The organism is Sandarakinorhabdus glacialis (assembly GCF_014643455.1).
Taxonomy (GTDB): Bacteria; Pseudomonadota; Alphaproteobacteria; order Sphingomonadales; family Sphingomonadaceae; genus Sandarakinorhabdus; species Sandarakinorhabdus glacialis.
On sequence record NZ_BMJM01000003.1, the window covers coordinates 169,518 to 227,188 of the forward strand.

The 57,671-nt window shown below is 65.5% G+C and carries 53 protein-coding genes, 2 tRNA genes and 3 pseudogenes (2 of these 58 cut by a window edge); 50 read left to right on the forward strand and 8 right to left on the reverse strand.

Annotated elements, in window-relative coordinates:
* From pdxH to IEW98_RS16730, 28 genes and pseudogenes are all read left to right on the forward strand, one after another.
* Positions 1–562, forward strand: partial view of a pyridoxamine 5'-phosphate oxidase gene (gene pdxH, locus IEW98_RS05710; protein ID WP_188761970.1) — the 3' portion only. Its footprint begins 14 nt before the window's first position; only the last 562 of its 576 coding nucleotides appear in the window; its start codon lies beyond the left edge, outside the window; it ends in the stop codon at positions 560–562.
* A complete protein-coding gene (locus IEW98_RS05715; protein WP_188761971.1) occupies positions 559–1,467 on the forward strand; it encodes a cation diffusion facilitator family transporter in 909 nt (302 codons plus the stop codon). Before pdxH ends, IEW98_RS05715 begins: the two co-directional genes overlap by 4 nt.
* Positions 1,467–2,297: a PhzF family phenazine biosynthesis protein gene (locus IEW98_RS05720; RefSeq protein ID WP_188761972.1), complete on the forward strand. Its 831-nt coding sequence runs from the start codon at positions 1,467–1,469 to the stop codon at positions 2,295–2,297. Before IEW98_RS05715 ends, IEW98_RS05720 begins: the two co-directional genes overlap by 1 nt.
* A gap of 18 nt (positions 2,298–2,315) precedes the next feature.
* The gene (gene dapF, locus IEW98_RS05725) at positions 2,316–3,134 is read left to right on the forward strand and encodes a diaminopimelate epimerase (protein ID WP_188761973.1); all 819 of its coding nucleotides are present in this window, start codon (positions 2,316–2,318) and stop codon (positions 3,132–3,134) included.
* Entirely contained in the window at positions 3,131–4,045 is a 915-nt protein-coding gene (gene ftsY, locus IEW98_RS05730; RefSeq protein WP_188761974.1) for a signal recognition particle-docking protein FtsY, read from the forward strand. The genes dapF and ftsY overlap by 4 nt, the downstream gene beginning before the upstream one ends.
* A gap of 134 nt (positions 4,046–4,179) precedes the next feature.
* Complete coding sequence (locus IEW98_RS05735) at positions 4,180–5,481, forward strand: acyl-CoA dehydrogenase family protein (protein WP_188761975.1); 1,302 nt, start codon at positions 4,180–4,182, stop codon at positions 5,479–5,481.
* A 152-nt stretch (positions 5,482–5,633) separates the two neighbouring features.
* The gene (locus tag IEW98_RS05740) at positions 5,634–8,375 is read left to right on the forward strand and encodes a TonB-dependent receptor (protein ID WP_188761976.1); all 2,742 of its coding nucleotides are present in this window, start codon (positions 5,634–5,636) and stop codon (positions 8,373–8,375) included.
* 925 nt (positions 8,376–9,300) lie between these two features.
* Positions 9,301–9,816, forward strand: coding sequence for a CBS domain-containing protein (locus tag IEW98_RS05745; protein WP_188761977.1), 516 nt, complete (start codon positions 9,301–9,303; stop codon positions 9,814–9,816).
* A 131-nt stretch (positions 9,817–9,947) separates the two neighbouring features.
* Positions 9,948–10,640, forward strand: a pseudogene (locus IEW98_RS05750) (IS5 family transposase).
* Positions 10,641–10,806: 166 nt separating this feature from the next.
* Complete coding sequence (gene ffh, locus IEW98_RS05755) at positions 10,807–12,243, forward strand: signal recognition particle protein (protein ID WP_188761978.1); 1,437 nt, start codon at positions 10,807–10,809, stop codon at positions 12,241–12,243.
* A 24-nt stretch (positions 12,244–12,267) separates the two neighbouring features.
* A pseudogene (gene rpsP / locus IEW98_RS05760) lies at positions 12,268–12,753 on the forward strand (30S ribosomal protein S16); the annotation flags it as partial.
* A 161-nt stretch (positions 12,754–12,914) separates the two neighbouring features.
* The gene (locus tag IEW98_RS05765) at positions 12,915–13,166 is read left to right on the forward strand and encodes a hypothetical protein (RefSeq protein WP_188761980.1); all 252 of its coding nucleotides are present in this window, start codon (positions 12,915–12,917) and stop codon (positions 13,164–13,166) included.
* Positions 13,163–13,651: a ribosome maturation factor RimM gene (gene rimM, locus IEW98_RS05770; RefSeq protein ID WP_188761981.1), complete on the forward strand. Its 489-nt coding sequence runs from the start codon at positions 13,163–13,165 to the stop codon at positions 13,649–13,651. The genes IEW98_RS05765 and rimM overlap by 4 nt, the downstream gene beginning before the upstream one ends.
* Before the next feature lie 30 nt (positions 13,652–13,681).
* Positions 13,682–13,945 (forward strand): AbrB/MazE/SpoVT family DNA-binding domain-containing protein, encoded by a 264-nt coding sequence (locus IEW98_RS05775; RefSeq protein ID WP_188761982.1) that lies wholly within the window; start codon positions 13,682–13,684, stop codon positions 13,943–13,945.
* Positions 13,938–14,324: a type II toxin-antitoxin system VapC family toxin gene (locus IEW98_RS05780; protein WP_188761983.1), complete on the forward strand. Its 387-nt coding sequence runs from the start codon at positions 13,938–13,940 to the stop codon at positions 14,322–14,324. The genes IEW98_RS05775 and IEW98_RS05780 overlap by 8 nt, the downstream gene beginning before the upstream one ends.
* Complete coding sequence (trmD, locus tag IEW98_RS05785) at positions 14,321–15,052, forward strand: tRNA (guanosine(37)-N1)-methyltransferase TrmD (protein ID WP_188761984.1); 732 nt, start codon at positions 14,321–14,323, stop codon at positions 15,050–15,052. Before IEW98_RS05780 ends, trmD begins: the two co-directional genes overlap by 4 nt.
* 1 nt (position 15,053) lies before the next feature.
* On the forward strand, positions 15,054–15,434 hold the full coding sequence (rplS, locus tag IEW98_RS05790) for a 50S ribosomal protein L19 (RefSeq protein WP_188761985.1): 381 nt from the start codon (positions 15,054–15,056) through the stop codon (positions 15,432–15,434).
* A gap of 162 nt (positions 15,435–15,596) precedes the next feature.
* Positions 15,597–16,052 carry a YbgC/FadM family acyl-CoA thioesterase gene (locus IEW98_RS05795; RefSeq protein ID WP_188761986.1) on the forward strand — a complete coding sequence of 152 codons (456 nt, stop codon included), beginning with the start codon at positions 15,597–15,599 and terminating at the stop codon, positions 16,050–16,052.
* Entirely contained in the window at positions 16,052–16,747 is a 696-nt protein-coding gene (gene tolQ, locus IEW98_RS05800) for a protein TolQ (RefSeq protein WP_188761987.1), read from the forward strand. Before IEW98_RS05795 ends, tolQ begins: the two co-directional genes overlap by 1 nt.
* The gene (locus tag IEW98_RS05805) at positions 16,747–17,214 is read left to right on the forward strand and encodes an ExbD/TolR family protein (protein ID WP_188761988.1); all 468 of its coding nucleotides are present in this window, start codon (positions 16,747–16,749) and stop codon (positions 17,212–17,214) included. The genes tolQ and IEW98_RS05805 overlap by 1 nt, the downstream gene beginning before the upstream one ends.
* Complete coding sequence (tolA, locus tag IEW98_RS05810) at positions 17,211–18,053, forward strand: cell envelope integrity protein TolA (protein WP_188761989.1); 843 nt, start codon at positions 17,211–17,213, stop codon at positions 18,051–18,053. The genes IEW98_RS05805 and tolA overlap by 4 nt, the downstream gene beginning before the upstream one ends.
* 2 nt (positions 18,054–18,055) lie before the next feature.
* Entirely contained in the window at positions 18,056–18,220 is a 165-nt protein-coding gene (locus IEW98_RS05815; protein ID WP_188761990.1) for a hypothetical protein, read from the forward strand.
* Entirely contained in the window at positions 18,220–18,576 is a 357-nt protein-coding gene (locus IEW98_RS05820; protein ID WP_188761991.1) for a GIY-YIG nuclease family protein, read from the forward strand. The genes IEW98_RS05815 and IEW98_RS05820 overlap by 1 nt, the downstream gene beginning before the upstream one ends.
* A 76-nt stretch (positions 18,577–18,652) precedes the next feature.
* On the forward strand, positions 18,653–19,969 hold the full coding sequence (gene tolB / locus IEW98_RS05825) for a Tol-Pal system beta propeller repeat protein TolB (RefSeq protein WP_188761992.1): 1,317 nt from the start codon (positions 18,653–18,655) through the stop codon (positions 19,967–19,969).
* A 91-nt stretch (positions 19,970–20,060) separates the two neighbouring features.
* A complete protein-coding gene (gene pal, locus IEW98_RS05830; RefSeq protein ID WP_188761993.1) occupies positions 20,061–20,615 on the forward strand; it encodes a peptidoglycan-associated lipoprotein Pal in 555 nt (184 codons plus the stop codon).
* Between the two features lie 66 nt (positions 20,616–20,681).
* Positions 20,682–21,578 carry a methionyl-tRNA formyltransferase gene (gene fmt, locus IEW98_RS05835; protein WP_188761994.1) on the forward strand — a complete coding sequence of 299 codons (897 nt, stop codon included), beginning with the start codon at positions 20,682–20,684 and terminating at the stop codon, positions 21,576–21,578.
* Positions 21,575–22,309: a tRNA pseudouridine(38-40) synthase TruA gene (gene truA / locus IEW98_RS05840; protein WP_188761995.1), complete on the forward strand. Its 735-nt coding sequence runs from the start codon at positions 21,575–21,577 to the stop codon at positions 22,307–22,309. Before fmt ends, truA begins: the two co-directional genes overlap by 4 nt.
* Positions 22,310–22,470: 161 nt before the next feature.
* Positions 22,471–22,593, forward strand: a complete 123-nt coding sequence (locus tag IEW98_RS16730; protein WP_279380348.1) for a hypothetical protein — start codon at positions 22,471–22,473, stop codon at positions 22,591–22,593.
* On the opposite strand, the gene IEW98_RS05845 is transcribed toward IEW98_RS16730, so the two are convergent.
* Positions 22,590–24,077: an alkaline phosphatase gene (locus IEW98_RS05845; protein ID WP_188761996.1), complete on the reverse strand. Its 1,488-nt coding sequence runs from the start codon at positions 24,075–24,077 to the stop codon at positions 22,590–22,592. The genes IEW98_RS16730 and IEW98_RS05845 overlap by 4 nt on opposite strands.
* A 43-nt stretch (positions 24,078–24,120) precedes the next feature.
* The gene (locus IEW98_RS05850; protein ID WP_188761997.1) at positions 24,121–25,044 is read right to left on the reverse strand and encodes an isopenicillin N synthase family dioxygenase; all 924 of its coding nucleotides are present in this window, start codon (positions 25,042–25,044) and stop codon (positions 24,121–24,123) included.
* 159 nt (positions 25,045–25,203) lie between these two features.
* Between IEW98_RS05850 and IEW98_RS05855 the strand changes: the two genes are divergently transcribed.
* The 4 genes from IEW98_RS05855 to IEW98_RS05870 all read left to right on the forward strand — a co-directional run bounded on the left by IEW98_RS05855 (position 25,204) and on the right by IEW98_RS05870 (position 27,854).
* A tRNA-Met gene (locus IEW98_RS05855) sits at positions 25,204–25,280 on the forward strand.
* A 16-nt stretch (positions 25,281–25,296) separates the two neighbouring features.
* A complete protein-coding gene (locus IEW98_RS05860) occupies positions 25,297–26,229 on the forward strand; it encodes an isoaspartyl peptidase/L-asparaginase family protein (protein ID WP_188761998.1) in 933 nt (310 codons plus the stop codon).
* A 34-nt stretch (positions 26,230–26,263) separates the two neighbouring features.
* Complete coding sequence (locus tag IEW98_RS05865; protein WP_188761999.1) at positions 26,264–27,229, forward strand: NAD(P)H-dependent flavin oxidoreductase; 966 nt, start codon at positions 26,264–26,266, stop codon at positions 27,227–27,229.
* A gap of 208 nt (positions 27,230–27,437) precedes the next feature.
* Positions 27,438–27,854: a DUF3775 domain-containing protein gene (locus IEW98_RS05870; protein ID WP_188762000.1), complete on the forward strand. Its 417-nt coding sequence runs from the start codon at positions 27,438–27,440 to the stop codon at positions 27,852–27,854.
* A 109-nt stretch (positions 27,855–27,963) separates the two neighbouring features.
* Here IEW98_RS05870 and secF read toward each other — a convergent pair whose 3' ends face one another.
* The 3 genes from secF to yajC are packed head-to-tail and all read right to left on the reverse strand — an operon-like array spanning position 27,964 to position 30,870.
* On the reverse strand, positions 27,964–28,905 hold the full coding sequence (gene secF / locus IEW98_RS05875; RefSeq protein WP_188762001.1) for a protein translocase subunit SecF: 942 nt from the start codon (positions 28,903–28,905) through the stop codon (positions 27,964–27,966).
* 16 nt (positions 28,906–28,921) lie between these two features.
* Positions 28,922–30,517, reverse strand: coding sequence for a protein translocase subunit SecD (secD, locus tag IEW98_RS05880; protein WP_188762002.1), 1,596 nt, complete (start codon positions 30,515–30,517; stop codon positions 28,922–28,924).
* A gap of 5 nt (positions 30,518–30,522) precedes the next feature.
* Positions 30,523–30,870 (reverse strand): preprotein translocase subunit YajC, encoded by a 348-nt coding sequence (gene yajC / locus IEW98_RS05885; RefSeq protein WP_188762003.1) that lies wholly within the window; start codon positions 30,868–30,870, stop codon positions 30,523–30,525.
* A gap of 131 nt (positions 30,871–31,001) precedes the next feature.
* On the opposite strand from yajC, the gene IEW98_RS05890 reads away from it, so the two are divergent.
* From IEW98_RS05890 to IEW98_RS05935, 10 genes are all read left to right on the forward strand, one after another.
* A complete protein-coding gene (locus IEW98_RS05890; protein WP_188762004.1) occupies positions 31,002–31,463 on the forward strand; it encodes a hypothetical protein in 462 nt (153 codons plus the stop codon).
* On the forward strand, positions 31,460–32,290 hold the full coding sequence (locus IEW98_RS05895; RefSeq protein WP_188762005.1) for a DUF815 domain-containing protein: 831 nt from the start codon (positions 31,460–31,462) through the stop codon (positions 32,288–32,290). The genes IEW98_RS05890 and IEW98_RS05895 overlap by 4 nt, the downstream gene beginning before the upstream one ends.
* 150 nt (positions 32,291–32,440) lie before the next feature.
* Entirely contained in the window at positions 32,441–33,184 is a 744-nt protein-coding gene (locus IEW98_RS05900; RefSeq protein WP_188762006.1) for a DUF3011 domain-containing protein, read from the forward strand.
* A 323-nt stretch (positions 33,185–33,507) separates the two neighbouring features.
* Positions 33,508–34,224 carry a DUF3011 domain-containing protein gene (locus tag IEW98_RS05905; protein ID WP_188762007.1) on the forward strand — a complete coding sequence of 239 codons (717 nt, stop codon included), beginning with the start codon at positions 33,508–33,510 and terminating at the stop codon, positions 34,222–34,224.
* Between the two features lie 110 nt (positions 34,225–34,334).
* A complete protein-coding gene (gene sppA / locus IEW98_RS05910; protein ID WP_188762008.1) occupies positions 34,335–36,224 on the forward strand; it encodes a signal peptide peptidase SppA in 1,890 nt (629 codons plus the stop codon).
* Between the two features lie 134 nt (positions 36,225–36,358).
* A complete protein-coding gene (locus tag IEW98_RS05915; RefSeq protein ID WP_188762009.1) occupies positions 36,359–38,101 on the forward strand; it encodes a DUF4153 domain-containing protein in 1,743 nt (580 codons plus the stop codon).
* Positions 38,102–38,221: 120 nt separating this feature from the next.
* Entirely contained in the window at positions 38,222–39,562 is a 1,341-nt protein-coding gene (gene gor / locus IEW98_RS05920; protein WP_188762010.1) for a glutathione-disulfide reductase, read from the forward strand.
* 49 nt (positions 39,563–39,611) lie between these two features.
* A complete protein-coding gene (locus tag IEW98_RS05925) occupies positions 39,612–40,991 on the forward strand; it encodes a class II 3-deoxy-7-phosphoheptulonate synthase (protein ID WP_188762011.1) in 1,380 nt (459 codons plus the stop codon).
* 38 nt (positions 40,992–41,029) lie between these two features.
* Positions 41,030–41,104 (forward strand) — tRNA-Glu (locus IEW98_RS05930).
* Positions 41,105–41,179: 75 nt separating this feature from the next.
* Positions 41,180–42,790 (forward strand): phytoene desaturase family protein, encoded by a 1,611-nt coding sequence (locus tag IEW98_RS05935; protein ID WP_188762012.1) that lies wholly within the window; start codon positions 41,180–41,182, stop codon positions 42,788–42,790.
* Between the two features lie 29 nt (positions 42,791–42,819).
* On the opposite strand, the gene IEW98_RS05940 is transcribed toward IEW98_RS05935, so the two are convergent.
* The 3 genes from IEW98_RS05940 to IEW98_RS05950 form a co-directional block, all read right to left on the reverse strand.
* Positions 42,820–43,518, reverse strand: coding sequence for a Crp/Fnr family transcriptional regulator (locus IEW98_RS05940; protein ID WP_188762013.1), 699 nt, complete (start codon positions 43,516–43,518; stop codon positions 42,820–42,822).
* Positions 43,519–43,639: 121 nt separating this feature from the next.
* A complete protein-coding gene (locus tag IEW98_RS05945; RefSeq protein WP_188762014.1) occupies positions 43,640–44,716 on the reverse strand; it encodes an alkene reductase in 1,077 nt (358 codons plus the stop codon).
* A 47-nt stretch (positions 44,717–44,763) separates the two neighbouring features.
* The gene (locus IEW98_RS05950) at positions 44,764–45,543 is read right to left on the reverse strand and encodes an N-formylglutamate amidohydrolase (RefSeq protein WP_188762015.1); all 780 of its coding nucleotides are present in this window, start codon (positions 45,541–45,543) and stop codon (positions 44,764–44,766) included.
* A 17-nt stretch (positions 45,544–45,560) separates the two neighbouring features.
* Here IEW98_RS05950 and IEW98_RS05955 point away from each other — a divergent pair, with 17 nt between their 5' ends.
* From IEW98_RS05955 to IEW98_RS05990, 8 genes and pseudogenes are all read left to right on the forward strand, one after another.
* Complete coding sequence (locus IEW98_RS05955) at positions 45,561–46,508, forward strand: transglutaminase family protein (protein ID WP_188762016.1); 948 nt, start codon at positions 45,561–45,563, stop codon at positions 46,506–46,508.
* Positions 46,486–47,301, forward strand: a pseudogene (locus tag IEW98_RS05960) (transglutaminase-like domain-containing protein). Before IEW98_RS05955 ends, IEW98_RS05960 begins: the two are co-directional and overlap by 23 nt.
* The gene (locus IEW98_RS05965) at positions 47,294–49,312 is read left to right on the forward strand and encodes a M3 family metallopeptidase (RefSeq protein ID WP_243450571.1); all 2,019 of its coding nucleotides are present in this window, start codon (positions 47,294–47,296) and stop codon (positions 49,310–49,312) included. Before IEW98_RS05960 ends, IEW98_RS05965 begins: the two are co-directional and overlap by 8 nt.
* Positions 49,313–49,445: 133 nt before the next feature.
* Positions 49,446–51,431 carry an autotransporter assembly complex protein TamA gene (locus IEW98_RS05970; RefSeq protein WP_188762017.1) on the forward strand — a complete coding sequence of 662 codons (1,986 nt, stop codon included), beginning with the start codon at positions 49,446–49,448 and terminating at the stop codon, positions 51,429–51,431.
* A complete protein-coding gene (locus IEW98_RS05975; RefSeq protein ID WP_243450572.1) occupies positions 51,428–55,579 on the forward strand; it encodes a translocation/assembly module TamB domain-containing protein in 4,152 nt (1,383 codons plus the stop codon). The genes IEW98_RS05970 and IEW98_RS05975 overlap by 4 nt, the downstream gene beginning before the upstream one ends.
* The gene (locus tag IEW98_RS05980; RefSeq protein WP_243450573.1) at positions 55,579–56,796 is read left to right on the forward strand and encodes a YihY/virulence factor BrkB family protein; all 1,218 of its coding nucleotides are present in this window, start codon (positions 55,579–55,581) and stop codon (positions 56,794–56,796) included. Before IEW98_RS05975 ends, IEW98_RS05980 begins: the two co-directional genes overlap by 1 nt.
* Positions 56,797–56,834: 38 nt before the next feature.
* Positions 56,835–57,200 (forward strand): ribonuclease H family protein, encoded by a 366-nt coding sequence (locus IEW98_RS05985; RefSeq protein WP_188762018.1) that lies wholly within the window; start codon positions 56,835–56,837, stop codon positions 57,198–57,200.
* Positions 57,197–57,671 carry the 5' portion of a glutathione S-transferase gene (locus IEW98_RS05990; protein ID WP_188762019.1) on the forward strand. The gene runs 149 nt beyond the window's last position, so only the first 475 of its 624 coding nucleotides appear in the window; it begins with the start codon at positions 57,197–57,199; its stop codon lies off the right edge, out of view. Before IEW98_RS05985 ends, IEW98_RS05990 begins: the two co-directional genes overlap by 4 nt.

The window sequence follows — 57,671 nt, forward strand, 5'->3', positions numbered from 1 at the left end:
TGCCACATTCGCAGCCTGGTTTGCCGAGGCCGGCGCCAGCGAGCCCAACGACGCCAACGCATTCGCACTGGCGACGGCGACACCGGAGGGACGGCCCTCGGTGCGCGTCGTGCTGTGCAAGGCCTGGGATGCGCGCGGGTTCGTGTTCTACTCGAACCTCGACAGCCGCAAGGGACGCGAACTTGCCGCCAACCCGTTCGTGCACATGGATTTTCACTGGAAGTCGCAGCGGCGGCAGGTGCGCGTCGATGGGCGCGCCGAGCCTGTTGCGGGCGAAGAGGCCGATGCGTATTTCGCCAGCCGGCCGCGCGATTCGCAAGCGGGCGCCTGGGCCTCGCTCCAGTCGCAGGCGCTGCCCGACCGGGCGACCTTCGAGGCGCGGCTCGGCGATGTGCGCGCGCGCTTCGAGGGCCAGGATGTGCCGCGTCCGCCGCGCTGGTCAGGGTGGCGGATCGTGCCGGAAAAGATCGAGTTCTGGCAGGACCGCGACAACCGGCTTCACGAGCGGCTGGTGTTCACGCGCAGCGGCGATGGCTGGACGACCGGTCTCCTGTATCCATGACCGACAGGCGCGCGCGCCTCGTGCAATCGGCGGCACTGGCGTCGAGCGCGTCCGCCGTGTTGCTGCTCGGGCTGAAGGCGTGGGCGGCCTGGGCGACGGGCAGCGTCTCGATGCTCGGCAGCCTGGCCGATACGGCGCTCGACCTGTTCGCTTCGTTGCTGACGCTGTTCGCGGTCGGACTGGCGTCGCAGCCGGCCGACGACGACCACAAGTTCGGCCATGGCAAGGCCGAGGCGATCGCCGCGTTGATGCAGACGCTTTTGATCGTCGGCAGCGCCGCGGTGATCATGTGGCGCGCCATACTGGCGATGGGGCAGACCGAATTGCCGCGCGCGCCGCAGGTCGGCATCGGGGTTTCGGTGGCGGCGATCGCGCTGACGATGGCGCTGATCGCCTGGCAACGGCACGTCGTCAAGCAGACCGGGTCGATCGCCATCGCGACGGATTCGCTGCATTACCAAAGCGACCTGCTGCTCAACCTGACGGTGATCGCGGCGCTGGTGCTCGATATCTATCTCGGCATCCACGGCGCCGATGCGGTGCTGGGCATCATCATTTCGCTGTGGATCGCGTGGAGCGCGCTGACGTCGGCGCGCGAGGCGATCGACATGCTGATGGACCGCGAATGGCCGCCCGAGAAAAGCGCCCGGCTGGCGGCGATCGCACTGGCGGTGCCCGGGGTGGAGAGCGTCCATAATCTGCGCACCCGGTCGAGCGGCGTCACCGATTTCATCCAGTTCCACATCTGGCTCGATCCGCTGCTGACGGTGCAGGTAGCCCATGATATCGTCGACAGCGTCGAGGCACAGTTGCACAGCGTTTTTGCCGACGCCGAGTTCTTCATCCATATCGATCCGCGCGGCCATATCGACCCCCTGCCCCCCAAGTCTTTCGAGCGAGGCTGATGCGCATTCCTTTTACCCAGATCGACGCCTTTGCCGATGCGCCATTCGGCGGCAATCCCGCGGCGGTAATGCCGCTGGCGGGCTGGTTGCCCGATGCGATTCTGCAGGCGATCGCGCAGGAGAATAACCTGGCGGAGACGGCGTTCATCGTGCCGTGCGCCGACCCGGAAACGGCCGATTTCGACCTGCGCTGGTTCACGCCGGGGGTCGAGGTCGCACTTTGCGGTCATGCGACACTGGCGGCCGGGCATCTGGTGCTGTCGTCAGTGGCCGGGATGGAAAAAGTGCGGTTTTCGACCAACAAGGCGGGCGTGCTGACGGTCGGGCGCGGCGCTTCGGGGTATGAAATGGCGCTGCCGTCATGGCCGGCGGCGGATGCGATCACCGGCAGCGCGCTGGCTGCGATCGGCGCGGCATTGGGCGCGGTGCCGGATGAGGTCTGGGGACGGGGCAGCGATTACCGGGTCGCGGTGTTCGGCAGCGCTGCCGAGGTGCGGGCGCTCGATCCGGATTTTCGCGCGATCATCGCCTTGTTTACCGGGCGCGATCTGCAGTTGATCGCCACGGCGCCGGGCGCGGGGGATGCCAGCGGGGCCGATGTCGTCAGCCGGGTGTTCGTTCCCGAAGCCGGCGTCGACGAGGACAGCGTGACGGGATCGGCCCACGCGATCATCACGAGTTACTGGGCGCGGCGGCTGGGGCGGGACGCTTTCAGCGCGTATCAGGCGAGCGCGCGCGGCGGGCGGGTTGGATGCCGGCTGGACGGCGAACAGGTGGTATTGTCGGGCAGCGCGCGCACCGTCATCGAGGGCGAATTCATCCTCGACTGATAACCGCGTGCCCCCTAGATGCACGGCATGTCCCAACGCCCTTTCCTGAAGATGCACGGCCTCGGCAACGACTTCATCGTGTTCGATTCGCGCGAGTCGCCGCTGGCGATGACGCCGGCTTTGGCGATGGCGCTGGCCGACCGGCGGACGGGGATCGGCTGCGACCAGTTGATCGTCGTCGAGCCGAGCGAAGTCGCCACCGTGCGGGCGACGTTCTGGAATCCCGACGGCAGCATGTCCCCGGCGTGCGGCAATGGCAGCCGTGCAGTGGCGGCGCTGCTCGGCGGCGAAGCGACGATCGAAACCGGCGGCGGCGTGCTGGCGGCGAGCGCCGATGCGAGCGGTGCGGTGGTCGATATGGGCGTACCGCAATTTGGCTGGGATGCGATCCCGCTGGCCTATGCGATGGATACGCTGTCGTTGCCGCTGGCGTGGGAGGAGCTGGAGAACCCCGGCGCAGCGAACGTCGGCAATCCGCATGTGGTGTTTATCGTGGGCGATCCGTATGCGGTGCCGCTCGATGTGCTCGGGCCGCTGATCGAGCATGATCCGATCTTTCCCGAGCGCGTGAATGTGGGGGTCGCGGCGCTGTCGTCGCGGTCGCGGATGGTGCTGCGGGTGTGGGAGCGCGGCACCGGGTTGACGCGGGCGTGCGGGACCGGGGCGGTGGCGGCAGTGGCCGTGGCGCAGCGACGCGGACTAGCCGATGCGCAGGTGACGGTGTCGCTGCCCGGCGGCGAACTGGTCATCACGCGCGGCGACGACGGCCATATGCTGATGGCCGGGCCGGCGACGCTGGCATTTACCGGCAGCATCGACCTGGAGCATTTTGCATGAGCTGGCTCGATCGGCTGAAGACCGGCCTGACGCGGTCGACGGCGAAGCTGGGCGACAGCCTGGCCGGGCTGGCAACGGGGAATGTGCCGCTCGATGACGCGCGGCTCGACGAGATCGAGGAGGCGTTGATCGGTGCCGACCTGGGCCCGGCGGTGGCGGGGCGGATCCGGGCGCGGCTGGCCGACGCCAAGTTCGCCAGGGGCATCGACGCACCGGGGTTGAAGGCAGCGGTGGCGGCCGAGGTGACCGCGGTGATGGCAGCGGTGGCGAAGCCGCTGGCGGTGACGGCGTTTCCGCGGCCGCATGTGATCCTGGTTGTCGGCGTCAACGGCAGCGGCAAGACGACGACGATCGCCAAGCTGGCGCGGCGGTTCACCGAGCAGGATTATACCGTGATGCTGGCGGCGGGCGATACGTTTCGCGCGGCGGCAATTGCGCAGTTGAAGATCTGGGCCGAGCGGATCGGCGTTCCGGTGGTGTCGGGCGAACAGGGGGCCGATGCGCCGGGGCTGGCCTTCGAGGCAGTCAAGGCGGCGCGTGAGGCTGGCACCGATGTGCTGATCATCGACACTGCCGGGCGGCTGCAGAACAAGGCCGGGCTGATGGACGAGCTGGCGAAAATGCGGCGGGTCATCCAGAAACTGTCGCCGGCGGCGCCGCACGACACGGTGCTGGTACTCGATGCGACGACCGGCCAGAACGCGCTCAACCAGATCGAGGTGTTCCGCGACGTGGCCAAGATCACCGGGCTGGTGATGACCAAGCTCGACGGCTCGGCGCGCGGCGGCGTGCTGGTGGCGGCGGCGGAAAAGTTCAACCTGCCGATCCACGCCATCGGTGTCGGCGAGGGCATGGACGACCTGCGACCGTTCGAAGCGGCGGACTTCGGCGCGGCCCTAGTGGGTAATTAAAGTTTGCGTTGGCCGTGTTTTCTTGGGCCCCGGATGAAGGCATCCGGCTGGAAAACACTTAGCTAGCCGGTTCGTCAGTCGCGCCGCGTTACCGCCTGCGCAATATGATCCTCGAAACCTGAGGATCATGGCCCATGAATTTCGACCTGCCACCCGAACTTGTCGCCTATCTGGCTGAACTCGACGCCTTCATCGAAGCCGAGATCAAGCCGCTGGAGAACAAGGACGACAATATCCGGTTCTTCGATCACCGCCGCGAATATGAGCGCACCGACTGGGATGCGGGCGGTCTGCCCAAGCATGAATGGGAAGCGCTGCTCGGTGAGGCCCGCGCTGTAGCCGACAAGGCCGGGCACCTGCGCTTTGCCTGGCCCGAAAGCATGGGCGGCAAGGGCGGCAGCAATTTGGCGATGGCGGTCATCCGCGAGCATCTGGCGGCGCGGGGGCTCGGGCTCCACAACGATCTCCAGAACGAGCATTCGATCGTCGGCAACAACCCCTTCATCCTGTTGTTCAAGGAGTTTGCCACCCCCGAGCAATACGCCCGCGACGGCGAGGCGGTCATGTCGGGCGCGATGCGGACGGTGTTCGGCCTGACCGAGCCCAACCATGGCTCCGACGCGACATTCATGGAGACGGTGGCGGTTCCCGAAACGCGCGACGGCGTCGAAGGCTGGCTGATCAACGGCGAGAAGATGTGGTCGACCGGGATGCACGTCGCGACCCACGCGATGGTGTTCGCGCGGACCAGCGGCAAGGACGGCGACGCCACCGGGATCACCTGCTTCATCGTGCCGGCGACGACGCCCGGCGTGGTGGTCGAGGAATATCTGTGGACGTTCAACATGCCCACCGACCATCCGCGCGTCAGCTACACCAACGTCTGGGTGCCGCATGATGCCTTCTGGGGGCAGATCGACCGCGGGTTGGGCATCGGCCAGTCGTTCGTCCATCAGAACCGCATCCGCCAGGCGGCGTCCTCGCTCGGCGCGGCGCACTACTGTGTCGAGGAATCGGTCAAATATGCCCGCACCCGCCGGCCGTTCGGCAAGCCGTTGTCCGACAACCAGGCGATCCAGTGGCCGCTGGTCGAGCTGGCGACCCAAATCGAGATGCTGCGCCTGCTGATCCGCAAGACGGCGTGGCAGATGGACAACATGGAGCACAAGGCGATCGAGCGCGAAATATCGGACAAGGTCTCGATGTGCAATTACTGGGCGAACCGGCTGGTTTGCGAGGCCGCCGACCGTGCCATGCAAGTCCATGGCGGCATCGGATATTCGCGCCACAAGCCGTTCGAGCATATCTATCGTCATCACCGCCGCTATCGCATTACCGAGGGCTCCGAAGAGATCCAGATGCGCAAGGTCGGCGCGTTCCTGTTCGGTTATCTCGGGCCGAAACGCGCCCAGTTCCGCGATGACGTAAAAGCGTAACGTTATCGAAACCGTAACGATTATCGTGATATAAATGCCACGCTGCAGTCAAACTTCGCCGTTTGCCCGCAGCGTCGCCGCGTTGGGGTTGCCCGTTGGCGTTGCCTCCCCTAGCCCGCTCGTTCGATAAAAAACGAACCTTGGGATGTATCATGAAGACTGTGTTGCTGGCGTCTGCCTGCCTGTTTGCCGTGACTGCCGTTGCTCCTGCCTTTGCCCAGGATGCCGCCCCTCCCGCCGCTGATCCCGCCGGCGTCGCGCCATCGCTCACCGCTCCTGCCGAAGTCGCCCAGTCGCCCGTCGATGACGGCAGCGGCGAGATCATCGTCACCGCGACCCGCCGCAACACGACGCTGTCGAACGTGCCGATCGCGGTTTCCGCCGTCAGCCAGCAGTCGCTGCAGAATTCCGGCGCCAACGACATTCGCGCCCTCAACCAGCTCGCCCCGTCGCTGCTCGTCTCGTCGACCGGCAACGAAGCCAATGGCAGCGCCCGCATCCGCGGCATCGGCACCGTCGGCGACAACCCCGGCCTTGAATCCTCGGTCGCAGTGTTCATCGATGGCGTCTATCGCTCGCGTACCGGCGCCGGCCTCAACGAACTTGGCGAAATCGACCGCATCGAAGTGCTGCGCGGCCCGCAGGGCACGCTGTTCGGGCGCAACGCCTCGGCCGGCCTGATCAACATCATCACCGCGGCGCCGTCATTCGATATCGGTGGCAACGCCGAGGCGACCTATGGCAATTACAACAACATCCGCATCGCCGGCGGCATCACCGGGCCGATCATTGCCGACAAGCTGGCGGCCCGCATCGACGGCGTCTTCAACAAGCGCGACGGTTTCTACACCGACGTCATTTCGGGCAACAAGATCAACGATCGCGATCGTTATTTCGTCCGTGGCCAGCTGCTGTTCACGCCGTCGTCCGACGTCAGCCTGCGCCTGATCGGTGACTATACCAAGCGCGACGAAAACTGCTGTGCCGCGGTCTATGTCTCGACGCGTGAAGTCTTCGACCCGACCCCCGGCCAGCCCGGTGACATCGCCGTGTCGCCGACCAACCGTATCGTCAACATCCTGACCAGTCTCGGTAATGTCTTCCCCGGCGACCCCTACAGCCGCCGCGTCGCCGTCTCGCCGAACCGCAGTTATCGCAACACGACCACTGACTGGGGCGGCTCGGCGCAGCTCGACTGGGACCTTGGCGCTGCCAAGCTGACCTCGATCACCGCCTATCGCGAATACAAGGCCGGCGGTGCTTCGGACATCGATTACACCAACGTCGACATCACCTATCGCGCCGATGACGGCAACAGTTATCGCCGCTTCCGCACCTTCACCCAGGAAGTCCGCCTGCAGGGCTCGGTCTTCGACGATCGCCTCGACTGGCTCGTCGGCGGCTTCTACAGCCGCGAAAAGCTGCAGCTGGTGGACAACGCCAAGTTCGGCACCCAGTACGGCGCCTTCGCCTCGTGTCGCGTCGTCGCCAACGTCAACCCGGCGGCGGCGCTCCGCAACCCGGCGGCGCCCGGCTGCCTCAGCCCGACCGGCATTGCTGCTCTCAACGGTGCGCTCGGTGCCGGCGCCGCGCCGATCATCGCCGGGCTCAACCGCCTGAGCACGCTCAACAATCTGGGCGACCAGCGCTCGGTCTATAACCAGGACAGCCAGAACTACGCCTTCTTCACCCACAACATCTTCAAGGTCACCGACCGGCTCAGCCTGACCGTCGGCGCGCGCTACACCAAGGAGCGCAAGATCTTCGACGCCGAGTTCAACAACAACAACACCGTCTGCCCGGCGCAGCAGGCCGCCCTCGGGCCATTGCTCGCCAACCCCGGCCTCGCGGCGCTGGCCGGCGGCATCATCACTTTGTCGTGCACCGGCAACAGCAGCGTCGCACTCAACGCGCTCGACCTGAACACGCGCTTTTCGGAAAGCCAGTGGACCGGCACCGGCGTCCTGTCGTGGAAGCCGATCGACGAACTGCTCCTGTATGCAAGCTATGCCAAGGGCTACAAGGCCGGCGGTTTCAACCTCGATCGTTCGGATCTCGGCAGTGCCCTGTTCCCGCGCTCGAATGCCGATGCGGCAGGCCTGCGCTTCGAGCCTGAAACCGTCGACAGCTTCGAAGTCGGCGCCAAGTTCCGCAAGGGCGGCTTCACCCTTAACGTCGCCGGTTTCCGCAGCGAGTTCCAGAGCTTCCAGCTCAACACCTTCAACGGCACCGTCTTCGTCGTGCAGAACATCAACTCCTGCTCGACAAGCCTGAACGGCGCCGACAGCGACAACAGCGCCGTCACCGGCAGCTGCTCGAGCAAGGTCCAGCCCGGCGTCATCACCCAGGGTGTCGAAATCGAAGCGACGCTGCGCCCCTCGCGCGATATCAACGTCAGCCTCGGCTATACCTATGCTCACACCAAGTACGGCAAGAACCTCGTCGGCACCACCAGCGGCCAGGCGCTCGATCCGGCCCTGTTCCTGCTGCCGGGCAACCGCATGTCGAACGCTCCCGAGCATGTCGTGACGGCATCGGCGGCGTGGACGCCCGACATCGGCGACACCGGCCTCAGCGGGCTTGTCTATGTCGATAGCCGCCTCACGTCGGAATATAACACCGGCTCCGACCTGTTCATCGAAAAGGCACAGGAAGGCTTCGTCACCGTCAACGCGCGGATCGGCCTGCGCGGGCCGAACGACCGCTGGGCCGTCGAGCTGTGGGGCCAGAACGTCTTCGACGTCGAATACCAGCAGGTCGCATTCAACACCCCGTTCCAGGGCGCCGGTTCGAGCCAGCAGGTCCAGAAGTTCGGCGGCGTCGGCAACCAGCTCTTCTCGAGCTTCCTCGCCGAGCCACGCACGTATGGGGTTACGGTTCGGACGCGGTTCTGAGGGAAAGCGCGTAGTAGTCTTGCCAGCGCCGCAGTGCAGATCAGTAGATGATATGCGCTGCGGCGCTCGCGAGATTATCGGCAGCGCTCATAGCCTTGCGTTCATGACCAGCTTTGGGGGCGTGCTTAAGTTCGTCGAACGGGCAACTGTGTTCGTTGACGAATAGCTTTAATCCTTATGGAAGCAGCAATTGTACGACGATTCCACAAAAACCAAGACGCTGCTGCGATCGCAACCACAGCAATTGCCACCGCAAAGGCAATCAAACCGACCCATGTCATCGAGTTATGTAAGTCGTTAAATTTAGTCATGCTCTGAAGGGCGGGCATGAGGGCGCCCATCAGCGCCCCGACAGCGAGTTGGAATATTTTCCGGGTGGGTTCTTTCTTTATCTCGCACAACATTTCGATCTCTTGACCGGAAATGTAGTGTCTTAGATACACACTGGGCAAGGTGGCCGTCTCCTGCCCGGCTGACTTATCGATCAGGAAGCCCAGCGTTTATAGCGACGGGGAAGCGTTTAGGGTTTCTGCGCTTCGATTATTCTGGATCGGGCTTCGGCCCGAAAAGATCTTTGCGAGATCTTGATTGCGCGACGGAATATAATTGGAATTTCCGCAGTATCGCCGACCCCTCAGCTTTTGGTTGCACACATTTCGCAGGCGCCGTGGCCAAGCTCATCAAGCAGAAGCTTTGCACTTTCGGCTTTCTCGTCATTTGTCAGTCGATCGTCGACAGGCAAGCCAAGATCGACCTCTCCCATTGGCTAAGCGACGGGCATCGGGCACGGCTTCAGCCGATGTCGCCGAACAAGCCTCGAGCTGTGGTCAGATCATGTTCCAAATGGGAACTTTCATCAGGCCGATACGTATAGCCAACGAGTATAGCATTTCTGGTAATACGGCAGTCGAACGAGGGATATATTGTGCAAAAGATTGGCGAGCGTCCGGAGTATAAATCCAAGGCCCCGGTACTGAAGTTCCCACCAGATACCATGGCCGCGCGCGCGATCGCGATTATGTCAGAGAAGAACTATGGAGCCGTAGTAATTGTTGATCAGGAGGAACGTCCGATAGGTATCGTCACAGAACGTGACTTGATGAGGCGTCTTCTTGCAAAAGGCCTTAACTCTGAAACGACTTCGCTTGGTAGTATTATGACCAGTGACCTTAAGATTGCCCACGAAGAGGACGAGGTTCTGGTCTGGGTGCGACAGATGTCCAATGAACGTTTTCGTCACGTTCCGGTGGTTAACGCGGAGGGTCGCCTTCTTAACATAATGTCGCAGGGCGACTTCGTCTCATATACATGGCCTGACCTATTTAATCGGGTGCGGGATCAAACCGGTCATGCCTTTAACTATCAGTTTCAACTTCCCATACTCGCGCTTGGTCTTGCAACGTACACGGTCATTGTACTCTTTGTCGCTAGATTTTCATGAGAACAAATTGTGAGTGTTAAATAGAATTTACATCTGGGCTGAGTTATGATTCAAGTTTTCCAAGGCATTGGGAGCATGAGATGTAGGGTGAGTTTTGGTGAAGCGACGGGCAATGGGCACGGCTTCAGCCGATGTTGCCGAATAAGCCTCGAGGTGTGCCGCGTGTCGATGACCGGCGGGTGATCAGCGGCATTGTTCATGTGCTGTAACCGGACTGTCGATGGAAGGATGCGCCGGCGATCTACGGGTCACCTGAGACGCTCTGCAATCGCAATGTGCGCTGGGCCGCAAAGGGCGTGCGGTGTTCGAGGCGCTGGCGGCCGAAGGTGGTCCGCCTCTGCGGTGCTGATCGACAGCACGCGCGTAAAGGCACACCACTCGGCGGCGGGCGGAAAAGGGGGCGCACGTCCAGGCGATCGGCGTCAGCCGGGGCGGTCGCAACACCAAGGTTTACGCCGTCACCGACCGGCAAGGCAGACCGCTCGCGTTCCTGCTGACGCCCTGACAGGCTGCAGACTGCCGCGCCGCCGAGCATCTGCTGACCACCTTGCCCCGGCGCTGCATCGTCCACGCCGACCAAGCCTATGACAGCAACCGTATCCGCGACTTGATTGATGAACAGGGAGCGGTTCCCAACATCCCGCCAGAGCTACCCCTGCTGGAAAAACGGCTTCAACAAGGCCCTTTACAAGGGACGCAACGCCATAGAGCGCAGTATCTGCCGCCTCAAAGACTGCCGTCGCCTCGCCACCCGCTACGATAAACTTGCGGCTAACTTCCTCGGAAACATCTACCTCGCCGCCGCATTCATGTGGTGGCCATGAGTCTCGGCCCTGATCTGCCAAGCTCAAACTACTCTCAACCTTGACTCCTCCACCCCCCTCCCCTAATGCCCACCCGTCCCCGAACAGGGGGCGCGCGTCCACGGATGCACGCCGGCCGACGAGTTTTCGTCCGCCGGCGTAATTTCGTTTGGAAGGGTTTGCAGGTTTGTTCGACAGTCTATCAGATCGCCTTGGCAGCGTATTCGAGAAACTCCGGGGGCGCGGTGCGCTGACGGAACTCGACGTGCGGGCGGCGATGCGGGAGGTGCGGATCGCGCTGCTCGAAGCCGATGTCGCGCTGTCCGTCGTCAAGACCTTCATCGAACAGGTCACCGAGCGTGCCATCGGCGCCGAAGTCGTGCGCTCGGTCACGCCGGGGCAGCAGGTCGTCAAGATCGTCAACGACGCGCTGGTCGAGCTGCTCGGCTCCGAGGCGGTCGACCTCAATATCGACGTGACCCCGCCCGCCGTCATCATGATGGTCGGCCTCCAGGGTTCGGGCAAGACGACGACGACCGCCAAGCTGGCCAAGTTCCTGACCGAAAAGCGCGGCAAGAAGATCTTGATGGCGTCGCTCGACGTCGCCCGGCCGGCGGCGCAGGAGCAGCTGCGCGTCCTCGGCGAGCAGACCGGCGTCACCACCCTGCCCGTCATCGCCGGCCAGCAGCCGGTGCAGATCGCCGAACGCGCGCGCCAGGCCGCCAAGTTGCAGGGCTTCGATGTCGTGCTGCTCGATACCGCCGGGCGGTTGAACGTCGATACCGCATTGATGGCCGAGATGGCGGCGATCGCCAGTGCCACCAGGCCCGATGAAATCCTGCTCGTCGTCGATGCGCTGACCGGCCAGGATGCCGTCAACGTCGCGACGGCGTTCAAGGCCGAAGTGCCGTTGACGGGTATCGTTTTGACCCGCATGGACGGCGATGCCCGCGGCGGCGCGGCGCTGTCGATGCGCGCCGTCACCGAGCGCCCGATCAAGTTCGCCGGCACCGGCGAAAAGCTCGACGCGCTGGAGGCGTTCGATCCACAGCGCGTCGCCGGGCGCATCCTCGGCATGGGCGACATCGTCGGGCTGGTCGAGCGCGCCGCCGCCAACATCGAGCAGGCCGACGCCGAGCGCATGGCCGCCAAGCTGGCCAAGGGCCAGTTCGACATGGAGGATCTGCGCGGGCAATTGCGCCAGATGAAGGCCATGGGCGGCCTCGGCGCGCTGGCCGGCATGATCCCCGGCATGGGCGCCGCCAAGAAAGCCATGGACAGCGGCGCCATGGACGAAAAAGTGCTCGGCCGGATGGAGGCGATCATCGGATCGATGACCCCCAAGGAACGCGCCAAGCCCGAGATTTTGACCGCCAAGCGCAAGATTCGCATCGCCAAGGGCGCCGGGACGACCGTGCAGGAGGTCAACAAGGTCATCAAGATGCAGCTCGACATGGCGAGCGCCATGAAAAAGCTGAGGAAGATGGGCGGCATGAAGGGCATGGCCGCGATGATGGCCAAGATGGGCGGCGGCGGCGGCGCTGGCGGTTTGGGCGGCGCCCTCAGCGGCATGCTCGGCGGCCAGCAGATGCCCCCCGGTTTCGACAAATTCACCAAACGCTAGAAATCAACCAAGGAAGACAAGACAATGGCATTGGCAATTCGCCTCGCACGTGGCGGCATGAAGAAGCGCCCGTATTACCGCATCGTCGTCACGGATTCGCGCAACGCCCGCGACGGCAAGTTCCTCGAGAAGATCGGCACGTACAACCCGCTCCTCGCCAAGGATTCGCCTGACCGCATCAAGCTCGACACGGACCGCGCCGTGCATTGGCTGAGCGTCGGCGCCCAGCCTTCGGACCGGGTCGCCCGCTTCCTCGATGCCGCCGGCGTGCGCACCCGCGCCGCTCGCAGCAACCCGAACAAGGCTCTGCCTGGCGACAAGGCCAAGGAACGCGCCCAGGTCAACGCCGACAAGGCCGAAGCCGCCGTCACTGCCGCCGCCGAAGCCGAGACTGCTACCGCACAGGCCGTGATCGACGCGCGCGAAGCCGCCGAAGCAGCAGCGGCCGCTGAAGCCGAGGCAGCCGCCGAAGCCGCTGCAGCCCCTGCGGTCGAAGAAGTTGCCGTCGAGGAAACCGCTGTCGAAGAGACTTCGGTCGAAGAGACTGCGGTTGAAGAAACGGCTGTTGAGCCGGTTGTTGCCGAAGATGCAGCGCCTGCTGCCGGTAACGACGAGAAGACCGCCTGACACCTCGGCATGTCCCTGTCGTCGCCGCGGTATTGGCCGCGGTGATGGCGGGGACGGCCATGAGCGTGCTCGGCGACCCGGCGGCGGCGCTGGCCTGTGGGCTGGCCGCCGCCGGATTGTTGATGGCGCCGGTACGCGGCACGGTCGCGGTCGCATTGGTAATGGGCAGCGCCTATGCCGTGTCGGCGCGATATCACGATGGCACGCTGGGATGGACCTCGCTGGCACTGGTGCCGATTGCGCTGCCGGCGCTGTTCATCTGCTGGCCGCGCCTGATCAAGAGTAGCCCGCGATGACTGACGATACCGATATTACCCTGGCGGCAATCGCAGGTGCCCATGGCATCACCGGCGAAGTGCGGTTGAAACTGTTTGCGCAGGGGCTGGAATCGCTGAACGTCCACAAGGCGTTCAATGCCGGCGGACGTACGCTGACGCTGAAGACCATCCGCCCCGACAAGATCGGCGCGGTGGCGCGCTTCACCGAGATTACCGACCGCACGGCAGCGGAGAATATGCGCGGGACGCTACTGCGCGTGCCGCGGACCAGCCTGCCGCCGCTGGCGGAGGGCGAATATTATCATGCGGATATTATCGGACTGCCGGTGGTGACGATCACCGGCAACGCGGTGGGAACGGTGACGGCGATCGAGAATTTCAACGCCGGCGACATTCTCGAGATCACGCGCCCCGATGGCAAGACGGTGATGGTCCCGTTCCGCCCGCCAGCTGTGCCTGAGGTTGGCGAGCGGGTGGTGGTTGACGAGGAATGGCTGGCCTAGTATATACGGGATGTATATACGGAGGCAGTGATGGCACGCACCAAGGTGTTCAAATCGGGAAACTCAAATGCCGTGCGCTTTCCGGCAAGCTTTGCCGTGGAGCCGGGGATGGTGGTCGAAGTCCGCGAGGAACAGGGGCGCTGGATCGTGGAGCAGGTCGCTGAAACGCGCAAGACGATCGACCTGACGGGCGTTTGGGGCAGTATTCCCGGCCTGAAGCCTTTGACGCCGGACGAACGTGAGTTCGAGCCGCGCGAACTCGATTGGGGTGGCAAGTTGTTGAAGCGTGACTGAGCCGCGGTATCTCCTCGACACGAATATCTGCATCTATCTGTTCGACGCGGCGTCGTTGCCGCTGCGTGCAAGGGTGTCGGCATGTGTGGTCGGCGAGTTGGCCATCAGCGCGATCGTGCTCGCCGAACTAACGATCGGCGTTGCCCGCCACGAGCCTAGCGCAATCGATCAGATCGAGCATTTGCTGCGCATCGCCCCTGCCCTGCCTTTCGATGAAGCTGCCGCAAGGGCGTACGGCAAGCTGCCCTTCAAGCGCGCGAAATTTGACCGCCTGATTGCGGCGCATGCGCTGGCACGCGACCTCACCCTCGTCACTGCCAACACCGGCGACTTCGCCGACGTGACCGGCCTGCGCGTCGAGGACTGGACCCGACCATGACCTGGACAGCCACCATCCTTACCCTCTACCCGGAAATGTTCCCCGGCTCCCTCGGCCAAAGCCTCGCCGGCCGCGCGCTAACCGACGGCATCTGGTCGATTAATCCACGCAACATCCGCGACTGGGCCACCGACAAGCATCGCAGCGTCGACGATACCCCCGCCGGCGGCGGCCCCGGCATGGTCTTGCGCGCCGATGTCGTCGCCGCCGCGGTCGATGGCGTCGCCAACGGCACTCCCGTCCTCGCGATGACGCCGCGCGGCGCCCCCCTCACCCAGGCCCGCGTCCGTGCCCTTGCCGCCGGCCCCGGCGTCACCTTGCTATGCGGCCGCTTCGAAGGTTTCGACGAGCGCTTGTTCGAAGCGCGCGCCATCGAACAGGTCAGCATCGGCGATTATATCCTCTCCGGCGGCGAGGTCGCGGTGACGGTTTTGCTCGATGCTTGCGTCCGGCTGTTGCCCGGTGTAATGGGCGCGGCCTTGAGCGGTGTGGACGAGAGCTTCGAAACGGGGCTCCTCGAACATCCGCACTATACAAGGCCTCCCGAATGGGAGGGCTATTCGATCCCCGACGTGTTGCGATCGGGGGATCACGCAAAGATCGCCAAATGGCGGACGGAGCGGTCCGAACAGGACACACGGCTAAGGCGGCCGGACCTTTGGCAGCGTCATTCCGACGCTGCAGGCCCATCGCCCTCTGGCGCGCGACGACAGAAGAAGGAGGAATGAGATGAATCTCATCCAGCAGATCGAAGCCGAAAACATTGCCAAGGCCGTTGCCAAGCGGCCCATCCCCCAGTTTCGCGCTGGTGACACCCTCAAGGTCGGCGTGAAGGTCGTCGAAGGCGAGCGCACCCGCGTCCAGAATTACGAAGGCGTCTGCATCGCCCGCTCGAATTGCGGCATGGGTTCGTCGTTCACCGTTCGCAAGATCTCGTTCGGCGAAGGCGTCGAGCGCGTATTCCCGCTGTACTCGCCGTCGATCGAAGCCATCGATGTCGTCCGCCGCGGTGTCGTGCGGCGCGCCAAGCTCTATTACCTGCGCGGCCGTTCGGGCAAGTCGGCACGTATCGTTGAAAAGCGCCTGCCACGCGTCGAAAAGGACGCCTGAGAGCATCCTCGCCGGCACAGGCGGACGAATGCGGCCCGGTGCAAACCGGGCCGTTTTCGCGTGTGCACCATTCACCCGCCATCAAGCCGCGCCCGGCCATCCGTTGCAACCATGCGCCCGGTAGTGCTTCCCCCGCCCCATGCCATCCCCTAAGACGGCAGCGTGAAACCGTTCATCCCCACCAATGGCGAAATCATCGATGGTCGCCACCATTATCCGGTCCGCGTCTATTTCGAGGACACGGACATGACCGGCATCGTCTATCACGCCAATTACCTGCACTATATGGAGCGCGCGCGCACCGAGATGCTGCGGCTGTCGGGTGTCATCCACACCGAGATGATGGGCGCCCGCGCCGGCTATTACGCCGTCCATTCGATGAACATCACCTGGTTTCGCCCGGCGCGCCTCGACGATGAACTGACCGTCGTCAGCCGCGTCACCAAGGTCCGCGCCGCCGCCACCTGCCTCATCCACGACGTCATGCGCGGCGCCGAATTGCTGTGCAGCGGCGCGGTCACGGCCGCATTCCTCGATATGGACGGCCGGCCGCGGCGACAGGCGCGCGACTGGCACGAACGCTTCACCCTCCTCATGCAACAGGCCGCGACCCCATAATGGATCCCATTGCCAAAGCTGCCGCCGAACTGAGCCCCTGGGCACTGTTCGTACAGGCCGATATCGTCGTCAAACTGGTCATGCTGCTGCTGCTGGCCGCCAGCGTCTGGTCATGGGCGATCATCGTCGAGCGCTCGCGCCGCCTGCGCACCATCAACGGCCAGGCCAAGCAGTTCGAGGAATGGTTCTGGAAGGCCGAAAGCCTCGACGCGCTGTACGACCCTGCCGCCAAGGCCAACCACCCGTCGGCCAAGATGTTCGTCGCCGGCATGAACGAATGGCGCCGCAGCGTCGCGCGCGGCCGCATCGATCGCGAAGGCGTGCGCGGCCGGCTGGCGTCGACAACCCAGGTCAGCATCGCGCGCGAAGTCGACGATCTCGGCGACCGGCTCAACATCCTCGCCACCATCGGTGCCGTCGCGCCGTTCGTCGGGCTGTTCGGTACCGTCTGGGGCATCATGGGCGCGTTCACCTCGATCGCCGCGTCGCAAAACACCACGCTTGCCGTCGTCGCGCCGGGTATCGCCGAGGCGTTGTTCGCCACCGCGATGGGCCTGTTCGCGGCTATCCCGGCGGTGATCGGCTATAACCGCCTGCTCCATAATGTCGGCCGGCTCGAAGCCCGGCTGAGCGCCTTTGCCGAGGAATTCCAGGGCCTGTTATCGCGGCAGCTCGACGGCATGGAGCAGAAATAATGGCGATGGGCCTGCCCAACCGCCGCGGCCGGCGCGCGCCGATGGCCGACATCAACATCACCCCGATGGTCGATGTCATGCTGGTGCTGCTGATCATCTTCATGGTGACGGCGCCGCTGCTGGTAACCGGCGTGCCGATCGACCTGCCCGACAGCAAGGCGAAGGCGCTGCAGTCCGATGACGTGCCGATCCAGGTCAGCATCGATTCTGGCGGCCAGGTCTTCATCGACCAGCAAAAGGTGCCGGGTGCCAATCTGGCGGCGAAACTGGCGGCACTGCGCGGGGCGCGCCGGGACGAGGCGCGCGTCTATGTCCGCGCCGATCGGGCGCTCGATTATGGCCGGGTGATGCAGCTCGTCGGCGAAGTCTCCGCCGCCGGCTTCCGCAAGGTCGCGCTGGTCAGCGATCAACGCGCCGCGACCGCCAGCGAAAGCCCGGCCGAAACTTCGGCGACCAACCAGCCGTGACCGAACGCCGTGCGCTGCTGGCGGCGGCGGCCGCGCATATCATCCTGTTCGCCGCGCTGAGCATCGGCTGGCAGTTTGCGCCCAAACCCCTGGCGCCGGCCGAGGAAATGATCCCGGTCGATTTCGTCGACATCGCCGACGTGCCGCGCGTGACCGAGGCGCCCAAGCCGTCGATGAAAGCCGCGCCGCAGGAGACCGTGACGCCCGAGCCGGCGCCGGTGGAGCCCGAGCCAACGCCCGAGCCTACCCCTGCCCCGACCGACGCGGTGCCGCTGCCGGAGCCCAAGACCGAGCCGAAGCCGGTGCCAACAAAGCCCGCACCGCCCAAGCCGGTGCCGCCGAAGCCCGAACCCGCCAAGAAGCCGGCCCCCGAAAAACCGCGCGAATCGAAGCCGCTCGACACGTCGGTGCTCAGCAACCTGATCGACAAGGCGCTGCCCAAGGCCCGGGTCAAGCCGCTCGATACCTCGGATCTCGCCAAGAGCATCGGCGTCGCAGCCCCCAAACAGGCGCGGATCGACCCGCGCGCTGCGGCAACTCTGGCGCAGGCGATCCAGGCCCAGGTCGCACCGTGCTGGAACCCGCCGATCGGCGGGACCGACGTGCGCAAGATGACCGTGGTGATCCGCGCCGACTATGCCCGCGACGGCAGCGTCATCGGCCAGCCCACGGTGGTCTCCCAGACCGGCACGAGCACCGGCAATTCCGATTATTCCCGCGCCTTCGCCGAAACCGCCCGCCGCGCGGTCCTCCGCTGCCAACCGCTGAAGCTGCCGGCGAATTTGTACGATCTGTGGAAATCGGTCGAGATCAATTTTGATCCGGAAAGCATGACGTGAGGGTGGCTGGATTTGGCGCTGCCTTTGTTGCCGTCACCACCACCCCTCTCGCCGTCACCACCACCCTTCTTGCCGTCACCCCGGCGAAGGCCGGGGCCCATCTCCTGCGCGCGCCAGGTAGGCCGACACGCGCTCCCGCAAGCGCCGTCTTCAACAGCGCCGGCTGATGGAAAAAGGCGGCCATGTCTACATTCTCGCCAACCGCCGCCAGGGCGCGCTCTACGTCGGCGTCACGTCAGACCTGATGCGCCGAATGTCCGAACACCGCCAGGGACTGACACCCGGTTTCACTCTCGAACACGGCATCCACCGCTTGGTCTGGCTGGAGCAGTTCGGCGAAATCCTGCCAGCAATCGCCTGGGAAAAGCTACTCAAGAAATGGCATAGGGACTGGAAGATCCGCTTGATCGAAGAAGCGAACCCCGATTGGCACGACCTTGCGGTGTCAATCCTCGGCTTCGCGCCGATGAACGCCGCCTATCCGGCAAGCGCAGGAGATGGGCCCCGGCCTTCGCCGGGGTGACGAATCAAGTTCGGAAATCCACACTCCCCACAAGCATCCCCTCCCCACTCTGTTATCGAGGTGCTACACCCCCGCCATGCGCATGATTATCGCTTCCCTCGCCCTGCTGACAGCGTTCCCGGCAGTCGCCGCCCCGATCCGGGTCGACATCAACTCGGGCATTGCCCAGCCGCTGCCGATCGCGGTCCCCGGTTTTGCCACCGCCGCCGCCCAGCCGACCGAGGCCGGCACCACGGCCGAACTGGGGCAGCGCGTCGCCAAGGTCATTTCCGACGACCTGCGATCGTCGGGCCTGTTTCGGCCGATCGACCCCGCCGCCTTCACCACTTCCGTCAGCGTCCCCGACGTGACCCGGCCGCAGTTCGCCAACTGGCGCACCGTCGCCGCCCAGGCGCTCGTCACCGGTACCGTCACCGCCAACCCGGATGGCGGCATCACCGTCGGCTGCTACGCCTATGACGTGTTTTCATCGGAGGAACTGGCGCGCCAGGGGTTCGTCACCACCGCCGCCGGTTGGCGCCGCGCCGCGCACAAATGCGCCGATCTCGTCTATTCACGGCTGACCGGCGAGACCGGCTATTTCGACAGCCGCATCGTCTATGTCTCAGAAACCGGGCGGAAGACCAAGCGCATCAAGCGCCTCGCGGTCATGGACCAGGACGGCGCCGGCCACCGGTTCCTGACCAGCGGCCAGAACCTTGTGCTGACGCCGCGGTTCGCGCCGAACCAGCAGACCATCACCTACATGTCCTTCGAGGGTAATCGCCCGCGGGTCTGGCTCTACACGCTCGGTTCGGGCCGCCAGCAGGCGATCGGCGACTTTCCCAACATGAGCTTTGCGCCGCGGTTTTCGCCCGATGGCTCGAACCTGATCTTCTCGATGTCGACCGGCGGCAACACCGATGTCTACCGCCTCGATATCAGCAGCCGGCAACTGACCCGGCTGACCACCCAGACCGGCATCGACACCGCACCGAGCTATTCGCCCGACGGCCGCCGGATCGTCTTCGAAAGCGATCGCGGCGGCTCGCAGCAGCTTTACGTGATGAACGCCGACGGTTCGGGCCAGCAGCGCATCAGCTTTGGCGACGGCCGTGCCGCGACGCCGGTCTGGAGCCCGCGCGGCGACCTGATCGCTTTCACCCGTATCGGCGGCGGGCGCTTTTCGATCGGCGTCATGAAACCCGACGGCTCGGGCGAGCGGCTCCTGACCAATGCCTATCAGGACGAAGGCCCGACCTGGTCGCCCAACGGCCGCGTCATCCTGTTCTTCCGCTCGGCGCGCGGCGGGCCCGTGGACCTTTATTCGGTCGATCTTTCGGGCCAGAATGAGCGCAAGGTGCCGACCCCACTCGATGGTTCGGACCCGGCCTGGTCGCCCTTGCTGCCCTAGCGTCACCGACCCCGAAACTTGCCAAGACAGCGGCTTCGTCTAGAAAGGCGTTTCGGGGATGACAGTATTTTACGTAAACAAGGAAATCGGCATGTCCCAGCGTTTGCTCTCCCTGCCCCTGATCGCCGCGCTGGCGATCACGGTCTCTGCCTGCGCAACGAAGAAGAAGGATCTGCCACCACCGCCGCCGACGGCCACGACCCCCAGCACGCCCGGTACCGGGCTCGACAGCGGCACCGGCACGCCGCCGGTGGCTGGTGTCGGCAACGCCAACATTCCGGGTTCGGCCGCCGATTTCGCCGCCCAGTCGGGGACCGACACGGTGCTGTTCCAGTATGACAGCTACGAGATCGACGACGAGGCACGCACCATCCTCGGCAAGCAGGCCGAATGGCTGGCGCGCTATCCCAACGTCCGTGTCACCGTCGAAGGCCATGCCGATGAACGCGGCACCCGCGAATACAACCTCGCGCTCGGTGATCGCCGCGCCACCGCCGCCAAGAACTTCCTCGCTGCCCAAGGCGTCGGCACGTCGCGGATGACGACGATCAGCTACGGCAAGGAACGCCCGGTCGCCGAAGGCTCGGACGAGGCCGCCTGGGCGCTCAATCGCCGCTCGGTGACGGTCGTCGCCAGCGCCAGCTGACCCGCAACCGGCGGCAATGAAGGACTGCCTCTTGCCGCCGGATGCAACTTCCCCCTAACCACGCCCATGCGCATCATTTTCATGGGCACGCCGCCCTTCGCCGTTCCCGCGCTCGACGCGCTTGTTGCCGCCGGGCACGAGATCGCTGCGGTCTATACGCGCGCGCCGCAGCCCGCCGGGCGCGGCAAGGCGCTGGCCCGCTCGGCCGTCCATGACCGTGCCGAAGCGCTCGGTTTCCCGGTCCACACGCCGCGCACCCTGCGCGATATCGAGGCACAGGCGGTGTTTGCCGCACATGGCGCCGATGTCGCCGTCGTCGCCGCCTATGGGTTGCTGCTGCCGCAAGCCGTGCTCGACGCGCCGAAACGCGGCTGCATCAACATCCATGCGTCGCTGCTGCCGCGCTGGCGGGGGGCAGCGCCGATCCAGCGCGCCATCCTCGCCGGCGATGCCGAGACCGGCGTGACCATCATGCAGATGGAAGCCGGGCTCGACACCGGGCCGATGATCTTGGCGCGGGCGACACTGGTGGCTGACAAGACCGCCGGCGCGCTGACCGTGGAACTGGCGTCGATCGGTGCCGAACTGGTCGTCGAAGCCCTGCAGGGGCCGCTGACCGCTGTTACCCAACCCGAGCAGGGCATGACGCTGGCGCCCAAGATCGCCAAGTCTGAAGCCCGGCTCGATTTCACATTGCCCGCAGCGACACTCGAGCGCGCAGTGCGAGCGTTCAACCCGGCCCCCGGGGCTTTCACCGAGATCGCCGGCGAACGCGTCAAAATCCTCGCCGCCGACGTCGTGCCGGGCGCATTTGCCCCCGGCGAGGTCGGTCCGGACCTCGTCATCGGCGCGGCCGACGGAGCCTTGCGCGTCATCACCGCCCAGCGCCCCGGCAAGCCCGCGATGCCGGTCCGGGCCTTGCTCAACGGCTGGACCATCCCGCCCGGTACGCGCGCCGGATGAAGCGCTTTCGCATAATCGTCGAATATGATGGCCGGCCCTTTGCCGGCTGGCAGCGGCAACCCGACGCCCCTTCCGTCCAGGGCGCCATCGAGGCGGCGATCCACGCCTTCAGCGGCGAAAACGTCATCGTCTACGGCGCCGGGCGGACCGACGCCGGCGTCCATGCCGCCGCCATGGTCGCCCATTTCGATTTCGAACGGCCGATGTCGCCGTTCCGGCTGGCGACGGCGATCAACTCGCAGCTGCGGGCACACCCGATCTCGATCATCGGCTGCGAAGTCGCCCCGGGGTTTCACGCCCGCTTCGATTGTACCGGGCGCGCCTATCGCTACCACATCATCAACCGCCGCGCGCCGCTGACCTGGCAGGAGGGGCTGGCGTGGCGGGTTTCGCTGGCGCTCGACGCCGACGCCATGCACGCGGCGGCGCAACTGCTTGTCGGCCATCATGATTTCACCACCTTCCGATCGACCGCCTGCCAGTCGGCATCGCCCGAAAAGACCCTCGAGCGCCTGAGTGTCACGCGGCACGGCGACGACATCATCGTGGAGGCCGAAGCACGATCGTTTCTCCATCACCAGGTGCGCTCGATGGTCGGCTGCCTCGCGCTTGTCGGCCATGGCAAATGGTCCGCCGACGATCTGAAAGCGGCGCTGGAAGCGCGTGATCGCACGGCGCTCGGCCTCAATGCACCGCCCGACGGGCTATTCTTTGTGACAGCACATTACTGAAATGTGTCGGTAGCCTTTACAGAAGGCTAACGGCCGCCGCGACGCGCAAATGACACCGTTGTCTTATATCAAGCAGTTCGTCGCAAAAAAGTCACATGGCACAATTCTTGCTTAACGAATTGCGAGGATAGTCACCGTCAAAAGACGATCCGGGGAGTAGCATGACAGAAAGCAAGAATCACAGGTTTCGCGTGCGTCCGGCGCTATGGCTCTGGGGCGCCGGCTTGCTGCTTGGCGTCGTCAGTGGTTCGCTCGTCGCCGCCGGGCTGGCCAACCAGCTCTAGCGCCAGCCCAACGCCGCCGCGATGATATGAAAAATCACGTTCTGCTCGATGACGCCGCTGACCAGTTCCGAGCGCGGGCCGTCGGCGAACAGTGCAACATCCTCGCCGCCATGCGATTCGCCATCGGTGCCATAGGTCTTGTCGGACAGGTAATTCTTGTCGTTCGGCGCCAGCCGGCGTGACAGGCCTGGCGTCACAAAAGCGCCATTGGCATAGCTCAGCGTCGTCATCGGCTGCCCACGGTCGTCGAGCGCATAGCCTTCCGGGCTGACATTACCGCGGGATTCGCCCGCCGCTGCATTCTTGATATAACCCAGAATATCGTTGCCGCGCTCGGGATAGCCCGCCATCGTCAGCGTGTGGCTGTGATCGGCGGTAACCAGCACCAGCGTCTCGTTCAGGTCGACCGTCGCCAGCACCGCAGCCACCGCGCGAGAGAACTGCTGTGTCTCCGAAAGTGCCCGTGACGGATTGCTGGCATGATGGGCATGGTCGATCCGCCCACCCTCGATCATCAGATAATAGCCCTCGGGGCTGCTCGCCTTCATCTTCGCCACCGCAAACTGCGCCATCTCGGTCAGGCTCGGCTCCTTCGCCGTGTCGCGATCCGCCTCGAAAGTCAGGTGATCCATGGCGAACAGCCCGAGCACCGGCCCCGGCGCACCCGGCTTGAGCGCGCGAAATCCGGCGGCGTCCGACACATAGCGACCGCCCGTAAACCGCCCCTGCCACTTGGTCACCAGATTGACGCCATCGTCGCGCAGGCCACCGGCGCTGATCGGCAGGAACCGCCCGGCCCCGCCGCCAAGCGCCAGGTCAAGCCCGCCGCCCGGCTTGAAATCGACCAGCTGGCTGGCCAGGTCCGGACACGAATCCTTGTGCGCTTCCGACGAATAGGCCTTGTCCGACCCCTCCCAGTTGCGGTTCGGCTCGTGCCCGTAGACTGCCGCCGGCGTCGCATGGGTGATCCGCGTCGTCGTCACGATACCGACCGCCATGCCCTGCCGCTTGGCGATCTCGGCAATCGTTCGCGGCAGCTTGTCGGGTGTCGCGCAATCGGCCGCCGTCTGGTTCTGGCCGAAATTGATATAGCCGATGCGCGTCTTCACCCCGGTATTCATCGCGCTCGCCGTCCCGGCGCTGTCGGCGACCTGGGCGTTGGTATTATACGTCTTCACCAGCGCGACGTGCGGCAGCTTCTCGAAGCTCAGGCTGTTCTCCTCGCCGGTCCGCCGCGGCGAGCCATCGGTCGGATATTGCGCGTCATAGATGCGCCCGGCGGTGATCGTCGCGATGCCCATGCCGTCGCCGATCATCAGGATGACGTTCTTAGCCCGCTTCGGCCGGTTGACGGCCTCGATCCGGCTGTCGATCGCTGCCTCGCCGGCCTGCCACCATTCGTCCTTCAACGGCGTATCGAGCACCGGCGCCGCCACCACAGGTGCACCAATGCCGACCAGGATCGCCGCTAGGATCAAGCGCATCTTCAATTCTCCGACAAGAAACCGCCCGTGTGGAGCAGAATTGTTACAACAGCTTGATCTCGCGAAGTCGTTCGCGAAGATATTCGTCGGCTGTGATCGGCGGATATTCAGCCGGCCCACCGGGCATCGTCTCGATCAGGTAATCCGGCGCGAAATGCAGGAAATACGGCGTCGAATACCGCGGCACCGCGGCGCGCTCGGGTGATGGATTGACGACGCGGTGGGTCGTCGACGGCAACCGCCCCCCGGTCAGCCGCTGCAGCATGTCGCCGATATTGCACACCAGGGTGCCCTGCGGCGCCGCGATATCGTGCCATTCGCCGATCCGCGCCAGCAATTGCAGCCCCGCCTCCTCGGCGCCGAGCAGCAGCGTGATGACATTGATATCCTCATGCGCACCGGCCCGGATCGCCCCGGCCTCGGCACCGCTGACCGGCGGGTAATGCAGCAGCCGCAGGATGGAATTCCCATCCGTCACCGGCCCGGCAAAGAATTCCGGCTCGAGCCCGAGGTGCACCGCAATCGCCCGCAGCATCCGCCGCCCAGCATGATCGAGCGCCGCGTACAGTGCCAGCTGCGCCTCGCGAAAATCGGCGACCTCCGCCGGCCAGATATTCGCCGGCATGACGCTTTCGAACCGGTGCCCGGCGGGCAGTTCGCGGCCGATGTGCCAGAATTCCTTGAGGTCCGACAGCGCCGCGCCCTTGGCTGCCTCGATGCCGAACGGCGTCAGCCCGCGCTGGCCCCCGCCGCCCCGGACGACATATTGCGCCTTTACCGCCTCGGGCAGTGCAAACAAGGCCTTGGCCGTGCCCAGCGCCCGGTCAATCACGCCTTGCGCGATGCCATGCTCGCTGACGACGGCAAATCCGGTGCGCGCAAACGCATCGCCGAACGCATCGGCGGCGGCGCCAAGGTCGCTATCTACCAGGCGCAGGGGAATCGGCTCGATATCGGCAAGGCTCATGCCCGGCTTCTGCCTCAACCGGGCCGACAAGAACAGTGCCGCATTTCCCGGCGACAACGCTTGGTGGCATCCCAAACGCGCGTTCCGTGTCCGACGGCACAGCAACGCTGTTGACCGCCCGCGCGCCATCCGACTATAGCGGCGCCTCACTGGACATTTGGCAGCGTAGCTCAGTTGGTGAGAGCGCCGGATTCATAACCCGGAGGTCGGCAGTTCAAATCTGCCCGCTGCTACCATCGGTGACGGATAATCATGGACAAGACTTCGACCTGGTCGCTGGCGATCCACGGCGGCTCGGGGACCATGACCCGGGCCTCGATCGGCGAAGGCCTGGCATTCCGCGCCGGGCTTGATGCCGCGCTGGTCGCCGGCGCCGCTATCCTGGCAGACGGCGGCAGTGCGCTCGATGCCGTCGAAGCCGCCGTCTGCCGGCTCGAGGATGACCCCCAGTTCAACGCCGGCCGCGGCGCAGTTTTCACCGCGGAGGGCCGCAACGAGCTCGACGCCGCGATCATGGACGGCAGCGCGCGCATCGCCGGCGCCGTCGCCGGGCTGACCCGCACCAAAAACCCGATCGGCGCGGCGCGCGCCGTCATGGAGGGCAGCCCGCACATCTTGCTCGCCCGCGACGGCGCCGACATCTTCGCGCTCGAACAGGGCCTCGAACAAGTCGAGCCGGCGTATTTCCGCACCGAGGAACGCTGGCAGGCGCTGCAATCGATGAAGGCAGCCGCAGCGCGCGGCGAGCCGCTGTTCGACAAGAATCTCAAATATGGCACCGTCGGCGCGGTGGCACGCGACAGCGCCGGCAAGCTCGCGGCGGCGACCTCGACCGGCGGGCTGACCGGCAAGCGCTGGGGTCGCATCGGCGATTCTCCCCTCGTTGGTGCCGGCACCTGGGCCGATGGCGCCGTGGCGATCTCGGCAACAGGCTCGGGCGAGGATTTCATCCGCATCGGCGCCGCCCACGAGATTTCGGCACGCGTTCGGTTCCTCGGCGAAACCCCGCAGGCCGCAGCATCGACGATCGTTGCCGAACTGAAGGCGCTCGGCGGCGACGGGGGCCTGATATTCGCCGGGCACGACGGCAGCGTCGGCTGGGCCTTCAACACCCCCGGCATGTACCGCGCCTGCACCGCCGCCTCCCAAAAGCCTGTGGTGGCCATCTTCGACGACGAAGGTTAAGGTTGCCGCAAACGTCAACCGGAGCGATCTCACGATGACAATGCCCGCCCAGTTCAAGAACCGGCTTTCGATCCCGGTCATCGGTTCGCCGCTATTCATTATCTCCGGCCCCGAGCTGGTCATGGCGCAATGCCGCGCCGGCATCATCGGCAGCTTTCCCAGCCTCAACGCCCGGCCCATCGCCCAGTTCGAGGAATGGCTGCAGCGGCTCGACACCGAGCTGACCCCGCAGGACGCTCCCTATGCGGTCAATCTGATCGTCCACAAATCGAACGACCGCCTCATGGCCGATCTCGAGCTGTGCGTGAAATACAAGGTGCCGCTGATCATCACCTCATTGGGTGCGCGCTATGACGTCAACGAGGCCATCCACAGCTATGGCGGCATCGTCATGCACGACGTCATCACCAACGCCTTTGCCCGCAAGGCCGTCGAAAAGGGCGCCGATGGCCTGATCGCCGTCGCCGCCGGCGCTGGTGGCCACGCCGGCACCATCTCGCCGTTCGCGCTGGTCCAGGAGATCCGCGAATGGTTCGACGGCCCCCTGGCGCTGTCGGGATCGATGGCGACCGGCGAGTCGGTGCTCGCCGCCGAGGCGCTGGGGGCCGATTTCGGCTATATGGGGTCGGCGTTCATTGCCACCACCGAAGCGCGCGCCGCGCAGGACTACAAGGACATGATCGTCGGCTCGGTCGCCTCCGACATCGTCTATTCCAACCTGTTCACCGGCGTTCACGGCAATTATTTGCGCCCGTCGATCATCCGCGCCGGCATGGACCCCGACGATCTGGCGGTCAGCGACCCGAGCGCCATGAACTTCGGCAGCGGCGGCAATACCGAAGCAAAAGCGTGGAAGGACATCTGGGGCTGCGGCCAGGGCATCAACGCCATCAAGGACGTCGTTCCGGCCGCCGACCTTGTGGCGCGGCTGCGGCGTGAATATATGGCCGGCAGGGCAAGGCTGCTCGGCAACTCCGCCGAAGCCATCGCCGCGGAGTAGTCTCGATGACCGCCAACACCGAACTCAGTCGCCGCGGCAAGTTGTTGTGGCTTGCCGGCGCCGTGCTGCTCGGGCTCGCGAGCCAGTGGTGCATCAACTATGGCGCCTGCGCCGCGCCGGTCTGATCGAACCGCATCGGGGTTGACGGAACATAGGTGCCTGTCGCGCATTGTTGGCCGCACAGGCACGCACGAAAGGCTCCCGCCCCATGGAACTGACTATCGCCGTTGAAATCGTTTGCCGAATCGTCCAGCGCGCGCGGGAATTCGAAGCACTCATCCCCGATACCGATCCCGACGATGCCTCGGACCCGGTCGACGACGACCAGCTCGACGAGATCGAGGACGACCTCGACGAGGACGGCAACGAGAACCCCGCCGAAATCGAGCTGCGCGCCATCGTCGACGACCTCGCCGAAGACGAACAGGCCGAAGTCATCGCGCTCGCCATGGTCGGCCGCGGCACCTTCGAAGCCGATGAATGGGCCGATGCGCTCGATGCCGCCACCGAGGAAATCGATTCAGCCGCCGACTGGATGCTCGGCCAGCCGACCTTCAGCACCGACCTAGAAGCCGGCCTTGCCGCCTTCGACCTCAGCTGCGACGGCGTCGGCACGCTGGTCTGAGGCAGACAGCAACCCCTGAATAACTGTCTTTCCGGGCTTGACCCGGGACCCAGTTTCTTCTTTGCGCCGATAAAAACTGATCCCGGATCAAGCCCGGGACCAAACCAGCCTACCGCCGAACCACCCGCTCGGCATTCGCCACTTCCGGCGCTGCCCGGCTTTTCACGCCCAGCGAAATTAGCAGCGACGACGACACGAAGATCGACGAATACGTGCCGACCACGATCCCGAGCATCATCGCGGCGGTAAAGCCGAAGATCACATCCGGCCCGAGCAGCAGCATCGACGCCAGTGCGGCCAGCAACGTCACCGACGTCATCACCGTGCGCGGCAACGTCTCGTTGACCGACAGGTCGATGATCGGCCCGATATCCATGGTGCGGTATTTGCGCAGATTCTCGCGAATACGATCGTCGATGACGACCTTGTCGTTGAGCGAATAGCCGATGATCGTCAGCACGGCGGCGACGATATTGAGGTCGAACTCGAGCTGTGTCAGCGCAAAGAACCCCAAAGTCACGATGACGTCATGGACCAGCGCCACCACCGTCGAGACGCCGAAATACCATTCGAAGCGGATCCAGGTGAACAGCGCCACCGCCGCCATCGACAGCAGCACCGCCCAGATCCCCGATTCGATCAGCTCGGCCGAAACCTTGCCCGAAACCGATTCCGTGCGCCGGAACATCACTTCGCCATAGCCGGATTTCAGGCCGTTCTGGACCTTGGCGACGACCTTCTGAACCGCGCCCTGCTCGCCTTCGGGCAGCGGCAGCCGGATCAGGATGTTGCGCGGGCTGCCGAATTCCTGCAGCGCCGAAGTGCCGACGCCAAGGCTGTCGACCTTGGCGCGCAGGGCGTCGAGCGGCGGCGGCGCCTTGAATTCGACTTCCATGGTCAGGCCGCCGACAAAATCGACGCCCAGGTTGAGCCCACGCGTATAAAGCAGCGCCAGCGAGCCGAGCGTCAGCGCGATGGTCAGCGCGAACGCGATGAAGCGCGCGCGGACAAAACCGATGTTGGTGTTGTCGGGAATGATCTTCAACGGCATGCGAAATCCAGTCCCGTCATATCACCAGCACCGACGGCCGCGCCTTGAACAGCCAGCGCGACGCCATCAACCGCACCAGCGTCACCGCGGTGAACACCGATGTCGCGATACCGATCGACAACACCACGGCAAAGCCCTTGATCGGCCCCGACCCGAAGATGAACATGATCACGGCGACGATGATATTCAGGCTGTTGGCGTCCCAGATCGTCCGCGTCGCGTCGCGGAAACCGACCTCGACCGAGGGAATGACTCCCCTGCCCTTGCGCTGCTCCTCGCGGATGCGCTCGTTGATCAGCACGTTGGCGTCGACCGCGGCCCCGATGGTCAGCACCAGCCCGGCAATACCCGGCAACGTCAGCGTGAAACCCGCTCCCGACATCACACCCAGGATGAGGATGACGTTCACGATCAGCGCGATCACCGAATAAACGCCGAACCGGCCATAGACGGTGACCATGATCAGCGAAACCGCGAGCACCGCGACGATCGCGGCGATGGTCCCGGCGCGGATCGAATCCGCTCCGAGGTCCGGCCCGACGGTGCGTTCCTCGACGACCTTCAGTTCCACCGGCAGCTTGCCGGACCGCAGCAGGATCGCCAGCTCATTGGCGGTCGCGACCGTGTAGCTGCCCGAAATAATGCCCGATCCGCCAAGGATCGGCTCGTTGATGTTCGGCGCCGAGATTACCTTGCCGTCGAGCACGATGGCGAACGGCTTGCCGACATTGTCGCGCGTCGCCTGGGCAAACCGCCGTCCACCCGTCGAATCGAACCGGAAACTCACCGCCGGCGAGCCGTTCTGGTCCTGGCTCACCTGCGAATCGACGAGCTGGTCGCCATTGATGATCGCCCGGCGCCGCACCGCGATCGACCCGCCATCGAGCATCGGCAATATCTGGCTGCCCGGAGGGGCCCGGCCGGCAGCGACTTCGGCCGCATCCGCATTGACGTCGACCAGCTTGAATTCGAGCTTGGCGGTCTTGCCGAGCAACGCCTTCAGCGCCGCCGGATCCTGCAACCCCGGCACCTGCACGACAATGCGGTTCTGGCCCTGCCGAACGATCGTCGGCTCCCGCGTCCCCAGTTCATCGATGCGCTTGCGAATGACTTCGACCGCTTGCGCCATGGCATTGTCGATCGACGCCGCCACGCCGGCATCGGTTTCAGTCAGCACGATGCGGCTGTCGCCCGCTACCGTCACTTCGACATCGCGCGCCCCGCCAAGTCCGCCGATCGGCTGGGTAACCTTGCGCAGCGCCTCAACCGCGGCATCGATCCGCGCCGGGTCGGTCACTACCAGGCTCAATTGCCCGCCCGACGTCGACATGTCGGTAAACGCCACCGCCCCGCCCGGCACCTGCCGCAATTCGCTGCGCACGGTCTCCTCGAGCGTCTCGAGCTTGGTCTTGCGAACGTCGTCGGTCGACGCCTCGAGCATCAAATGCGAGCCGCCACGCAGATCGAGCCCGAGGCTCAACTGCTTCGACGGCACCCACGACGGCAGGCTCGCCGCCTGTTGTTCGGTCAGGAAATTCGGCGCGGCAAACAGGAACCCGAAGAAGATCGTCGCTGCGATCGACCAGACTTTCCACTGCGGAAAATCGAGCAAGGCGCTTACGCCCTGACGTCGTTGGCAGCGGCCGGAAGCGTCTTGGTGCGCACGTCCGAAAGCGTGCCCTTGAGCGCGCGGACCTTGACCTGCGGCGACAGCTCGATCTCGATCTCGCCGTCGTTGACGCGGATGACCTTGCCGATCAGCCCGCCGCCGGTAACGACTTCATCGCCCTTTTTCACGGCTTCGATCATCGCCCGGTGGTCCTTGGCGCGCCGTTGCTGCGGCCGGATCATCAGGAAATAGAAGATCGCGAAGATGGCGATATACGGGACAAAGGCGATCAGGCCCGCAAGGGCGCCGCCGCCTGCAGCACCTGCCGCTTGAGCATAGGCCGGGGATGCAAACATCGGTTCAGGCTTTCGTGGGGGTCCTGGCCAAGGGACCGTTCATGTCAAGCTGCGCGCTCTAGCTTGTCGAGACGCAAGGTGCAACGGCCGGTACACCCCGCCATCATATGTGATGCAGCTGTAACAATTCAATGCAACTAACCACCAAGGGCGGCGTTTCGTCCACGTCGCGGTCACAACGCGCATTCGAACTGCCGCGTTGTGACCGCGACAACCTTGCATCGGTATCAATGCTGACGGCCCCGGTAGACGCCATCCGCGTTCCAGCCGCCGATGACATGTTCGAACTGCTGCCCATCGCGTACATTGTCGTTCCGATGCACGCGGCTTATCGTCCCGTCGCTATATTCGCGGTGGATCGAATGGCTGCGCTGGAATTGCTCGCCCTGGCGCCGCGATTGGTCGGCATACCGATCGGCCTCGGTCTGGAACCGACGATTGGTAGCCTGTCCGACAACCGTTGGTGGCTGCGATGCCATCTTGTTTCTCCCCTGCTTCTATTAATTAACCGACCTTACATTGTAACACTATCGAAACGGTTTATGCGCGTGCTGGTGCCAATACGCGATTTTATGTCTAGACACCCGGCATGACCGACCCCCTGCTCCGCATCGCCGCCGCCCTCGAGCGCCTGTCGCCGCCCATCACCGACGCCGATCCCGCCCATGGCCACTGGTTCGTCTGGACCGCCGCTGGCCTCGCCGCCGTACCGCCGCCGCGCAGCGCGCCCCTCGCGCTCTATGCCGGCGTCGACACCCAGCGCGCCAACCTCCTCGAAAACGCCCGCCGCCACGCCGCCGGCCTGCCTGCCCATGACGTCCTGCTCTGGGGCGCCCGCGGCATGGGCAAAAGCTCGCTCGTCCGCGCTGTGCACGCCAGCCTCGCCGCCGACAACGAACACATCGCACTCGTCCAGGTCGCCCAGCCCGATCTCGAGACCCTGCCCCGCCTCTTCACCCGCCTCGCCGCGACGGACCGCCGCTTCACCATCTTTCTCGACGACCTGTCGCTCGACGGCGACGACGGCAAGGTCCACGCCCTGCGCTCGCTGCTCGACGGCGGCGTCATGGCGCGCCCCGAGCACATCCGGCTCGCGGTCACCTCGAACCGCCGCAACCTCGTGCCGCGCAGCATGGCCGAGAACGACGCCCACCCTGACGCAAACGCCGTCAACATGCGTGACGTCACCGACGATCGCCTCGCGCTCGCCGACCGCTTCGGGCTGCGGCTCGGCTTTCACAATTGCGACCAGCCGACCTACCTGGCGATCTGCCGCAACTATGCCGGCGCGCTCGGCCTGCCCTTCGACCCGCACGCCGCCCTGGCCTGGGCTACCGGCCGCGGCGCCCGTTCGGGCCGTGTCGCCTGGCAGTTCTCCGTCGAGACCGCCGGTGCCGCCGGGCGCCAGATCAATCTCTGACACCGCCGCCGGGCGACGCATTCAATTGTATCCCTCTCGACAAGCTCCTTGCGCAAGCGCATCAACGCGGCAATTCGTTGCCGGTCCCGGGGAGACCATCGATGCTGTACCGGATTGCCCTCGCCATTTCCGGCGCAATCCTCGCGAGCATTGCCTTTGTCACGCCGGCGGCGGCCCAGCGCCCGGCGCCCGGCGCCCGAGAACCAGCGCATCCGCTGCGAATCCCGTAATTACCAGCCCGCTGCGTGCAGCGTCCCCGGCGCCCTCGTTGCCCGCGTCGTCCAACAGCTCGGCGGCCAGTGCATCCAAGGCCAGACCTGGGGCTTCAATCGCAAGGGCGTCTTCGTCAGCGACGGCTGCCGCGCCGTCTTCGATGTCACCGTCAACGGCTATGGCGGCGGCAACGGGTCCGGCCCCGGCTACCCCGGTCCCGGCTATCCCGGCGGAGGCTATCCCGGCGGCGGCAACAGCGCCCGCACGATCCGCTGCGAGAGCCAGGACTACCGCCAGGTTCGCTGCCCCGTCGATACCCGCGGCGGTGTCCAGCTCGGCCGGGTACTCGGCAACACCCCGTGCCGCCAGGGCCAGAGCTGGGGCTTCGATCGCGGCGGGGTCTGGGTCAATGGCGGTTGCCGCGCCGAATTCCTTGTCGGCGATAACACCGCCGGTGGCGGCTATCCGGGCGGCGGCTATCCCGGTGCAGGTGGCCCGTCGCGCACCATCACCTGCGGCAGCATGAACTACCGCCCCGCGCGCTGCCCGATCGCCGGCGCCAACAGCGTCCGCATCAACCAGGTCATCGGCGGCGAGTGTATCCAGGGTCGCAGCTGGGGCTATGATCGCGACGGCGTCTGGGTCAATAACGGCTGCCGCGCGCGTTTTATCGCGAACTGACCGAAATAGTCTTGAGGAAGAATTCAATGCGCAAATTCGTCAATCTCTTCAGCGCTGCCGCGATGGTCGTTGCCCAGGTCGCCGCCACCGTCCCGGCGCTGGCACAGACCCCTGTCGCACCGACCGATCGCATGCAAAGACCACAGGTCCAGCCGCCCCGGCCGCCGCTAGATCCCAACCGTCCTCAGCCGCCTGTAAATCCCGATCGGCCGCGCCCGCCGACACAGCCACCCCGGCCAGTTATCCAGCCACCCCGGCCGGTAATCCAGCCACCCCGGCCGGTAATCCAGCCACCTCGGCCAGTAATCCAGCCACCTCGGCCAGTGATCCAGCCGCCCCGCCCACCCCGGCCTCCGATCGCCATCCAGCCGCCAATCTATCCGGGCTATGGCGGCAACTGGAACGGCAACACCATCCGCTGCGCATCGCAGGACTACCGCTACCGTGAATGCCGCGCCGATACCCGCGGCGGCGTCCGGCTCGTCCGCGTCCGCGGCGGCCAATGCGTCCAGGGCCGGACGTGGGGCTTCCGTCCCAATCTGATCTGGGTCAACAATGGCTGCCGGGCCGATTTCCAGACCCGCTCGGGTTACGGCGGCGGCAACAACAACGGCGGCGGCGGTCCCTCGGCGGGAGTCATCATCGGCGGCGTCGTCGTTGCCGCCGGGCTCGTGGCGCTGCTGGCCAACTCAAACAACAAATCCGCACCGCAATCCGGCAACACCGCAGCGCCGCTGCCGCAGCAGCCGTTCCAACCGCCTGCGACCAACCAGGGTCCGGCGCGTATTAGCGCCAACACCGGCGGCGTCACGCCATCGGCGCGGCCGTCGCTCAACACCTGCCTCACCGAAGCGGCAAAGCAGATCGGCGCGACCGGTGGTTCCGAAATCCGCCTCGATCGTCTCGACGATATCGAGGCCGGCAACGGCGGCTACCGCTTTCGTTTCCAGCTTGTTGCCGTCTATCCTGACGAAAACCGCACCATCCCGACCTTTTGCCGGGCAACACCGACCAAGCTCGTCGAATTGACTTTCGGCTGACCACAGGCTGCGTCCGGGCAATCACTGCGGTGATTTGCCCGGACAACACAGTTGCGGAACGACCTGCCCCGCCGCTATGACGAAGGGATGATCTTGCCCAAGGCCGTTTGATGACCATTGTCCGCACTGCATGGCGCGTTCTTGTCGGCGTCAAGGACCTGCTCGTCCTGCTGCTTCTGCTGCTGTTTTTCGGCCTGCTCTGGACGGTGCTCAACAGCCGCGCGGCGCTCAGCGTGCCCGGTGGCAGCGCACTCGTGCTCAACCTCGATGGCGGCATCGTCGACCAGGCTGCCGAGCAAAGCGCCTTCCAGCTTGTCACCGGCAGCAATATCGGCAGCCAGCGCCAGGCGCGCGACATCATCAAGGCGATCGAAAACGCTACTACCGACAGCCGCATAAAGGTGCTGGTCCTCGATCTCGATACATTCGTCGGCGCCGGCCAGGCCAATCTCCAGTCGATCGGCGCCGCCATTCAGAAATTCCGCAAAGCCGGCAAGCCCGTCCACGCCTATGCCACCGCCTACACCGATGCCGGCTATTACCTCGCGGCGCAGGCCGACAGCATCTGGCTCAATCCGCTCGGCGGCGTGTTGGTGACCGGCCCCGGCGGCACCAACCTGTATTTTGCCAAGGCACTCGAAAAGCTCAGCGTCGACGTCAACGTTTTCAAGGTCGGCACCTACAAGGCCGCGGTCGAACCCTTTACCCGCGGCGACAGCTCGCCCGAGGCCCGCGCCGCCAACCAGGCGCTCGTCGACAGCCTGTGGGCCAGTTTCATCCGTGACGTGAAGATCGTCCGCCCCGGCGCCGACATCAACGCCTTTATCGCGCAGATGCCGCAGCGCCTCGGTGCCGCCGGCGGCGACCAGGCCAAGGCAGCGCTCGACGCCAGGCTGGTCGACACCATTGGCACGCGCAGCGATTTCGACGCGGCGATGGTCAAGCTCGTCGGCGAAGGCGAACAGCGCAGCTTCGGCACCTTCAACGGCCTGACTCTCGACCGCTACAGTGCGGCGACGCAATCGGTCGTGCCCGCCGGCGGCGACGCTGTCGGCATCGTCTATGTCACCGGCAACATCGTCGACGGCGAGGCACCGCGCGGCACCGCCGGCGGCACCACCATCGCCCGCGCCATTGCCCGGGCCATCGCCGACGACAGCGACATCAAGGCACTCGTGGTGCGCGTCGATTCCGGCGGCGGCTCGGTGCTGGCGTCGGAAACCATCCGCCAGGCACTGATCGACGCCAAAAAGGCCGGCCTGCCGATCGTCGCGTCGTTCGGGCCGGTCGCCGCCTCGGGCGGCTATTGGGTGGCGACCGCCGCCGACGAGATCTTCGCCCAGCCTTCGACGATAACCGGCTCGATCGGCGTCTTTGCCATCATTCCCAGTTTCAACCGCGCCCTGACCGAACTCGGCATCGGCGCCGACGGCGTCAAGTCGACACCCTATTCGGGCGAGCCCGATATCCTGCGCGGTCTGTCGCCCGAAACCCGCGTCATCCTGCAATCCAGCGTCGAGGACATCTATCGCCGCTTCACGACTTTGGTCGCGACGGCGCGCAAGCTGCCGGTGGCCGAGGTCGATCGCATCGGCCAGGGCCGCGTCTGGTCGGGCGACACCGCGCTGCAATTGAAGCTTGTCGACAAGCTGGGCGGGCTCGATGCCGCCGTCGCCGCCGCCGCTGCCCGCGCCGGCATCAAGGGGGATGTCCGCACCGTCGATATCGAGCGCCAGCAATCGCCGTTCGTGGCGCTGCTCTCGGGCTTCATGGGCTCCGGCGAGGAACAGGAACAAGCCAGCCGCGACCCCTTCGCCAAGCTCGCTGCCGGCTCGCGGATGAAGCTGTTCGCCGCCGTCGGCGACCTGCAGGCAATGGCCAACGGCCCGACGATGCAGGCCACCTGCATGGAATGCAGCATGCTCGGCGGCAGCCCCCGCGTCGCCGCCGCCGCACAAGGCAGCTCGGTGCTGGCGAAAGCGGCCGCAGCGCTGCGCTAAAGCGGCGACGAGCCCTCCCAGCCGTCACCCCAATTCAGATCGTCACCCCGGCGAAGGCCGGGGCCCATCTCCCGAACGTCGTAGCCAAGGCAATATCCGCTTCTCTACCACCGGATAACCATTAAGCTGGCGCAATGACCACCCCCGCCGTACCCCCGCAGATCTGGCCCCTCCGCACCTGGGGCCTCGCCCTTCTCGGCGCGGCAGTCGGCCTCGCCTGCAACGCCATCCTTCCCGGCGACCTCAACAACCCCGGCACGACGCGCCTCGCCATCGCCGTCTTCGCCATCGTCGCCGCCCTCGCCCTCGCCAATGTCGTCGAACGCACCCGGCCATTGTGGAGCGCCGGTTTCGCCATCGTCGCCGGGCTCATCGCCGCCGGTGTCGTCCTGCAGGGCGGCCCGGCTTTCGGCGACGACGTCAGCGTCTGGCGCCTCGTCTGCGCCGCACTCGCCATCGCCATCGCGACGCCGTTGTTCCAGGCCTGGCGCGAAGCGCAAACCGGCCTGGACCGCAACGCGCAGCCCGAACCCCCCGCCCACTTTCATTGGCACATCCCCTACCCCGCCGCGCACAACCGCGCCCGGACCAACCTCGTGCTCTGGTTCACCAGCTTCGCCTTTCTCGGCATTACCTGGCTGCTGGTCTTCCTGCTGGCCGCGCTGTTCCACCTGATCGGCATCGATGCGCTCCGCCACCTCATCGAGCAACGCTGGTTCGCCTATATGCTTTCCGGCACCGCGCTCGGGGCCGGCATCGGGCTTCTGCGTGACCGCGACGCCATCCTCGGCACGCTGCAGCGCGTCGTCACCACCGTGCTGGCGGTCCTCGCCCCCGCACTCGCCATCGGCCTTGTCGGCTTCGTCGCCGCGCTGCCCTTCACCGGCATCGAAATCCTGTGGAGCGCCACCCGCTCGGCAACCCCGATCATGCTCGGCTGCTCGATCGCCGCACTCGTCCTCCTCAACGCCGTGACCGGCGACGCGCCGGCCGAGGAAGCCCGCAGCAAAATCCTCCGCTGGTCGGCGCTGGCACTGTCGGCAACGCTGCCGGTGCTCGCCGTCATCGCCGCCGTCTCGACCGGCGTTCGCATCGCCCAGTACGGCGTCACCCCCGACCGGCTATGGGCGCTGACTTTCACCATCATCGCGGCCGCCTATGCCGCCGCTTATTTCTTCGCGCCCGTGGCCGGTCGCGGCAACTGGATGGCGCTCATCCGCCGCGGCAACCTCCACCTCGGCCTCGCCCTGTGCGCCGCGGCGCTTCTGCTGGCGACACCGCTTATCGATTTCGGCGCCATCTCGGCGCATAGCCAGGTCGCCCGGCTCGAACGCGGCAGCACCAGCGCCGCCGAATTCGACTGGCGGGCATTGCGCTACGATTATGGCGCCGCCGGCCGAACCGCCCTCGCCCGCCTCGCCAAAAGCCCCGATCCGGCAATCCGCAAGGCCGCGCTATCGGCTCAGGCCAGCAAGTCGCGCTACGACCTCGGCACGGCCAGCGGACAAATCGACCGACGCGGCGAAATCGGCCGCAATCTGGTCGTCATCCCGGCCACCGTCAAAATGCCACCCGCGCTGCTCGATCTCATCGTCGGCCAGGGCTTGTGCTGGAACGCGGCCGTGCCGTGCGTTGTCATTCTCGAAGGCACGGCCTCCACCGTGCTCGGCGATGCCGCGACCTCGCAGCAGGCGCGCCGGCTGAATCTCGGTGGAGACGGCAAGTGGCAATTGGACACGACCGGCAGCACCGACATGACCGCCAGGCGCGATCCGGCTGTCGACGCCGCGATCCGCGCCGGCAAGACCGAGATCCGCGACATCCCGCAACGCCAGCTTTTTGTGGACGGCAAGCCGGTGGGACCGCCATTCAGGTAACTCGATAACGGCGATGTCCCAAATCGATTGGATTTCACCCCGCCAACTCCCTATCTCGGGCATGAAATTGTTCTCGAAGTACCGGCCGCGTACCGTCGGCCATCCCGGAAAGATCCCGAAATGTCCGAGTTTGACTACGACCTGTTCGTCATCGGTGCCGGCTCCGGCGGCGTCCGCGCCGCACGCATCGCGTCCGGCCACGGCGCCAAAGTCGCCGTCGCTGAGGAATACCGCGTCGGCGGCACCTGTGTCATCCGCGGCTGCGTCCCCAAGAAACTGCTGGTCTATGGCGCCCATTTCGCCGAGGATCTCGTCGACGCCCGCCGCTTCGGCTGGCAGCTCGGCGACCGTAGTTTCGACTGGCCGACGCTACGCGACAACGTCCTCGGCGAGGTCGACCGGCTTAACGGAATCTATCTCAACACGTTGGAATCGCACAACGTAACCGTCTATCCGGTACGCGCCACCTTCGTCGATCAGCACACACTAGACGTCGGCGGCGAGCGCATTACGGCAAGGCATATCCTAATTGCGACAGGCGCTCGGCCGCTGACTCCGGCGCTGCCCGGCGCCGAATTCGGCATCACCTCGAACGAGGTTTTCCACCTCGAAACCCTGCCCAAGCGTCTCGTCATCGCCGGCGGCGGCTATATCGCCAATGAGTTTGCTGGAATCTTTCATGAATTCGGCGTGCACGTAACCTTGCTCAACCGCGGCGACACCATATTGCGCGATTGGGACCCGGCGCTGCGCGACCGCCTGCTGACCATCTCGATGGCCAAGGGGCTGAATTTCAAATTTAACTGTGGCCTTGAAAGCCTTGAAAAGACGGACACCGGCATTCGCATCAACATCCATGACAACGACCCGATCGAAGCCGACCAGTTCCTCTGGGCCATCGGCAGGCGCCCCAATGTCGAAAGCCTCGGCCTCGAAGCCGCCGGCGTCGACCTCGACGACCGCCACGCCATCCGCGTCGACGAGGACAGCCGTACCAGCGTCCCGCACATCTACGCCGTCGGCGACGTAACCGACCGTATCCAATTGACTCCAATCGCTATTCGCGAAGGTCACGCCTTTGCCGACAGCGTTTTCGGCGGCAAGCCATGGCGCGTCGACTACAACGCCGTGCCCAGCGCGGTCTTCTCCAACCCGCCGCTCGGCAGCGTCGGCCTGACCGAGTCCCAGGCGCGCAACACGCTCGGCGACGTCCGGGTGTTCACGTCCGATTTCCGCCCCATGCGCAATGTGTTAGCCGGCCGCAACGAGCGCGCCCTTTATAAGCTCATCGTCGATGTCGCCACCGACAAGGTCGTCGGCGCCCATATGATCGGCCCGGACGCACCCGAGATATTGCAAGCGGTCGCCATCGCCATCAAGGCTGGTTTGACCAAGGCACAGTTCGACGACACCGTCGCACTCCACCCCACCATGAGCGAAGAACTTGTTTTGATGAAGTAAATTACGCTGTCTTGAAAGCGGCGTCCCAAAGGGGCAAAGGGACTGCATAATGACGACCGCACACCACTGGACCCCGACAAGCTGGCGCGCCCACGAGGCCCGCCAGCTCCCGACCTATCCCGATGCCGAGGCACTGGCCAAAGTCGAAACCGAGCTGAAGTCCTACCCGCCGCTGGTTTTTGCCGGCGAAGCGCGCGACCTGACCGCACAGCTGGCGGATGTCGAGGCGGGCAAGGCTTTCCTGCTCCAGGGCGGCGACTGCGCTGAAAGCTTTGCGGATTTTCACCCCAACAATATCCGCGACACCTTCCGCGTCCTGTTGCAGATGGCCGTCACCCTGACCTTTGCATCGAAAATGCCGGTCGTGAAGGTCGGCCGCATGGCAGGCCAGTTCGCCAAGCCGCGCTCGGGTGATTTCGAGGAGCAGGACGGCGTCTCGCTGCCCAGCTATCGCGGCGACAATGTCAACGACATCGCCTTCAACGAAAAGGCCCGCACCCCCGACCCGGAACGCATGCGCACCGGTTACATGCAGTCGGCAGCGACGCTCAACCTGCTGCGGGCCTTCGCCAGCGGCGGCTATGCCAACCTCCACCAGGTTCACAAATGGAACCTCGATTTCACCGGGCGCTCGCTCTGGTCCGACCAGTACAAGGCTCTTGCCGACCGCATCGGCGAAGCGCTAGATTTCATGGAAGCCTGTGGAATCTCACCGGAAACCGTGCCGCAACTGAAGGGCACCAGCTTCTTCACAAGCCATGAAGCGCTGCTGCTCGGCTACGAACAGGCGATGACTCGGCAGGATTCTCTGACCGGCGACTGGTACGATACCTCGGCGCACATGCTCTGGATCGGCGATCGCACGCGTTTCGCCGGATCGGCTCACGTCGAGTTCCTGCGCGGTGTCGGCAACCCGCTCGGCCTCAAGTGCGGGCCGACCACCGAGCCCGACGATCTGCTCCGCCTGCTCGACACGCTCAATCCAGCCAACATTCCCGGCCGCATGACGCTGATCACGCGTTTCGGTCATGACAAGGTCGAGGCCAGCCTGCCCCGCCTGATCCGCGCCGTGCAAAAGGAGGGCCGCCGGGTCATCTGGTCGTGCGATCCGATGCACGGCAACACCGTCAAGGCCGTCGGCGGGCTCAAGACGCGTCCATTCGACCGCATCCTTGCCGAAGTGAGAAGCGTGTTCGCCGTCCACCGCGCCGAAGGCAGCCACGCCGGCGGTATCCATGTTGAAATGACCGGACAAAATGTCACCGAATGCACCGGCGGCGCCATCGCGATCACCGACGAAGGCCTTGCCGACCGTTACCAGACCCAGTGCGATCCGCGTCTCAACGCCAGCCAGAGCCTCGAGCTAGCCTTCCTGATCGCCGAGGCCCTCAAGGCCGAACGCGAGGCCCGGCCGGCGCGGGCCGCTTGACTTTGCCACAATTGCGGGCCATCTCCGCGCTCCGCAGCGGCCCCTTCGTCTAGCGGTTAGGACGTCGCCCTCTCACGGCGAAAGCACGAGTTCGATTCTCGTAGGGGTCACCATTTTTTGCGGATCACCAGCCATACGGCGCTCATCGATGATGTCGATCCTTGCCGGCACGCTGCGGCAGTCATGACATGACGCCGAAATACGACGCCGTGATCGTCGGCGGCGGCCATAACGGCCTGGTCTGCGCCTTCTATCTCGCCCGCGCCGGGCTCAAGGTCCGCATTCTCGAACGCCGCGCGATCGTCGGCGGCGCCGCGGTGACCGAGGAATTCCACCCAGGCTTTCGCAATTCCATCGCCAGCTACACGGTCAGCCTGCTCAACCCCAAAGTCATCGCCGACATGAAGCTGGTCGAACACGGCTATCGGGTCATCGAGCGTCCGGTGTCGAACTTCCTGCCGCAACCCGATGGCCGCTCGCTGCTCATCGGCGGCGGTCTTGAACGCACCCAGGCCGAGTTCCGCAAGTTCAGCCAGCACGACGCCGATATCCTGCCGCACTATTACCAGTCGCTCGAGGCTGTCGCCGACGTGCTGCGCTCGTTGTCGATGCAGGCACCGCCCAATCTCGGCGACGGTCTCGGCGCGATGATCGCCGCCGTGAAACAAGGCCGCCCGCTGTCGCGCCTGTCGATCGAAAAACAGCGCGACGTGCTGGATTTGTTCACCAAAAGCGCCCGCAGCGTGCTCGACGGCTGGTTTGAAAGCGAAGCCGTCAAGGCGGGTTTCGGCTTCGACGCCGTTGTCGGAAATTATGCCAGCCCCGACACCCCGGGGTCGGCCTATGTCCTGCTCCACCATGTCTTTGGCGAAGTGAACGGAAAGAAGGGCGCATGGGGCCATAGCGTCGGCGGCATGGGCACGATCACGCAGATCATGGCGAGGGTCTGCGCTGACCTCGGCGTCGAAATCAGCCTCGAAGCACCGGTGTCGCGCGTGCTTGTCGATGGTGACCGCGCCGTCGGCGTGCTGGTGGAAAGCGGCGAGGAAGTCCTCGGCAAACGGGTGATCGCCAATGTCGGCCCGCGCCTGCTCTACGAACGCCTGTTCGATCCGTCCGAGCTTCCGGCCGATTTCCTGCGCCGCATCCGTGCATTCAAGACCGGCTCGGGCACGTTCCGGATGAACGTTGCGCTGTCGGCGTTGCCCGATTTCACCTGCCTGCCCGGCCCCGGCCCGCACCTGCAATCGGGCATCATCATCGCCCCGACGCTCGATTACATGGACCAGGCCTTCACCGACGCCAAGGCGCTCGGCATGGCGAAGGCGCCGATCGTCGAGATGCTGATCCCGTCGATCGTCGACGACAGTCTTGCGCCGGTGGGCAAGCACGTCGCCAGCCTGTTCTGCCAGCAATTTGCTCCCGAGCTTCCGGACGGCCGCAGTTGGGACAATGAGCGCGAGGCCGCCGCCGACCTCATCATCGACACCGTCGAAACCTATGCGCCCGGCTTCAAGGCCTCGGTGATCGCGCGGCAGATCCACTCACCACTCGATCTCGAACGCAAATTCGGCCTCGTTGGCGGCGACATCATGCATGGTGCCATGTCGATCGACCAGCTATGGGCGGCGCGCCCGGTGCTCGGCCATGGCGGCTACCGCGGGCCTCTGAAGGGCCTGTACATGTGCGGGGCCGGTACTCATCCGGGCGGCGGCGTGACCGGCGCGCCCGGCCACAACGCGGCGAAAGTCATCCTTTCGGACGCCAGCCTGTTTGGCAGGCTACGCGGGCGCGGCTGAACCGAGGGACAATGTCCGCGCAACGCGGGTCAGGCAGCCAGCCTCGCCGATTTGCCCCGGTCGAGCGGACAGCCGATCAATCGTTCATATTCGGCTTCGGCGAGACCATAGCCGCCGGCCGCCAGCGCCTCCATGCCCGAGCGATCGAGCATCCGGATATCCGAACGGTGGTTGGTTACCAGCCCGCGCCCCGCAAGCTTGCCGAGTGCGACGGTCACGCCGGCCCGCCGAACGCCCAGCATCATGCCGAGAAACTCATGGGTGACGCGCAGGTCGTCACCGTCGACCCGGTCGTGGCACATCAGCAGCCAGCGCGCGAGCCGTTGCTCGATCGACAGGTTGCTTGCGGCGATCGTGCTCGACAGCTGCACCATCATGGCCTGGACATAGTGAAGGAGATAATGGTGGAGCGTCGGGCTCGATGCCATGACGTCGTTGAGCAGCGCGACGGGGAGCTTGATGGCCGAGGTTCCCGCAATCTGGACATAGGCCTCGTGCGGGGAATAATCGGTCGCCAGCACCGTGGCCGTCTCGGACATGCCTTCACGACCGAAAAGGCCGACTTCACCCGACGCACCATCGAGGCGAACGGCCACGATCGATACCAGGCCGTCTTCCGGGAAGAACACATGATCGATCTTGCGGCCGGCCTCGTGCAATTGCAGGCGGACAGGAAGTTCGATGCGGCGGAAATGGCCCGCGAGCGCCGCAAAGTCCGCCGACGGCATCCTCTGGAGCAAGCTGTTACCGATGCTTCGCTGTTCCAAAGGATTTGACCCAATTCACGACTGTGTACGCTATAGCACAGATAGCGAACGGTAACGCCACGTCGTCGGCGACTGCAGGCTGCTAGGGTGCCGTGGTCCCCAGCGCGGGGTAGTCGGTATAGCCTTCGGGGCCTCTCGAATACCATTTCCGGGGGTTGTCCTCGGTCAGCGGTGCGCCGGTGCGGAAACGTTCGACGAGGTCGGGGTTGCCGATATATTTCCGACCCCATGACACAGCGTCGGCGAGGCTGGCGTCCAGATCGGCCTGGGCATTTTCGAAGGTATATTCCTGGTTCAGGACCAGCGGACCAGTAAAGATTTTCCGGATTTTGGCGCCGAGCTTGGGAACGGCCGACGAACCGAAGCTGCTGTCCGGCGTCAGCTGGCGCAGTTCAAGAAAGGCGATACCGAGGCCGTCGAGGATCCTTGCCGCCGGCAGGAACACAGCCTCGGGGTCGCTGTCGTCGGTGCCTTGCGATTCGCCGTTGGGCGAGAGCCGGATAGCAGTACGATCGGCACCAACTTCGGCGACGACGCGCTCCATTACTTCGCGCATCAGCCGGGTACGGTTCTCGGGCGGGCCGCCATATTCATCACCTCGCGCATTGACGCCATCGCGCAGGAACTGGTCGATGAGATAGCCATTGGCGCCATGGACCTGGACGCCGTCGAAGCCGGCGGCGATGGCGTTGCGGGAGGCGCTGGCATAATCGTCGATCGTCTGGCGGATGTCGTCGAGGGTCGCGGCCCGCGGCGTGCCATAGGGATTTTTCTCGGGCACCGCATAAGGCGCGCGCACCGGCGACGACGAGATCGATTCCTGGCCTGTCGTATCGGGACGGGCGAGCCGGCCCATGTGCCACAACTGCGCCATGATGCGTCCGCCGGCGGCGTGGACGGCATCGGTGATCGGCTTCCACGCCTCGACCTGTTCGGCGGTCCAGATGCCCGGCGCATTCGGCCAACCAAGCCCCGTCCGGCTGATGCCCATGGCTTCGGCGATGATCAGACCGGCGCTGGCGCGCTGGCGATAGTATTCGATCATGATCTCGGTCGGCACATGGTCGCCCGTGGCGCGGATGCGGGTCAGCGGCGCCATGAAGATGCGGTTAGGCGCCTCGATCGCGCCGATGGTGATGGGATCGAACAGACTGGGCATGAGGCTCCCCTTTGCGCGCGCTTTCTGCCGCCGCCAACGGCGCAATGCTACCTATCGTATCGAACACCCGGTTGCATTCGGTATGCCAGTTCGGACATGCCCTCCGCCAGCAGCGCAGCCATCCGGGCATTTTGCACCGGGTCAGCGAGCAGGTCTTGCCGAACCTCGAGCTCGACATAGGGCCGCTCCGCGGCAAAGGCATGACGCGGTACCGTATAATCGGTCCCATCCATACGATATGGCTCGTTGTTACCAATCGTCAGCCCCGACCGGGCTTCAAGCCAGCCGAGCAGGCGCAGCGCAAGCGTGTCGTTATGGCCGGCGTGGAGGATGCCGATGTCCCATGGCCGGTCGGCGCCGCCCATGCGCGGCGTGAAGCTGTGCAGCGACACCAGCATGTGTGCAGGTGCGAGTGCCGACGCGATGGCAGCCTGGTAGGGCTCGTGGATCTCGGCCACCCGGCGCCGGCGCGCGGCATCGTCGAGGCCGATATTGCCGGGGATTGCAGTGCCGTCGCTTTCGGCCGGCATCGCCCCGGCTGCGTCAGGGTCACGGTTGCAGTCGATGACCAGCCGCGAATAAACCTGGCGGATGAAGACTGCGTCGAGATGGTGGGCGAGGCTGCGACCCAGCGTTTCGGTGCCGATGTCCCAGGCGATGTGGCGGACCAGGTCGTCGTGGGAAACGCCTAGCTGGCCGAGCGCGTTCGGGATGACATTGCCTGCATGATCGCCGACCAGCAGGTACGGCGAGGTCCCGTTCGGGTTGACGATTGCAACGGGCGACAATTCGTCATCGAGCAATATTCGTTGCGAATCGTCGGTCACGCGGCAAGACTTTCCAGATGATCGTGCTGACCATAGATCACCTGACGACGTACACCTACCGCCGCAGCGTGACGTTCGGCGAGCACCGGATCATGACCCGGCCGCGCGAAAGCCATGACCAGCACGTACTCGAATCAAGCCTCGTCATCGACCCGGAGCCGATCGAACTGCGCTGGCTGCAGGACGTTTTCGGCAACTCGGTCGCCATCGCCCGTTTCGGCGAGCGCGCCTCCCGATTGAGCATTCACAGCCGCTCGCGGATCGAGCATCGGCCGATGTCGCGCGCCGATGTCCATGTCGAGGATTACGCCCACAATTACCCGTTTACCTATTCGTCGGAGGACATGCCGGACCTGCTGCGGTCGATCGAGCGTCAGCATCTCGACCCATACCGCGTGATCGACAACTGGGCGCGGCAGTTCGTGCCGGACGGCGTCAGTATCGAAACGATGGCGGTGCTGGTCGCCATGACCGCGGCGATCCGGCGCGACTTCATGTATGTGGCCCGCCACGAAAAGGGCACCCAGACGCCGACCGAAACGATCACCAGGCGGCAGGGGACCTGCCGCGATTTCGCCGTGCTGATGATCGAGGCGGCACGCGCGCTCGGCTTCGCTGCACGTTTCGTCTCGGGCTATGTCTATAGCCCATCGGCGCGGGACCGGCGCCTGGGTGGCGGCAATACCCACGCCTGGGTCCGCATCTTCCTGCCGGGATCGGGATGGGTCGAGTTCGATCCGACCAATGGCATCGTCGGCAACCGCGGACTGGTAAGGGTCGGCGTCGCACTTGACCCTTACCAGGCAGTGCCACTTTCGGGCACCTGGGCCGGTTTTCCCGGCAGCGAGATCGGCATGGCGGTCAGCGTTGACCTCATTCTCGATTCTCGGGCGTTAGGCACGTCCGAAGGACGATCGACGACGTCCGAAGGACGACCGACTTATGCTGATACGCGCCGGCTGTGATATCAGGTTCGAGACCTATACCAGCGCGCCGATGATGGCGATGTTGAGCGTCCATCCATCGCGCAACAAGGATCTGCGGACCGTACACCGCATCACCGCCGCGCCGGATGTGCCGATGTACGATTATCTCGACGCCTTCGGGAACACCTGCACGCGCGTCGTGGTGCCGCCGGGCGGCCTGACACTGTCGTGCGATTTTGTCGTCGAGGATTCAGGTCTGCCCGATGTCCAGGCCCATGGTGCCCCGCAAGCCGACGTCAACGACCTGCCCGACGACATCCTGATGTACCTGCTCGGCAGCCGCTATTGCGAAACCGATCGCCTCTCGGATGTCGCCTGGTCGCTGTTCGGCAATACCGAACCGGGCTGGGCCCGCGTGCAGGCCATTGTCGACTATGCCCATCGTCATATCGAGTTCGGCTATCACCATGCGCGACCGACGAAGACAGCTTGGGATGCCTATCAGGAAGGCACCGGCGTGTGCCGCGATTTTGCGCATTTGGCGATCACCCTGTGCCGGTGCATGAATATCCCGGCGCGCTATTGCACCGGCTATCTCGGCGATATCGGTATTCCGCCGGTCGATGCGCCGATGGATTTTCGGCCTGGTTCGATGTCTATCTCGGCGGACAATGGTATGTGTTTCGATGCCCGGCATAATCGTCCGCGGATCGGTCGCATCCTGATGGCGCGTGGACGCGATGCCACCGATACGGCACTGACGACGACGTTCGGGCCGTCGCGGCTGGTCCGGTTCGACGTGCACACTGACGAGGTCGAAGCCATTGCCTGATCAAGAGACCATCATCCTGACCAACCCCCTGCTTGCCGAGTGGGACGGGGTATGGGGTGCGCCGCGGTTCGATCTGTTCGCAGCGGACGATTTCATCCCCGCACTGACGGCGGCAATGGCGCTGAACCGGGCCGAGATCGAGGCGATCGCGACCAATCCGGCACCTGCGGATTTCGACAACAGCATCGCGGCGATGGAGCGCGCGGGAGCGGCACTGGCGCAGGTGCGGCGGGTGTTCTGGATGCTCGCTTCGGCACAGTCGACCCCGGATATTCGCCGGATCGAGAGCGCGATCGGCGAAATGCTGACCCGCCACGGCACGGCGCTCGGCCATGACCCGCGACTGTTCGAACGCGTCGCGGCGGTCTGCAATGGGCGCGACCAGGCCGCGCTCGATGGCGAGCAGCTGCGGCTGCTCGAGAACAGCTATCGCGGTTTCATCGCCGGCGGCGCGCAGCTCGGCGGCGAAGCGAAGGCCCGATTTGCTGCGATCGACGAGCGGCTGCAGGCGCTGTCGACGGCGTTCGGGCAGAACGTCCTTGCCGCCGGTGCCGAATGGGAATTGTGGCTGGATCGCGCCGACCTCGATGGCCTGCCCGACAGCCTCTGTGCTTCGGCGGCGCAGCGTGCGGCAGGCGCCGGTCAACCCGGGCGGTTCCTGTTTACGCTCGATCGGGGCGACTTCGAAAACATCCTGGGCTTTTCGGCGCGGCGCGATATGCGCGAAACGATGTGGCGCGCCTTCACCGGCCGCTGCGATGGCGGCGATCGCGACAACCGGCCGCTGATCGGTGAAATCCTGGCGCTCCGCCGCGAGCGCGCCGAACTGCTCGGCTTTGCCAGCTTTGCCCATTACAAGCTCGACGACAGCATGGCGAAGACGCCGGCGGCAGCGGCGGCACTGCTCGAAAGGGTCTGGCTGAAGGCGCATGGCCGAGCGCTCGATGAGCTCGCCGAGCTGCAGGAATTTGCGGATGCCGAAGGCGCTGCGTTCGAACTTGCTGCGTGGGACGTTCGATTTTACGCCGAACAGGTGCGGCGGACACGCTATGCGCTTGATGGCGCTGCCGTGCGGACGCATCTGACCCTCGAGGCGGTTCGCGCGGCGGCTTTTGGTGCCGCTGGGCGGCTGTACGGGCTGCGCTTCGATCGCCGCGAGGACTTGGCGGTCTATCATCCATGTGTCGCCGCCTGGGCGATTACCAACAGCGACGGCACCCCGGCCGGGCTGCTTTTTACCGACGATATCGCCCGCGCCGAAAAGCACGGCGGGGCGTGGATGGGGTCGCTGCGAGTCCAGGAAAAGCTCGATGGCCGGGTGCAGCCGGTGATCTATACCGTCGCCAATTTCGCAGCGGCGCCGCCGGGCGAAGCGACGCGGCTGTCGCTCGACGAGGCGCGCACGCTGTTCCATGAATTCGGTCATGCCATGCACGGGCTGCTGTCCGACGTGACCTATCCCAGCCTTGCCGGCACTTCCGTGGCGCGCGACTTCGTCGAGTTTCCGAGCAAGTTCATGGAGCATTGGATCACGGCCCCGGAAGTGCTGGCCGGTTTCGGCGTGCCCGACGCGCTGATCTCCGCGATCGGCCGGGCGGGGACCTATGGCGAGGGCATCGCCACGCTCGAGTTCCTCGCCTCGGCGATCGTCGACTTGGAGATCCACGTCGGCCAGCTGGGCGACTGGCAATCCGTTGAAGTCGCAGCACTCGAGCGCCTCGGCCTGCCCGCCGCCATCGCGATGCGTCATCGCCTGCCGCATTTTACCCATGTCTTCGACGGCGGTTATGCGGCGGCCTATTACAGCTATCTATGGTCGGAAGTGCTCGATGCCGACGCCTTCGAGGCCTTTACCGAGGCGGGCAATATCTTCGACCCGGTGCTGGCGGCGCGCTTTCGCAGCGAGATCCTGGCGCAGGGCGATGCCCGCGACCCGGCGCTGTCTTTCGCGGCGTTTCGCGGCCGCGCGCCGCTGGAGGACGCCTTGCTCAGGGCGAGAGGCCTGGCCTAGCTGACCGAATTTGGTGACGCATTGCCGGCCGGCGTGGAACCGGTTCAGGTGGCGGTAGTTTGCCTCCGACATGCCGCAAAATTGCAGGGGACGGGCGCTGTTGTTGAATCGCCGGTTCCGGTTGTCGAGGGGATTGGCTGCAGGTATTGCCGCGGCGATCGCCGGGACGGCTAGTGCCCAGCCGGCGACGCCTGCCGCCGAGGCCGATCTTTGGGCTGAACTGCCGCCGCTGGCGCCGCTTGCGCCGACAGCACCCCTGGCCCCGCCGCCGCCGGTCGTTCCCGACACCGAGCTATCGGCACCGCTGCTGCCGCTGGGCAGCGTCGCGCCGCCACCGGTCGTTGCTGCCACCGCCGACCCAAAGCTGCCCGATGTTCGCTATCGCCTGCAGATCGAAGGTCTCAAGCAGGTCGACCTCGAAGCTCGTTTTCGCGGTCTTTCGGCCTTGCTTCAGGACGGGCGCAAGGCCGGCAGCGCGGCGCAGGTCGGCGCGCGCGCCAAGGTCGACGTCCAGCTTGCCGAAAACCTGCTGCGTTCCGAGGGCTATTACGACGCCGTCGCCAGTGCGGTGGTCGGCCCCCTGCCCGGCCCCGACGGACAATTGCTGGTGGCGATCACCGCGACGCCTGGCTCGCGTTACAAGCTTGGCACGATCACCCTGAAGGGCGTCGGCGCCGCGCCGCTGGGTCCCGAGCCGCTGGGGATCGCGCGTGCGGCGCTGGGGCTGTCGACCGGCGACTTCATCGTCGCACCCGCAATCGAATCCGCCGAGGCGAGTGTGGTGCTGCGCCTGCCCGAGCAGGGGTATCCGTTCGCGGCGGTCGGCCAGCGCGACATCGTGCTCGACGATGTGCGCTTCAGCGGCGATTACACCCTGCCCGTCGATGCCGGGCGCAAGGCGCGTTTCGGCGGCTTTCGATTGGCCGGCGACGCGGTTTTCGACCTTGATCACATCGCCATCCTGCCGCGCTTCAAGGCCGGCGAGCTGTACGACAGCCGGCGCGTCGACGATTTGCGCCAGGCGTTGATCGCCACCAGCCTGTTGTCGACCGTCGCCGTCGAGCCGGATGCCACCGGCGCCATTGACGCCGAGGGCATCGAGACCGTCGACCTGCTGGTCCGACAGACGCGGGGTCCGTCGCGCAACCTTGCCGCCAATGCCGGCTTTGGGACCGGCGAGGGCTTGCGGCTGAGCGGCAGCTGGACGAACCGCAACCTGTTCCCGCCCGAAGGCGCTGTGAGCGCTGCGGTCGTCGTCGGCACCAACGAGCAGAGCGTTCGCGGGCAGTTCGTGCGATCGAATGCCGGCCAGCGAGACCGCGCGTTCCAGTTGGGTGCATCGGTCGTCCGCCAGCGGTTCGACGCCTATGATGCCCAGACGATCGGTCTGAACGCCAGCCTGGCACGGGCAAGCACCCCGGTCTGGCAGAAGCGCTGGACCTGGTCGCTGGGCGCCGAATTGATCGCATCGCGCGAGACGAGTTTCGACCCGAAACAGGCGGCGCGCGACGAGGGCACTTACCTGATCGCCGCGTTGCCGACGCAGCTGGGTTACGACCGCTCCGACAATCTGCTCGATCCGACCCGTGGGTTCCGCTTGACGGCGCGCGTCAGCCCCGAGGCCCAGCAGCGTACCGGTGGGCCGTTCGACAGCTATGGGCGGTTTTTGTTCGAGGCGAGCGCCTATTACCCGGCGACCCGGTCGCTGGTCATTGCCGGACGCGCGCGCGTTGGCTCGATTGTCGGTGCGCCGCGCGACGAAATTGCACCATCGCGGCGGCTTTATGCCGGCGGCGGCGGTTCGGTGCGAGGCTATGGGTTCCAGGAGCTTGGACCCCGCGGTGCCGACAACGAGCCACTCGGCGGGCGATCGCTGACCGAATTCGCACTCGAGGCGCGCTACCGTTTCGGCGACTATGGCATCGTGCCGTTCATCGACGCCGGACGACTGGGCGAAGACTCGACGCCGTCGCTGTCGGGCATGCGATACGGCGTCGGCATCGGCGCGCGATATTATACCAATTTCGGCCCGATGCGGATCGACGTTGCCATGCCGATCAATCGCCAACCGGGCGAATCCAAGGTCGCGCTGTATATCTCGATCGGACAGGCATTTTGACGGCGTCGCGGATCCTTGCCTGGGTGGGCGGTGTCATCGCGGCGATCGTACTGCTGGTCGCGCTCTTGATGGTCGGACTGAACACGGCGCCCGGAAAGCAGTTCCTGTTGCAGCAGCTGGCGGGTTTCACCACCGCCACCGGGCTGAATTATCGTGCCGCAGATATCGATGGCTCGATCTATGGGCGCATGACGATCCGCGATCTCGAGGTTCGCGACCTGCGCGGCGTGCTGGTGACCTCGCCGGCGGTGGTCGTAGACTGGACACCCGGCGCGCTGCTCGATGGCGGGCGGATCGTGCTGGCCGAGGCCAGTGCCGAGACGGTGCGACTGTTGCGCAGTCCGGAGATGACGCCCTCCGATCCCGACGAGCCGTTGCTGCCCGATCTCGATATCGACATTGCCAGCTTCCGCGTCGGCAGCTTCATCATCGAACCGCCGCTCACCGGTCGGCGACACATCGTCGGACTGAAAGGATCGGCGAGCATCGCCGACGGCCGGGCGACGGTGGCGCTCGATGCAGCGGCGCGCCGCGGCGTCGGCATTGCCGGGGGCGATGCGCTGGTGCTGCGGCTCGATGCCGTGCCGGAGGCCAATCGGCTCGATATCAACGCGCGGTTGGCGGCGCCGGTCGGCGGTCTGGTGGACGGGTTTACTAGATTGGGGCGACCCTTGGCGGCGCGGATTTCAGGCAAGGGAAGCTGGAAGGACTGGCGGGGGGCACTGGCCGCCAGCAGCGGAACGGCGTCGCTTGCCAATCTTGCGATTACTGCGGCCGATGGTGTCTTTACGGTACGCGGCCGCACCGATCCCGGCGTCTTGCTGACCGGTCCGGCACAGGCGCTGCTCCGCCAGGTCGATGTCGATATCACCGCGAAACTCGCCGAGCGCCGGGTCGATCTGAGCGCAAATGCGACGTCCGACGCCTTTGCCGTCAATGCCAAGGGGCTGGTTGACCTGGGCGCCAGCCGCTTCGAGGATTTCGCAGTCAATGCACAACTGCTGCGGCCCGGCGCCATCGCGCCCGACCTGCGCGGCAACGATGTGCGGCTGGCGGCGACGATCGATGGCGCGTTCGGCACGCCGACCCTGGCCTATCGGGTCAGCGCAGCATCGTTGACCTTCGACACCACGACAGTCGAAGGGCTGGTCGCCAGCGGCAAGGCCACCGTCGATGCCGAACGCATCCTGGTGCCGATCTCGGCGCGGGCGCGGCGGGTCACCGGGCTCAATGCCGCCGCCGGGGGCCTGCTGACCAATCTCGCCATCGACGGCGACCTGGCCTGGGCGAAGGGACAGCTGCTGTCGGACAACCTCCGCCTGCGATCAGACCGCATCGATGCCACCGCGATCATCATCGCCGATGTTGCCAAGGGGCGATACGCCGGTACGCTAAAGGGCCGCTTCAACGATTATCAGGTGGCGGGGCTGGGCCGCATCGACGTCGTCACCGACGCCCGGCTGATAACCACGCCGAGCGACGGCTTCGGTATCGCCGGCACGGCTCAAATAGCGACGCGGCGCATCGATAACGAAGCGGTGCGCGCGCAACTGGGCGGCAATGCCGTCGTCACCGCGGCATTCGGCTATGATCCGGCGGGCGCGGCAACGCTGCGTAATTTGCGGATGACGGCACCGCTGCTGCGGATCACCGACGGCAGCGGCAGCTATCGCACGGACACAGGGCGCTTTACCGTCGCGGCGCGTGCAGTCTCGAACACCTATGGGCCCGCCAGCGTCACGGGTTCCGGCACCGTCGAACGCCCGGTCGTGACGGTGCGTGCCGACCGGCCCGGGTTGGGCATCGATGTTCGCAACCTGGTGGCGGAGTTGACCGGCTCGCCGGCCGGCTATCGCATCGTCGCCAGCGGCGCGTCGGCGTATGGACCGCTGAGCGGCGACATGCTGGTGCGCACCGGCAAGGCGCTTGTCATCGACATAAACCGGGCTCGTATCGCGGGCATCGATGCACGCGGGCGGGTGGCGCAGACGGTGGCCGGGCCCTTTGCCGGCAACATCACGCTTGCCGGCTCGGGCATTACCGGCAGCGTCCGCCTTGCAGCCGCCGGTAACGTCCAGCGCGCCGATGTCGACGCGCGGGCCTCGGCGGCGCGCATCCCCGGCAACGTCCCGATCACGATCGGCAGCGGCACTGCGCGCGCCGCGATCATTCTCTATCCGGATGCGCCGTCGATCACCGGCACCGCCGATCTCGCCGATGTCCGATCCGGCACCTTGCTGGTGGCGCGCGCCCGCAGCCGCTTCGATTATCGCGGTGGCAACGGCAATGTCGGGTTGGTCGCCAATGGCAGCACGACGGCGCCGTTCAACGTCGCCGCGCAGGCGCGGTTGACCCCGCAGCAGGTCGTGGCCAATGCCACCGGCGCTTTCAACGGTATCAGTTTCAAACTGGCAGCGCCGGCAGTGGCTACGAAAACCGGCGGCGAATGGCGGCTGGCGCCGGCAACGATCGTCTTCCCGCAAGGCCGGGCGCGCATTGCTGGCAGCTACGGCAAGCAGGCCCGCCTCAATGCAGTCCTCGACAGCGTCGATCTCGGCATCGTCAATAGCTTCGTCCCCGATCTCGGACTGGGCGGCAAGGCCTCGGGAACGATCGACGCCGTGCTCGCCGATGTGCCGGTGGTCGATGCCCGCATCAACGTCGCCGGCTTTACCCGGACGGCGGCGTACACGATCTCGGCACCGGTCGATATCGCGACTTCGGCGCAATTGTCGGGGTCGGGCGGCAGCATAGCGGGAGCGATCCGGCGCGGGTCCACCACCATCGGCCGGCTGCAGGCACGGGTCGCTCCGCTGCCCGCCGGCAACGGCATCGCGGCCCGCTTGCTGGCGGCGCCGCTGTCGGGCGGCATCCGCTATGGCGGCCCCGCCGAAGTGTTGTGGGCTTTGACCGGGATCGCCGGGCAGGACGTCACCGGGCCGATATCGATCGCTGCCGATTTCGGCGGCCGGGTCGACCAGCCGCGGTTGACCGGCACCATCCGTGCCACTTCGCTACGCTATGCCAACCAGGCGTACGGCACGGTCATCCGCGACATCGCCATCCAGGGCAATTTTACCCAGTCGCAGTTGCAGTTGAATTCGCTGACGGCACGCGCCGGGGACGGCACGATTGCTGCCAGCGGCTTTGTCGGTCTCGACGCCGCGAGCGGTTTCCCGGCAAATATCGACGTCCGTTTCGACCGCGCCGAGCTGGCCAGGGGCGACGCGCTCGGGGCGCAGGCGACAGGGCGGCTGACGATCGTCAACGGCCGCGGCGGTGCGCTGGTCAGCGGCACCATCGACATTCCCGAGGCGCGCTACGAGATCATCCGGCAAGGCGATTCCGCCGTTACCCTGTTGACCGGGGTGCGCCGCAAGAACGTGCCGTTGGTTGAAGTCGTAGCTAGCGCGCCGCCGCCCGGACCGGCGACTGTCCGGCTCGATGTGCGCGTTCGCGCCGATAATCGCATCTTCGTCAGCGGTATGGGGCTCGAGGCGGAGTGGGAAACCGACATGCGGATCACCGGCACGGCGGCAGCGCCGCGGATCGTCGGGCGGCTCGAGGTTGTGCGCGGTACGTACAGCTTTGCCGGGCGCCGGTTCGAGCTGGGCCAGAGCGGCGCGATCGTCTTCGATGGCGGGCAATTTACCAATCCCGAGCTGTCGCTGTCCGCCGTGACGACGGTCGAGGGCGTGACGGCGACGATCAATATCGGCGGCCGGGCGCAGCGGCCGCAGATTACCTTTACCTCGACACCGACACTGCCGCAGGACGAGGTCCTGTCGCGGTTGTTGTTCGGGGCGTCGGTCACCAATATCTCGCCCATCCAGGCGGTGCAGCTGGCGGCGGCGCTGAACTCGCTGCGCGGGTCGGGAGGCGGGCTCAATCCGCTCGGCAAGCTGCGCTCGGCGACCGGCATCGACCGGTTGCGCGTGCTGGGCGAGGACAAGACGACCGGGCGCGGCACCTCGGTGGCGGCGGGTCAGTACATTGCCAGCAACATCTATGTCGAGGTCATTACGGACGCCCGCGGCTTCACGGCGACGCAGCTGGAGATCGGGCTGACGCGGACGCTGAGCCTGCTCAGCTCGACCGGGTCGTTCGGCGGGTCGAACGTCACCCTGCGCTATTCGCGAGACTATTGATGCGGACCATCGGCAAGATACTGGCGGCTATGATGGTGGTGCCGGTGGTCCACGATGTTTTGAAGGGCCGCCCGATCGATACGGGCGACCGGACGCCGCCCGTACGCACCCTGCTCGGGTGGTCGCTGGCGGGCCTGGCACTGGGCAGCGCGGTGGCGGCCAAGGCATTGTTGCCGCCGACAGCGCCTGCCGATCCGGAAGCAGACCGTAATCCGGACAGCGCGGCTGGTGCCGCCCCGCAGGCAGTGACGAAGGTTGGCGCCGGCGTGGCAGCCGGGTCTCCCGCCGAATTCTCGTTTGCCGCTTGGAAGGCCATCCTCGGCCGGGTCTGGGTCAACAATGGCGAGCATAATCTGAGCCTAATGTCGGCAGGGGTGGCGTTCTATGCGTTTCTGTCGTTCGTGCCGCTGCTTGCCGCGCTGGTGATGAGTTATGGGCTGGTGGCCGATCCGGCGACTGTCTCCAAGCATATGAAGACGATCATCGACCTGGTGCCGGCAGAAGCAGCGCGGCTGATCTATGAGCAGTTGGTCAATTTGACGACGTCGGCGGCGAGCCGGAAGGGGTTCGGGCTGCTGATGGCGCTTTTGGTGGCGATCTATGGCGCGTCACGCGCGTCGGGAGCGATCATCTCCGCGCTGAATGTCATTTACGAGGAGCGGGATCGGCGAGGAATCATCCGGGGCACGGCGATTTCGGCGGTGCTGATCGTCGGTGCGGTGGTGACCGCGATCGTCGGCATATTGGCTGCCTCGATGATGGGTTATGCGCAGGACTTGCTCAAGGACCTGGGGCCGGTCGGGATCATGATCGTGCAGGGTCTGACCTGGCTGATTGCAGGTGGGCTCTGCTGCGTGGCGATCGGCGCGATGTACCGGTTTGCGCCCGATCGCGCCGACGCGCGTTGGCGCTGGCTGACGGTCGGATCGGTGGCGGCGACGCTGCTGTGGCTGCTGGCGACGCTCGGCTTCGGAATCTATGCGGCGCGGTTCGGCGACTATAACGCTACCTACGGCTCGCTCGGCGCAGTCGTCGTGCTGCTGATGTGGCTGTATGTTTCGGCATATGCGATCCTGATCGGCGGGTTGATCAATGCCGAGGCCGAGCGGCAGACGGCGCAGGACAGCACGACCGGCCGGACGCGGCCGCTGGGGCAGCGCGGCGCCGTCGTTGCCGACATGAGCGCGGCGATCGATCCGGTGGCGCCGCCTGAATGACATAGCCGCTGGGCCATCCGGCTTGTAGACCGGGGGCGATGCGCAGGAAGGTCTTTTTCGACGGCGGCTGCCGGCCCAATCCGGGCGTGATGGAGATCGCCGTCGTCGCTGTGGGTAAGGTACATGTCGTGCGCGACGCCGGGCATGGATCGAGCATGGACGCCGAATGGCTGGCCCTGATCCAGGCGCTGCGGATTGGACTGGAGCTGGGTGAATTCGTGCTGATGGGGGATGCAGCGGCGGTCATCGGGCAGGCCAATGGCGAGGTTCGCTGCCAAGGCCGCAATCTGGTGCATCTGGAAGTGTTTCGTGCGCTGGCGGCGGGTGCGTCGCCGCATGTGCGCTATGTGAAGCGCACGCAGAACCTGGCAGGCATCGCGTTGGCGCGGCTGCACGATCGATGATCGGGACATTGTACAGCTTTCGGCGGTGCCCGTATGCGATGCGAGCGCGGCTGGTGTTGCTCGCCAGCGGTTCGACGTTCGAGATCCGCGAGGTGGTGTTGCGCGCCAAGCCGGCAGAGCTGGTCGCGGTGTCGCCGAAAGCGACGGTGCCGGTGCTGATCCTGGCGGATGGTCGCGTGATCGACGAGAGCCTCGATATCATGCGTTGGGCCCTCGGCCAGAACGACCCCGAGGATTGGCTGGCGGGCGATGATGCGGCGCTGATCGAGACGTTCGACGGTCGCTTCAAGCATCACCTCGACCTGTACAAATACGCCGACCGTCATGTCGGCGATGCGGGAGAGCACCGCGCTGCCGGGCTGGATATGCTGTACGGGCTGGAGGCACGGCTTGCTGCCAGTCCCGAGCTTTGCGGGCCGCGGCGATCGCTGGCCGACATGGCGATCATGCCGTTCGTGCGCCAGTTTGCGG

Excerpts from the sequence above, each read along its gene's own strand:
- gor (WP_188762010.1), top strand. The coding sequence starts at position 38,222 with ATGTCCGAGTTTGACTACGACCTGTTCGTCATCGGTGCCGGCTCCGGC.
- IEW98_RS05945 (WP_188762014.1), bottom strand. The coding sequence starts at position 44,716 with ATGCCCAGTCTGTTCGATCCCATCACCATCGGCGCGATCGAGGCGCCT.
- IEW98_RS05845 (WP_188761996.1), bottom strand. The coding sequence starts at position 24,077 with ATGCGCTTGATCCTAGCGGCGATCCTGGTCGGCATTGGTGCACCTGTG.
- IEW98_RS05985 (WP_188762018.1), top strand. The coding sequence starts at position 56,835 with ATGCGCAGGAAGGTCTTTTTCGACGGCGGCTGCCGGCCCAATCCGGGC.
- IEW98_RS05720 (WP_188761972.1), top strand. The coding sequence starts at position 1,467 with ATGCGCATTCCTTTTACCCAGATCGACGCCTTTGCCGATGCGCCATTC.
- tolB (WP_188761992.1), top strand. The coding sequence starts at position 18,653 with ATGCGCATGATTATCGCTTCCCTCGCCCTGCTGACAGCGTTCCCGGCA.
- secF (WP_188762001.1), bottom strand. The coding sequence starts at position 28,905 with ATGCCGTTGAAGATCATTCCCGACAACACCAACATCGGTTTTGTCCGC.
- IEW98_RS05980 (WP_243450573.1), top strand. The coding sequence starts at position 55,579 with ATGCGGACCATCGGCAAGATACTGGCGGCTATGATGGTGGTGCCGGTG.
- IEW98_RS16730 (WP_279380348.1), top strand. The coding sequence starts at position 22,471 with ATGACAGAAAGCAAGAATCACAGGTTTCGCGTGCGTCCGGCGCTATGG.
- IEW98_RS05805 (WP_188761988.1), top strand. The coding sequence starts at position 16,747 with ATGGCGATGGGCCTGCCCAACCGCCGCGGCCGGCGCGCGCCGATGGCC.
- sppA (WP_188762008.1), top strand. The coding sequence starts at position 34,335 with ATGACCATTGTCCGCACTGCATGGCGCGTTCTTGTCGGCGTCAAGGAC.
- IEW98_RS05955 (WP_188762016.1), top strand. The coding sequence starts at position 45,561 with ATGATCGTGCTGACCATAGATCACCTGACGACGTACACCTACCGCCGC.
- fmt (WP_188761994.1), top strand. The coding sequence starts at position 20,682 with ATGCGCATCATTTTCATGGGCACGCCGCCCTTCGCCGTTCCCGCGCTC.
- IEW98_RS05940 (WP_188762013.1), bottom strand. The coding sequence starts at position 43,518 with ATGCCGTCGGCGGACTTTGCGGCGCTCGCGGGCCATTTCCGCCGCATC.
- pal (WP_188761993.1), top strand. The coding sequence starts at position 20,061 with ATGTCCCAGCGTTTGCTCTCCCTGCCCCTGATCGCCGCGCTGGCGATC.
- IEW98_RS05765 (WP_188761980.1), top strand. The coding sequence starts at position 12,915 with ATGGCGGGGACGGCCATGAGCGTGCTCGGCGACCCGGCGGCGGCGCTG.
- IEW98_RS05935 (WP_188762012.1), top strand. The coding sequence starts at position 41,180 with ATGACGCCGAAATACGACGCCGTGATCGTCGGCGGCGGCCATAACGGC.
- IEW98_RS05895 (WP_188762005.1), top strand. The coding sequence starts at position 31,460 with ATGACCGACCCCCTGCTCCGCATCGCCGCCGCCCTCGAGCGCCTGTCG.
- tolQ (WP_188761987.1), top strand. The coding sequence starts at position 16,052 with ATGGATCCCATTGCCAAAGCTGCCGCCGAACTGAGCCCCTGGGCACTG.
- IEW98_RS05925 (WP_188762011.1), top strand. The coding sequence starts at position 39,612 with ATGACGACCGCACACCACTGGACCCCGACAAGCTGGCGCGCCCACGAG.
- yajC (WP_188762003.1), bottom strand. The coding sequence starts at position 30,870 with ATGTTTGCATCCCCGGCCTATGCTCAAGCGGCAGGTGCTGCAGGCGGC.
- IEW98_RS05915 (WP_188762009.1), top strand. The coding sequence starts at position 36,359 with ATGACCACCCCCGCCGTACCCCCGCAGATCTGGCCCCTCCGCACCTGG.
- IEW98_RS05865 (WP_188761999.1), top strand. The coding sequence starts at position 26,264 with ATGACAATGCCCGCCCAGTTCAAGAACCGGCTTTCGATCCCGGTCATC.
- IEW98_RS05775 (WP_188761982.1), top strand. The coding sequence starts at position 13,682 with ATGGCACGCACCAAGGTGTTCAAATCGGGAAACTCAAATGCCGTGCGC.
- trmD (WP_188761984.1), top strand. The coding sequence starts at position 14,321 with ATGACCTGGACAGCCACCATCCTTACCCTCTACCCGGAAATGTTCCCC.
- rimM (WP_188761981.1), top strand. The coding sequence starts at position 13,163 with ATGACTGACGATACCGATATTACCCTGGCGGCAATCGCAGGTGCCCAT.
- IEW98_RS05850 (WP_188761997.1), bottom strand. The coding sequence starts at position 25,044 with ATGAGCCTTGCCGATATCGAGCCGATTCCCCTGCGCCTGGTAGATAGC.
- IEW98_RS05890 (WP_188762004.1), top strand. The coding sequence starts at position 31,002 with ATGCAACTAACCACCAAGGGCGGCGTTTCGTCCACGTCGCGGTCACAA.
- dapF (WP_188761973.1), top strand. The coding sequence starts at position 2,316 with ATGCACGGCATGTCCCAACGCCCTTTCCTGAAGATGCACGGCCTCGGC.
- IEW98_RS05715 (WP_188761971.1), top strand. The coding sequence starts at position 559 with ATGACCGACAGGCGCGCGCGCCTCGTGCAATCGGCGGCACTGGCGTCG.
- truA (WP_188761995.1), top strand. The coding sequence starts at position 21,575 with ATGAAGCGCTTTCGCATAATCGTCGAATATGATGGCCGGCCCTTTGCC.
- IEW98_RS05740 (WP_188761976.1), top strand. The coding sequence starts at position 5,634 with ATGAAGACTGTGTTGCTGGCGTCTGCCTGCCTGTTTGCCGTGACTGCC.
- rplS (WP_188761985.1), top strand. The coding sequence starts at position 15,054 with ATGAATCTCATCCAGCAGATCGAAGCCGAAAACATTGCCAAGGCCGTT.
- IEW98_RS05860 (WP_188761998.1), top strand. The coding sequence starts at position 25,297 with ATGGACAAGACTTCGACCTGGTCGCTGGCGATCCACGGCGGCTCGGGG.
- IEW98_RS05820 (WP_188761991.1), top strand. The coding sequence starts at position 18,220 with ATGGAAAAAGGCGGCCATGTCTACATTCTCGCCAACCGCCGCCAGGGC.
- ftsY (WP_188761974.1), top strand. The coding sequence starts at position 3,131 with ATGAGCTGGCTCGATCGGCTGAAGACCGGCCTGACGCGGTCGACGGCG.
- IEW98_RS05870 (WP_188762000.1), top strand. The coding sequence starts at position 27,438 with ATGGAACTGACTATCGCCGTTGAAATCGTTTGCCGAATCGTCCAGCGC.
- IEW98_RS05735 (WP_188761975.1), top strand. The coding sequence starts at position 4,180 with ATGAATTTCGACCTGCCACCCGAACTTGTCGCCTATCTGGCTGAACTC.